General features: G+C 66.9%; 46 protein-coding genes. 23 read left to right on the top strand and 23 right to left on the bottom strand.

Annotation, left to right across the window (positions count from 1 at the left end; all coding sequences use genetic code 11):
* Window positions 1-75: 75 nt before the first annotated feature.
* On the bottom strand, window positions 76-1,074 hold the full coding sequence (locus NS355_RS04460) for a glycerophosphodiester phosphodiesterase (protein ID WP_058744591.1): 999 nt from the start codon (window positions 1,072-1,074) through the stop codon (window positions 76-78).
* Between the two features lie 114 nt (window positions 1,075-1,188).
* Between NS355_RS04460 and NS355_RS04455 the strand changes: the two genes are divergently transcribed.
* The 5 genes from NS355_RS04455 to NS355_RS04435 are packed head-to-tail and all read left to right on the top strand — an operon-like array spanning window position 1,189 to window position 6,483.
* Window positions 1,189-1,725, top strand: a complete 537-nt coding sequence (locus NS355_RS04455; protein WP_084787497.1) for a 2Fe-2S iron-sulfur cluster-binding protein — start codon at window positions 1,189-1,191, stop codon at window positions 1,723-1,725.
* Complete coding sequence (locus tag NS355_RS04450; RefSeq protein WP_058744580.1) at window positions 1,722-2,705, top strand: FAD binding domain-containing protein; 984 nt, start codon at window positions 1,722-1,724, stop codon at window positions 2,703-2,705. Before NS355_RS04455 ends, NS355_RS04450 begins: the two co-directional genes overlap by 4 nt.
* A 4-nt stretch (window positions 2,706-2,709) precedes the next feature.
* The gene (locus NS355_RS04445) at window positions 2,710-4,950 is read left to right on the top strand and encodes a xanthine dehydrogenase family protein molybdopterin-binding subunit (RefSeq protein ID WP_058744579.1); all 2,241 of its coding nucleotides are present in this window, start codon (window positions 2,710-2,712) and stop codon (window positions 4,948-4,950) included.
* Window positions 4,950-5,873: an XdhC family protein gene (locus NS355_RS04440; RefSeq protein ID WP_058744578.1), complete on the top strand. Its 924-nt coding sequence runs from the start codon at window positions 4,950-4,952 to the stop codon at window positions 5,871-5,873. The genes NS355_RS04445 and NS355_RS04440 overlap by 1 nt, the downstream gene beginning before the upstream one ends.
* Window positions 5,860-6,483, top strand: a complete 624-nt coding sequence (locus NS355_RS04435) for a nucleotidyltransferase family protein (protein WP_058744577.1) — start codon at window positions 5,860-5,862, stop codon at window positions 6,481-6,483. Before NS355_RS04440 ends, NS355_RS04435 begins: the two co-directional genes overlap by 14 nt.
* Here NS355_RS04435 and NS355_RS04430 read toward each other — a convergent pair.
* The 11 genes from NS355_RS04430 to NS355_RS04380 form a co-directional block, all read right to left on the bottom strand.
* Window positions 6,452-7,657 (bottom strand): ABC transporter permease, encoded by a 1,206-nt coding sequence (locus NS355_RS04430; RefSeq protein ID WP_058744576.1) that lies wholly within the window; start codon window positions 7,655-7,657, stop codon window positions 6,452-6,454. The genes NS355_RS04435 and NS355_RS04430 overlap by 32 nt on opposite strands.
* Complete coding sequence (locus NS355_RS04425) at window positions 7,657-8,388, bottom strand: ABC transporter ATP-binding protein (protein ID WP_058744590.1); 732 nt, start codon at window positions 8,386-8,388, stop codon at window positions 7,657-7,659. Before NS355_RS04425 ends, NS355_RS04430 begins: the two co-directional genes overlap by 1 nt.
* Window positions 8,378-9,766 (bottom strand): efflux RND transporter periplasmic adaptor subunit, encoded by a 1,389-nt coding sequence (locus NS355_RS04420; RefSeq protein WP_058744575.1) that lies wholly within the window; start codon window positions 9,764-9,766, stop codon window positions 8,378-8,380. The genes NS355_RS04425 and NS355_RS04420 overlap by 11 nt, the downstream gene beginning before the upstream one ends.
* Window positions 9,766-11,241, bottom strand: a complete 1,476-nt coding sequence (locus tag NS355_RS04415; protein ID WP_058744574.1) for an efflux transporter outer membrane subunit — start codon at window positions 11,239-11,241, stop codon at window positions 9,766-9,768. The genes NS355_RS04420 and NS355_RS04415 overlap by 1 nt, the downstream gene beginning before the upstream one ends.
* 268 nt (window positions 11,242-11,509) lie before the next feature.
* Window positions 11,510-12,094, bottom strand: coding sequence for an ABC-type transport auxiliary lipoprotein family protein (locus NS355_RS04410; RefSeq protein WP_084787495.1), 585 nt, complete (start codon window positions 12,092-12,094; stop codon window positions 11,510-11,512).
* Between the two features lie 20 nt (window positions 12,095-12,114).
* Window positions 12,115-13,077, bottom strand: coding sequence for an MlaD family protein (locus NS355_RS04405; protein ID WP_058744573.1), 963 nt, complete (start codon window positions 13,075-13,077; stop codon window positions 12,115-12,117).
* On the bottom strand, window positions 13,077-13,994 hold the full coding sequence (locus NS355_RS04400) for an ABC transporter ATP-binding protein (protein WP_058744572.1): 918 nt from the start codon (window positions 13,992-13,994) through the stop codon (window positions 13,077-13,079). Before NS355_RS04400 ends, NS355_RS04405 begins: the two co-directional genes overlap by 1 nt.
* Window positions 13,994-15,100, bottom strand: a complete 1,107-nt coding sequence (locus tag NS355_RS04395) for an ABC transporter permease (RefSeq protein WP_058744571.1) — start codon at window positions 15,098-15,100, stop codon at window positions 13,994-13,996. The genes NS355_RS04400 and NS355_RS04395 overlap by 1 nt, the downstream gene beginning before the upstream one ends.
* Window positions 15,101-15,197: 97 nt before the next feature.
* Window positions 15,198-16,403 carry a DUF445 domain-containing protein gene (locus NS355_RS04390; protein ID WP_058744570.1) on the bottom strand — a complete coding sequence of 402 codons (1,206 nt, stop codon included), beginning with the start codon at window positions 16,401-16,403 and terminating at the stop codon, window positions 15,198-15,200.
* 263 nt (window positions 16,404-16,666) lie between these two features.
* Window positions 16,667-19,873, bottom strand: a complete 3,207-nt coding sequence (locus NS355_RS04385) for an efflux RND transporter permease subunit (protein ID WP_058744569.1) — start codon at window positions 19,871-19,873, stop codon at window positions 16,667-16,669.
* A gap of 1 nt (window position 19,874) precedes the next feature.
* Window positions 19,875-21,053, bottom strand: a complete 1,179-nt coding sequence (locus NS355_RS04380; protein WP_058744588.1) for an efflux RND transporter periplasmic adaptor subunit — start codon at window positions 21,051-21,053, stop codon at window positions 19,875-19,877.
* A gap of 219 nt (window positions 21,054-21,272) precedes the next feature.
* Between NS355_RS04380 and NS355_RS04375 the strand changes: the two genes are divergently transcribed.
* A complete protein-coding gene (locus NS355_RS04375) occupies window positions 21,273-22,025 on the top strand; it encodes an SIMPL domain-containing protein (RefSeq protein ID WP_058744568.1) in 753 nt (250 codons plus the stop codon).
* A 140-nt stretch (window positions 22,026-22,165) separates the two neighbouring features.
* Here the strand turns inward: NS355_RS04375 and NS355_RS04370 are convergent, their stop codons facing one another.
* The 3 genes from NS355_RS04370 to NS355_RS04360 form a co-directional block, all read right to left on the bottom strand.
* Window positions 22,166-22,423 (bottom strand): GlsB/YeaQ/YmgE family stress response membrane protein, encoded by a 258-nt coding sequence (locus NS355_RS04370; RefSeq protein WP_042483991.1) that lies wholly within the window; start codon window positions 22,421-22,423, stop codon window positions 22,166-22,168.
* Window positions 22,424-22,573: 150 nt separating this feature from the next.
* Window positions 22,574-22,873, bottom strand: coding sequence for a DUF1153 domain-containing protein (locus tag NS355_RS04365; protein ID WP_056437202.1), 300 nt, complete (start codon window positions 22,871-22,873; stop codon window positions 22,574-22,576).
* Between the two features lie 95 nt (window positions 22,874-22,968).
* Window positions 22,969-23,199 carry a hypothetical protein gene (locus NS355_RS04360; RefSeq protein ID WP_058744567.1) on the bottom strand — a complete coding sequence of 77 codons (231 nt, stop codon included), beginning with the start codon at window positions 23,197-23,199 and terminating at the stop codon, window positions 22,969-22,971.
* 176 nt (window positions 23,200-23,375) lie between these two features.
* Here NS355_RS04360 and mnmA point away from each other — a divergent pair, with 176 nt between their 5' ends.
* Complete coding sequence (mnmA, locus tag NS355_RS04355) at window positions 23,376-24,473, top strand: tRNA 2-thiouridine(34) synthase MnmA (RefSeq protein ID WP_153008041.1); 1,098 nt, start codon at window positions 23,376-23,378, stop codon at window positions 24,471-24,473.
* A 15-nt stretch (window positions 24,474-24,488) separates the two neighbouring features.
* Window positions 24,489-24,761 carry a UvrB/UvrC motif-containing protein gene (locus NS355_RS04350; RefSeq protein WP_058744566.1) on the top strand — a complete coding sequence of 91 codons (273 nt, stop codon included), beginning with the start codon at window positions 24,489-24,491 and terminating at the stop codon, window positions 24,759-24,761.
* Here NS355_RS04350 and NS355_RS04345 read toward each other — a convergent pair.
* Window positions 24,752-25,120, bottom strand: a complete 369-nt coding sequence (locus tag NS355_RS04345; RefSeq protein WP_244489552.1) for a VOC family protein — start codon at window positions 25,118-25,120, stop codon at window positions 24,752-24,754. The genes NS355_RS04350 and NS355_RS04345 overlap by 10 nt on opposite strands.
* A 45-nt stretch (window positions 25,121-25,165) precedes the next feature.
* Window positions 25,166-25,879, bottom strand: a complete 714-nt coding sequence (locus NS355_RS04340) for a DUF4163 domain-containing protein (protein WP_058744564.1) — start codon at window positions 25,877-25,879, stop codon at window positions 25,166-25,168.
* A 106-nt stretch (window positions 25,880-25,985) separates the two neighbouring features.
* Here NS355_RS04340 and NS355_RS04335 point away from each other — a divergent pair, with 106 nt between their 5' ends.
* The 3 genes from NS355_RS04335 to NS355_RS04325 all read left to right on the top strand — a co-directional run bounded on the left by NS355_RS04335 (window position 25,986) and on the right by NS355_RS04325 (window position 29,331).
* Window positions 25,986-27,230, top strand: a complete 1,245-nt coding sequence (locus tag NS355_RS04335) for a putative DNA modification/repair radical SAM protein (RefSeq protein ID WP_058744586.1) — start codon at window positions 25,986-25,988, stop codon at window positions 27,228-27,230.
* A gap of 66 nt (window positions 27,231-27,296) precedes the next feature.
* The gene (locus NS355_RS04330; protein WP_058744585.1) at window positions 27,297-27,782 is read left to right on the top strand and encodes a hemerythrin domain-containing protein; all 486 of its coding nucleotides are present in this window, start codon (window positions 27,297-27,299) and stop codon (window positions 27,780-27,782) included.
* Window positions 27,783-27,933: 151 nt separating this feature from the next.
* Window positions 27,934-29,331, top strand: a complete 1,398-nt coding sequence (locus NS355_RS04325) for a UdgX family uracil-DNA binding protein (RefSeq protein WP_058744563.1) — start codon at window positions 27,934-27,936, stop codon at window positions 29,329-29,331.
* A 71-nt stretch (window positions 29,332-29,402) separates the two neighbouring features.
* Here the strand turns inward: NS355_RS04325 and NS355_RS04320 are convergent, their stop codons facing one another.
* The 3 genes from NS355_RS04320 to NS355_RS04310 form a co-directional block, all read right to left on the bottom strand.
* Complete coding sequence (locus tag NS355_RS04320) at window positions 29,403-29,573, bottom strand: metallothionein (RefSeq protein ID WP_056436918.1); 171 nt, start codon at window positions 29,571-29,573, stop codon at window positions 29,403-29,405.
* 5 nt (window positions 29,574-29,578) lie between these two features.
* Complete coding sequence (locus tag NS355_RS04315; RefSeq protein ID WP_058744562.1) at window positions 29,579-29,881, bottom strand: ArsR/SmtB family transcription factor; 303 nt, start codon at window positions 29,879-29,881, stop codon at window positions 29,579-29,581.
* Window positions 29,882-29,981: 100 nt separating this feature from the next.
* Window positions 29,982-30,779 carry an aldo/keto reductase gene (locus NS355_RS04310; protein WP_058744561.1) on the bottom strand — a complete coding sequence of 266 codons (798 nt, stop codon included), beginning with the start codon at window positions 30,777-30,779 and terminating at the stop codon, window positions 29,982-29,984.
* A 75-nt stretch (window positions 30,780-30,854) separates the two neighbouring features.
* Here NS355_RS04310 and NS355_RS04305 point away from each other — a divergent pair, with 75 nt between their 5' ends.
* Window positions 30,855-31,490, top strand: coding sequence for a DedA family protein (locus tag NS355_RS04305; protein WP_058744560.1), 636 nt, complete (start codon window positions 30,855-30,857; stop codon window positions 31,488-31,490).
* On the opposite strand, the gene NS355_RS04300 is transcribed toward NS355_RS04305, so the two are convergent.
* Window positions 31,445-32,860, bottom strand: coding sequence for a hypothetical protein (locus tag NS355_RS04300; protein ID WP_209445017.1), 1,416 nt, complete (start codon window positions 32,858-32,860; stop codon window positions 31,445-31,447). The two genes, NS355_RS04305 and NS355_RS04300, sit on opposite strands and share 46 nt — an antisense overlap.
* Window positions 32,861-32,984: 124 nt before the next feature.
* On the opposite strand from NS355_RS04300, the gene NS355_RS04295 reads away from it, so the two are divergent.
* From NS355_RS04295 to NS355_RS04270, 6 genes are all read left to right on the top strand, one after another.
* Window positions 32,985-35,729, top strand: coding sequence for a [protein-PII] uridylyltransferase (locus NS355_RS04295; protein ID WP_058744583.1), 2,745 nt, complete (start codon window positions 32,985-32,987; stop codon window positions 35,727-35,729).
* Between the two features lie 82 nt (window positions 35,730-35,811).
* On the top strand, window positions 35,812-37,074 hold the full coding sequence (locus NS355_RS04290) for a glutamate-5-semialdehyde dehydrogenase (RefSeq protein WP_058744559.1): 1,263 nt from the start codon (window positions 35,812-35,814) through the stop codon (window positions 37,072-37,074).
* Window positions 37,071-37,670 (top strand): nicotinate-nucleotide adenylyltransferase, encoded by a 600-nt coding sequence (locus NS355_RS04285; RefSeq protein WP_058744558.1) that lies wholly within the window; start codon window positions 37,071-37,073, stop codon window positions 37,668-37,670. The genes NS355_RS04290 and NS355_RS04285 overlap by 4 nt, the downstream gene beginning before the upstream one ends.
* A gap of 12 nt (window positions 37,671-37,682) precedes the next feature.
* Entirely contained in the window at window positions 37,683-38,087 is a 405-nt protein-coding gene (rsfS, locus tag NS355_RS04280; RefSeq protein ID WP_058744557.1) for a ribosome silencing factor, read from the top strand.
* An 18-nt stretch (window positions 38,088-38,105) separates the two neighbouring features.
* A complete protein-coding gene (locus NS355_RS04275) occupies window positions 38,106-38,528 on the top strand; it encodes a 23S rRNA (pseudouridine(1915)-N(3))-methyltransferase RlmH (protein ID WP_058744556.1) in 423 nt (140 codons plus the stop codon).
* Between the two features lie 4 nt (window positions 38,529-38,532).
* Window positions 38,533-39,693: a murein hydrolase activator EnvC family protein gene (locus NS355_RS04270; protein ID WP_244489551.1), complete on the top strand. Its 1,161-nt coding sequence runs from the start codon at window positions 38,533-38,535 to the stop codon at window positions 39,691-39,693.
* A 31-nt stretch (window positions 39,694-39,724) separates the two neighbouring features.
* Here NS355_RS04270 and NS355_RS04265 read toward each other — a convergent pair whose 3' ends face one another.
* Window positions 39,725-40,297, bottom strand: a complete 573-nt coding sequence (locus NS355_RS04265) for a hypothetical protein (RefSeq protein WP_058744555.1) — start codon at window positions 40,295-40,297, stop codon at window positions 39,725-39,727.
* Between the two features lie 183 nt (window positions 40,298-40,480).
* On the opposite strand from NS355_RS04265, the gene NS355_RS04260 reads away from it, so the two are divergent.
* The 4 genes from NS355_RS04260 (at window position 40,481) to NS355_RS04245 (ending at window position 43,365) form a co-directional block, all read left to right on the top strand.
* The gene (locus NS355_RS04260) at window positions 40,481-41,830 is read left to right on the top strand and encodes a S41 family peptidase (RefSeq protein ID WP_058744554.1); all 1,350 of its coding nucleotides are present in this window, start codon (window positions 40,481-40,483) and stop codon (window positions 41,828-41,830) included.
* A 2-nt stretch (window positions 41,831-41,832) separates the two neighbouring features.
* On the top strand, window positions 41,833-42,327 hold the full coding sequence (locus NS355_RS04255) for a disulfide bond formation protein B (RefSeq protein WP_058744553.1): 495 nt from the start codon (window positions 41,833-41,835) through the stop codon (window positions 42,325-42,327).
* A complete protein-coding gene (locus tag NS355_RS04250; protein WP_058744552.1) occupies window positions 42,324-42,866 on the top strand; it encodes a demethoxyubiquinone hydroxylase family protein in 543 nt (180 codons plus the stop codon). Before NS355_RS04255 ends, NS355_RS04250 begins: the two co-directional genes overlap by 4 nt.
* 61 nt (window positions 42,867-42,927) lie before the next feature.
* A complete protein-coding gene (locus tag NS355_RS04245; protein WP_244489550.1) occupies window positions 42,928-43,365 on the top strand; it encodes a hypothetical protein in 438 nt (145 codons plus the stop codon).
* Between the two features lie 408 nt (window positions 43,366-43,773).
* On the opposite strand, the gene NS355_RS04240 is transcribed toward NS355_RS04245, so the two are convergent.
* The gene (locus NS355_RS04240) at window positions 43,774-44,841 is read right to left on the bottom strand and encodes a Glu/Leu/Phe/Val family dehydrogenase (RefSeq protein ID WP_058744550.1); all 1,068 of its coding nucleotides are present in this window, start codon (window positions 44,839-44,841) and stop codon (window positions 43,774-43,776) included.
* A gap of 128 nt (window positions 44,842-44,969) precedes the next feature.
* Here NS355_RS04240 and NS355_RS04235 point away from each other — a divergent pair, with 128 nt between their 5' ends.
* Complete coding sequence (locus tag NS355_RS04235) at window positions 44,970-45,440, top strand: Lrp/AsnC family transcriptional regulator (RefSeq protein ID WP_058744549.1); 471 nt, start codon at window positions 44,970-44,972, stop codon at window positions 45,438-45,440.
* Window positions 45,441-45,578: the final 138 nt, after the last annotated feature.

Raw genomic sequence — 45,578 nt, 5'->3', positions numbered from 1 at the left:
CGCAGCCTCCGGTCGCCAGCGGCAGGGTCAGGACGGCGAGTTTCAGGATTAGGTTACGCATGGTGACGGGGTCTTTCAGCGGGCGCGCAAAAAAGCGTTGCGCGTTTCTACCCCGATTTGCGGGAAATCGGTGAAGAATCCGTCGATGCCCTGGCCCAGCGCGGCGCGAATTTCGCCCGCGACATCGCCATGCGCCTTGGGATCGGTGCCGCGCCGGAAGGCGGGGCGGACGAACTGGTTTTCGGCGCGATAGGTCCAGGGATGGACCCGCAGGCCCGCCGCATGGGCATCGGCGACCAGCGTCGTCGGTGCATCGCCGTTCCACAGCATCGCCTTGTCGGGCCCGATGCCCCAGGCATAGGTCGCGACCTGCTTCAATCCTTCCGGCGTCATCATCGCCGCATAGCTCGGCGCGGCGCTGTCGGCCGGACCGCCCTCGTCCGCGACAAGCTGGATCAGGCGGATGCCGGTCATGGCCTTCAGATGCTTGAGGTTGTTCACCTCGAACGACTGGATGAAGACCGGCGCGTCCGCCGTCTTCCAGCCCGCCTTGTCGAGCGCGGCGATCAGCGGGGCGTCTGTGCCCTTGCCGATTCCGGCGAAATAGGTCGGGTGCTTGGTTTCGGGATAGATGGAAATGGTCCGCCCCGTCTCCTTCGACCGGGCCTTGGCGAGCGCGATGATCTCTTCCAGTGTCGGAATAGAAAACTGCCCATCATAGGCGGTCGAGCGCAGCTGTGGCAGGCGTTCGCGGGCACGCAGGGTCTTCAACTCGGCCAGCGTGAAGTCCTCGGTGAACCAGCCGGTTTCGGTCTGGCCGTCGATCGTCTTCGTCGTCTTGCGATCGGCGAACTCCGAGTGCGATGCGACATCGGTCGTCCCCGAAATCTCGTTCTCGTGCCGCGCGACGAGATGGCCGTCCTTCGTCGGAACCAGATCGGGTTCGATCACGTCCGCCCCCTCGCGGATTGCGAGATCATAGGCGGCCAGCGTGTGTTCGGGACGCTCCCCGCTCGCCCCGCGATGCGCGATGACGATGGGTGAGGAAAGCGGCTTGGGGGCGTCGGCGGACATGGCCTCACCCTGCCCCATGACGACGCTGGCGGCAATGAGAGTGGTTCGCAACGGGAAACGCAAGAGATTCATGGCGTTGTTTCATCCAATCCTAATCCCAAAGGGGATGCGCCCGTGCATTTCACAATCAATGGTCAATCGCATGACATCGAAGTCGATGTCCGAACGTCCCTTCTCGATCTGTGCCGCGAGCATCTTGGGCTGACCGGGTCCAAGAAGGGTTGCGACCATGGCCAGTGCGGGGCGTGTACGATGCTGGTCAACGGACGCCGCGTGAACAGCTGCCTGACGCTGGCGGTCATGCACCAGGATGACGAGATCACCACGATCGAGGGGCTGGGCCAGCCGGGCAACCTCCACCCGCTTCAGGACGCCTTCGTGCGGCATGACGGTTTCCAGTGCGGATATTGCACGCCGGGCCAGATCTGCTCGGCGGTCGGCATGATGGACGAGGTGAAGAAGGGCTGGCCCAGCCATGTCACCGAAGACCTGGGCGCAGCCGAACTGACGGTCGAGGAAATCTCCGAGCGGATGAGCGGCAATCTGTGCCGCTGCGCCGCCTATCCCAATATCGTGGATGCGATCCGCGAGGTGGCGGGTCTGGGCGACCGCAATCCCAATGAGGATGTGGGTAAGGAGGTCGCGGCATGAAGCTGTTTGACTATGCCCGCGCCGACTCGGTTGCGACGGCTGCCCGTGACGGGGCGGTGCCCGGCGCGCGCTTCATCGCCGGGGGCACCAACCTGCTCGACCTGATGAAATTGCAGGTCGAGACGCCCGAGACGCTGATCGACATCAGCCGCCTGCCGCTGACCGCAATCGAGGAACGCGAGGATGGCGGCCTGACCATCGGCGCGCTGGTGCCCAATAGCGACTTGGCCGCCGACCCGCGCGTGATCGAACGCTATCCTGTGCTGTCGCGCGCGCTGCTCGCGGGTGCCTCAGGGCAGTTGCGCAACAAGGCCTCGACCGGCGGCAATCTGCTCCAGCGGACACGCTGCTATTATTTCTACGACCCTGCCACCCCGTGCAACAAGCGCGAACCGGGGAGCGGCTGTTCGGCGATCGGCGGTGAGAACCGCATCCTGGCGATCCTCGGCACCTCGGACCAGTGCATCGCGACGCATCCCAGCGACATGGCGGTCGCCATGCGCGCGCTGGAGGCGGTGATCGTCACGCAAAAGCCGGATGGCGACCGCCGCCGGATCGCGATCGGCGACTTCTATCGCCTGCCGGGAGCCACGCCTGAGATCGAGAATGTCCTCGAGCCGGGCGAACTCATCACCCATGTCGAGCTGCCCGCCGCGCCGGAAGGTCGCCAGACCTATCGCAAGGTCCGCGACCGGGCGTCTTATGCCTTTGCGCTGGTCTCGGTCGCTGGGATCGTCGCGGTCGAGGGTGGCCGGATCACCGCGGCGCACCTCGCCTTTGGCGGGCTCGGTCCGATGCCGTGGCGGAACGAGGCGGTCGAGGCCGCGCTGGTCGGACAGGAGCCGACCGACGCCGCCTTCCACGCGGCCGCCGATGCGCTGCTGGCAAACGCCCGGGGCTTTGGCTCGAACGACTTCAAGATTCCGCTGACGCGCCGCACTTTGGTGGCGACGCTCCGTGAACTGACGCAGGAGGGCTGATCCCATGTTCGGATTCGGCAAGGACGACACGAACGCGCTGACCATGAATCAGCCGCATCCCGACAGCCTGCTCGACACGGGCGTGCAGGGGGTGATTTCCAAACCGCTCGACCGGGTCGACGGCCCGAAAAAGGTGACGGGCACCGCCACCTATGCGGCCGAATACGCCATCGAGAATATCGCCCACGGCGTGCTGGTCAGCGCGACCCAGGGGCATGCCAAGATCAAATCGATCGACGCCGATGCGGTGAAGGCCATTCCGGGCGTCATCGACGTCATCACCGATTACGATACCTTCATCCGCAACTCGCAGCAGGGCGGCGAGACGAGCGCGCCGACGCAAGGCGTGCGCACCATCGACTATTTCGGCGAGATCATCGCGATCGTCGTCGCCGAAAGCTTCGAGGTCGCGCGCGACGCGGCCAAGCGGCTGAAGGTCGATTACGAACCGCTCGACGACGCCGCGTTCGACTATGAGGCTAACAAGGACAAAGCCGAGCCTGCGCCGGACGGCCTGATCAAGGGCCATTACGATCAGGGCGATTTCGACAAGGCGTTCGAGAATGCGCCCGTCAAGATCGACGTGACCTATACCACCCCCAGCCAGAATTCGGCGGCGATGGAGCCCCATGCCTCGATCGCGGTATGGGACGACGGCGCGCTGACGCTCTACGGCGCGTACCAGATGCCGACCTCCGACGCGCAGCAGCTGGCCAAGGCTCTGGGCGTGGCGCAGTCCAAGGTGCGGATCATCTCGCGCTATATCGGCGGCGGTTTCGGCTCGAAGCTCGGCATCGCGCCCGAGAGCGTCGCCGCCGCCATCGCCGCCAAGCAGCTGGGCCGCCCGGTCAAGGCGGTGATGCTGCGTCAGCAGGTCTTCGACGCCACCGTCCGCCGTTCCAACACCGAACAGCGGATGCGCCTCGGGGCTGAGGCGGGCGGCCGAATCGTCGCGCTGGGCCACGAGTCCATCACCTCCAACCTGCCCGACGAGGATTTCTTCGAACCCGTCGGGATCGGCACCCACTTCCTCTATGGCGGTGAGAACCGGCGGATCAATCATGACGTGGTGCGGCTGAACTGGACGCTGTCGGGATCGATGCGCGCGCCGGGCGAGGCGGTCGGCATGGTCGGCATGGAATGCGCCATGGACGAACTGGCCGAGGCGATCGGCATGGACCCCATCGCGCTGCGCAAGGTCAACGATCCGCAGCAGGACCCGGAGTTGAAGGTCCCCTATTCGTCGCGCAACCTGACCCGCTCGCTGGAGGAAGGGGCGAAGCATTTCGGCTGGGACCAGCGCCAGGCACCGGGCCAGCGTCGCGAGGGCGATTGGCTGATCGGCATGGGCGTCGCCGCCGCCTGCCGCTCCAACCAGTTGCAGCAGTCCGCTGCCAAGGTCGAACTCCACCCCGATGGCAGCGCGACCGTCTCCTCGGCGATGACCGATATCGGCACGGGCAGCTACACGATCATGGCGCAGATCGCCGCCGAAATCCTGGGCCTGCCGATCGAGAAGGTGACGATGTCGCTGGGCGACACGAACGATCCCCCTGCCGCCGGTTCGGGCGGGTCCTGGGGTGCGGCATCGGCTGGTTCGGCAGTGTATCTCGCGGCCGAGCGCGTGCGCGAGAAGCTGGCCAAGGCGATGGGTGTGAAGGCCGAAGACCTGACGCTGAAGGACGGCATGGCGATCGGCGACAATCGCTCGGTGCCGCTCGCCGAGCTGGTCGGCAAGGACGGCCTGTCCGCGATCGGTGAGATCAAGCCCGGCCAACAGGAGAAGCAGTTCAATCAGGCCAGCTATGGCGCACATTTCGCCGAGGTCGGCGTGAACGTCGTCACCGGCGAGGTACGCGTGCGGCGGATGCTCGGCGTGTTCGCGGCGGGGCGCGTGCTCAACGCCAAGACGGCGCGCTCGCAATGCCTGGGCGGCATGACCTTCGGCATTGGAACGGCGCTGACCGAGGAGCTGATCCATGATCCGCGCACCGGCAAGCTGGTGAATCACGATCTGGCCGAATATCATGTGCCGGTGAATGCCGACGTGCCCCAGCTGGAAGTCCATTTCCTCGACGAGCGCGACATCCACGCCAATCCAATCCATGCCAAGGGGATCGGCGAGCTGGGCATCTCCGGCGCGGCCCCGGCCGTGGTCAACGCCATCTACAACGCCACCGGCGTGCGGGTGCGCGAGATGCCGGTGACGCTTGACAAGCTGCTCGATCACCTCCCGGCGCTTTGATGAGCGACCATGACAGCGTTCTCGCTGCCGCCAAGGAATGGCGGGGCGAGCCGATGGCGATCGCGACGGTGGTGTCGACCTGGGGGTCGGCACCGCGTCCGCGCGGCAGCCATATGCTGGTTCACGGCGATGGCCGGTTCGAGGGGTCGGTATCGGGCGGCTGTGTCGAAAACGACATCCTCCACACCGCCGCCGAAGTCATTGCGGGCGCGCCGTTCCAGCTGAAGCGTTACGGCGTGGCCGACGCCTCGGCTTGGGAAGTCGGTTTACCCTGCGGCGGCGAGATCGCGGTGATGGTGCAGCCGGTGTCGGCCGACGGCTTCGATCCCGAACTCTTCGACCGCATCGCCGAAGCGCGCGAGCGGGGCCAGGCGTTGACCGTCACGACCGACCTGACCACCGGCCATTCGGACCTGCGGCCGGTCGAAACCGGCGAAGTCTTCGCCAACCGATACGACCCGCCACGCCGGTTGCTGATCGTCGGCGCGGTGCAGATCGCACAGAGCCTGGCGCAACTGGCGCAGACCTTGGGCATCGCGACGGTCGTCATCGACCCGCGTGCCCGCTTCCTGACCGCAGAGCGCTTTCCCGGCGTGACGCTCGACGATCGCTGGCCCGACGAGGCGGTGGCGGCCTATGCCCCCGGCCCGGCGACCGCCGTGGTGACTCTGAGCCACGACACCAAGATCGACGATCCGGCGCTGATCGCCGCGCTCGCCGGCGACACCGCCTATGTCGGCGCGCTGGGCAGTCGGCGCAGCCATGCGGCGCGGCGGGAGCGTCTGGCGGCGAAGGGCGTTTCTCCCCAGGCGATCGACCGGATCGATGGCCCTGTCGGCCTCGACATCGGTGCGATCGGCCCCTCCGAGATCGCGCTGTCGATCGCGGCGGCGATGATAGGAGCCTTTCATGATCGACGCTGAGAATGTGGTCCTGGTCCTGCTGGCGGCAGGACAGTCGAGCCGCTTCGGGATGGAGAACAAGCTGGAGGCCGAGTTTCTCGGCAAGCCGGTCGGCTTTCACGTCACCACCGCGTTGGAGAGCATCCCCTTTGCCGACCGGATCGTGGTGACGGACGGCTGCCAGCTCGACTTCGCGTCACGCGGCTACCGCGTCATCCACAATGCCGACATCGCCAAGGGCATGTCGCACTCGCTGCATCTGGGCGTGCGCGAAGCGATGACGGCGTCGCCCCAGGCGATCCTGATTGCGCTGGCCGATATGCCGCGCGTCACGGCGGCGCATATCTATCGCCTGTTCGATGCGTTCGACGGACCGGACTCGGTCGTGGTGTCGAGCAATGGCGAACACCCCACGCCGCCAGGCGTCTTCGGGGCGGATCGGTTCGAGGACCTTCTGAAGCTGGAGGGCGACGAGGGTGGCCGCAAGCTGGTCGCGGGCGGGCGGCATGTCGTGACCGCGCCCGCCGAGCTGATCGACATCGACACGCCCGAGGATCTGGAAAAGCTACGTCAGCTGGTTCACGCCCCCGAGCGGACGATCACTCGTGCCGTAGCGCGTCGATCGGATTGAGCGCCGCCGCCCGTCGCGCCGGGAAGTAACCGAACACGACCCCGATCACCGCCGAAATCGCAAAGGCGATGATGTTGATCTGGGGATCGAAGGTCCAGGGCACCTGCATCAGCGGCACCAACGCGGCAATGATCGCCTGCGCCAGGATCAGGCCGATGATCCCGCCCAGGCAGGACAGCACCACCGCCTCGACCAGGAACTGCATCAGCACCTCGCGCGCGACCGCACCGATGGCCAGGCGGATGCCGATCTCGCGCGTCCGCTCGGTGACGGACACCAGCATGATGTTCATGATGCCGATGCCGCCGACCACCAGGCTGATCGCCGCCACCGCCGCGACGATGCGGGTCAGCATGGTCGTCGTGCTGGTCAGCGTGTCGCTGATCTGCTTGGTGTCGAAGATGTTGAAGTCGTCGTCCTTGCCGCCGGTGATGTTGCGCCGTTCGCGGAGCAGATCGGTCAGCGACGATTGCACGGCCGAGGTGGAATAGGCCTGGTCGACCCCGACCAGCATCAGGCGGATGTCGCGGCTGCCGGTAAAGCGGCGCTGGACCGCCTTGATCGGCATCAGCACTACGTCATCCTGATCGCCGAAGCCCCCCTGCCCGCGCGTCGTCAGCACGCCGATGACGTCGCAGCTGATCGCGCCGATACGGAAGCGCTTGCCGACCGCATCGGTGCTGCGGAACAGGTTCTGGCGCACGGTATTGCCGATGATGCAGACCGCCTTGCCCGCCGCCTGCTCGGCCGGGGTCCAGGTGCGTCCCGAGGCCAGCGGCCAGGGCTGGACGGTGAAATAGGCCAGCGTCGTGCCGGTCACGGTCGTCGACCAGTTCGCGCCCTCATAGATGGCGGTCGCGGTCGTCTGGGCCTGCGGCGCCACCGCCGTGACGCCGGCGATCTGGTCGGCGATCGCCTCGACATCCTCGGGCTTGAAGTCGGGCGGACGCGGGCCGCCGCCGCCGCGCCCGAAGCCCTGGCCGGGCCGGACCTGCAGGATGTTGGTGCCCAGCGACGAAATCGACTGCTGCACGGCGGCGGTCGTCGCCTTGCCCAGCGTCACCATGGTCACGACCGCGCCGACGCCGATGATGATGCCCAACGTCGTCAGGAACGAGCGCAGCACATGCCGCCGGATCGAGCGGATGGCGAGGATGAGCGTGGTGCCGAACATCAGTTTACGCCCATTTCCGGCACGACACCCGGCCGGTGCTGCGCCTCGATCCGATCGACCAGCCCGTCCTTGAAGTGGATGACGGTGCGCGCGAACGCCGCCATGTCGGGCTCATGCGTGACCATCAGCACGGTGATGTTGCTGTCGCGGTTGAGCCCGGTCAGCAGTTCCATGATCTCGACCGAGCGTTCGGAATCCAGATTGCCGGTCGGCTCGTCGGCGAGAAGGACGTCGGGGCTGGTGACGATGGCGCGGGCGATCGCCACGCGCTGCTGCTGCCCGCCCGACAGTTCGGCGGGGGTATGGTCCCACCATTTGTCGAGGCCCACCTTCTCCAGCGCCGCCATGCCCAGGTCGCGCCGGGTCCTTTTGTCCTCGCCACGATAAAGCAGCGGCAGCTCGACATTCTCCAGCGCGGTGGTGCGCGACAACAGGTTGAAGCCCTGGAACACGAAGCCCAGATAGCGCCGCCGCAGCATGGCGCGCTGGTCGCGGTCCAGCGTCTCGACATGATGACCGCGGAACAGGAAATTGCCGCCGCTCGGCACGTCGAGACAGCCCAATATGTTCATCGTCGTCGACTTGCCCGAGCCCGAAGGCCCCATCACGGCGACAAAATCCCCCGCCGCAATGTCCAGGTCGACGCCCTTCAGCGCCTGGAACTGGGTCGCGCCCGTGCCATAGGTCTTGGTGACGCCGCGAAGCTGGATGAGCGGGGCGTCAGCGGCCACCACCGCCCCCGCCCTGCTGGCCGCCACCCTGACGCCGCTGGCCACCGCCACGCGGCGCGGCACTCTCGCCACCCGCCAGCTGGCCGGTAATGACCTGCATGTCGGGCTTCAGACCGCCCGACAGCACCTCGGTCATCGAACCGTTGGTGTCGCCGGTGACGATCTGGATCGGCTGCGGCTTGCCGTCCTGCCCACGGACATAGACGGTCTGAGTCGCGCCGCGCTGAACGGTGGCGGTGCGCGCGGCACGGTCCCGGCGCGGGCGGAAGGTCAGCGAGCCCGCAATGCCGCCGCCGCCCGCCTGCGCGCCGTCCGAGGGCTTGAAGCGCAGCGCGGCGTTGGGGATCAGCATGACGTTCTTCTTGTCCGACGTCACGATATCGGCGGTCGCGGTCATGCCGGGGCGCAGTTGCAGGTCGGGATTGCCCACCGTCAGATCGGCGGCATAGCTGACCACCTGCCCCGTGGTCGACGCGGCGCTGGTGGTCGAGGAAGCGGACGAGGTCGCCGCGCTGACCGTCAGGTTCGACCCCAGATCGACGCGGGTGATCGTCGCGGGGAAGGTGCGGCCCGGAAAGGCGTCGACGGTGAAATTGGCCTTCTGCCCGACCTTCACCTCACCGACGTCCGCTTCGTCGATCGCGACCTCCAGCTTCATCTTGGTCAGGTCTTCGGCGATGACGAACAGGGTCGGCGTGTTGAACGACGCCGCGACGGTCTGGCCCGGATCGACCTGACGTGCCAGCACCACGCCGGACACGGGCGAGCGGATGATCGCACGCTGGCGCTGGGTCTGCGACTGGGCCAGCTGGGCGCGGGCGGCGGTGACATTGGCCTCCGCGACGCGCAGCGCGGCGACCGCACGCTGGGCATCGGCACGCCCCGCCTGAAGTTCGGTGGCCGAGGGCACGCGACCGTTCGAGAGCTTGTAGACCTGTTCCAGCCGCGCCAGCTGCGCCTGCGATTCCGACACGGTCGCGCGCGCCTGCGCCACCTGTGCGACATTGGCGGCCAGCGTCGCCTGCGCCGCACGAATCTGGTCGTCGATCTGTTCGGGATCGATCAGCGCCAGCGCCTCGCCCGCCTTCACCCGGTCGTTCACATCGACCACGACCTTGGTCACCAGGCCCGACAGCTGCGAGCCGACCGTTACCTGATTGGTCGGGGCCAGCTTGCCGGTCGCCGAGACGGTCACGGTCAGGTCGCCGCGCGTGACCGGCGCGGTCGCGAAGCCCGCCTCCTTCGATCCGCCGAAACAGCTTTTCAGCAACAGCGCGAGCAGCACGACGCCGACGATCACCACGCCCCACTGCACCCATTTGCGCCATCGCGGCTGCGGCTTCACGCCCAGGAAATCGTCGAGAGTCTGGTCGGCCATCAGCGGTTGTCCGGGGTTGTGGCGAGGCGCGGCGGCGCTTCGGGGGTGGTCGTGTCGTCCCATCCGCCGCCCAGCGCGGCGAACAGCGCGACCTGCGCGGTCGCGGCGTCGGACCGGGCCTGAACCAGCCCGTTCTGCGCGTTCAGGAACGCCGCCTCCTGTTGCGACAGGGTGGTGAAATCGGTGAGGCCCGAGCGATACTGGCTGCGCGCCAGGATCGCCGAGTTGCGCGCCGCGTCGAGCTGGATGGCGAATTCCCGCGCGCGCGCGCGGGCGGTATTGAGCGCGACGATGGCGTTCTCAACATCCTCCAGCGCCAGCAGGACGGTGCCCTGATAGGCGGCATAGCTCTGATCGGCGAGCGCCTGGGCATTACGCACTTGGCTGCGCAGCCGACCGCCGTTGAAGATCGCCTGGGTCAGGCCCGCAAACAGGCTGCCGGTGATCGCGTCGCCCAGCGAACCGATGCTGGTCGCCGCCGTGTTGATGTTCCCGGAAATGGCGAGCGCCGGATAAAGCGCCGCCTGCGCCACGCCGATCCGGGCGGTGGCCGCGGCCAGATTGCGCTCGGCCGCGCGGACATCGGGGCGGCGGCGCAGGATATCGGCGGGAATGCCGGTGCCGATGACGGCGGGGCCGGTCGGGATCGGCCTGACCGCCGCGAGCCGCGCCTTGACCGCGCCGGGCGCCTGGCCGGTCAGCACGCCCAGCCGCGACACGGCGGCGTTATATTGCTGCTCGATCGAGGGGATGGTCGCCGCGGTCTGGGCCCGCTGGCCCCGCGCCTGTTCGGCATCGAGCGAGGAAACAAGGCCTGCCTGCACCCGGAAACCGGCGATCTCCAGATTGTCGTCCTGCAAGCCTAGGCTGGCCCGTGCATTGGCCAGCTGCGCCTGATAGGCCCGCGCCAGCATGTAGTTGCGCGCCAGTTCGCTCTCGACGGTCAGCAGCGTGGCGGCATAGCTGAAGCCTGCGCCCTCATAGGTCGCGCGGCTCGCCTCCACCGTGCGGCGGACCTCGCCGAACAGACCGACCTGATAGCTGGCCGACAGGCCCACGGTGAAGCTGTTGCTGCCGCCCCCGCCGGTATCGACCACCGTGCCGTCGGGCAGGGTGAAGCTGCGCCCGCCGCCGCGCAGATTCTCGTTGCGCTGATAGCCGGTCGAGCCGGAAACGTTGGGCAACAGCGAGGCGCGGCTCTGGATCAGGCTTTCGCGCGCCTGGCGCAACCGGGCGATCGCCTGGACCACATCGGTGTTGGCGACCACCGCCTGCTCGACCAGTTCGGCAAGCAGCGGATCGTCGAACGACCGCCACCACCGGGTCAGGTCCTGCGCCTGCGCATTGGCGGCGGGCACCGACCATGTGTCGGGCACCCCCAGCGCCTGCGGAGCGGCGGGGCGGTAATCGGGGCCGACCGTACAGCCGGACAAAGCGGCGGTGACGAGAAGAAGGACGCGGATGCGAGGCTTCATGGGGCAGGAACGTGCCGTGCCGTTACGGCCCCGTCCAGTGTGTTTATGTCGCAAATTGTGACGGATGCGGCAGATTTCCGTCATCTGACGCGACACGTTTTCGCGGGGTGAAAGTTCCGCTTCGATCCAAAAAATCCTCACCGACACGGGGAGGTGGCAGGGCGCAAGCCCTGACGGAGGGGGGCTTCCACAAAGGTCATCCCTCGCGGCGATCCCCTCCACCATGCTACGCATGGTCCCCCTCCCCGCTAGCGGGGAGGATCAGCTCTTACCGACCCACCCAGTCGGACACCTGCTGCGCCACCTGGTTCGCCGCCTGGTTCAACGCCGGGCCGACGCTCTCATTATCGATCTTGCCGACCGGCACCCGCGCCTCGAAGCGGCGCTTCTCAATATTCGTCTGGCCGTCGCGTTGCAACGTGGCGTCGAACACCACCGCCGCGTCGCGCCGGGTGGCGTCCATGCCGAACTGGCGCAGCTCGCCGCCCAGGCGGTCGCCCGGATCGCCGATCGAGTCGCGCGGCGACAGGACGATGCGCCCCGCCCGCGCGGTCAGCGTGTCGGCCATCAGCCGAGCGAACAGCCGCGTCGGCGGCTCGGCCCATTGCGCATCCTTCACATAGGCGATGCTGGTCGCATTCTCCTGCACCGGCACCCGCGCGGTCGCCAGTTCCTGCGGCGAGGACGGCACCTGGATGGTGATCGACTTGCCCGGCCCGGAATCCTGCGTCTGCCCCACGCTCGGCGCCGACTGCGCCTGGAGCGTCAGCAGCGAGGGCGGCGGCTTGGCACCGAAGCTGATGCAGCCGGCGAGCGGAAGCGATGCGAGCATCACGATCAGCGGAGTCTTCATGACGGTCCTCATCGGCATCCTCACTTGCCCTTATAGTCCGGCAGCTTCTGCTGCCCGATCAGCGACCCTGCGCCCTGCTGGTCGACCTTTTCGGCGACCGCCGACAGCGACTGGGTCATCACGCGCAGATCCTTCACCAGACGATCCACCTCGGGCACCGTCTGCTTCGAGAAGGTCTGCAGGCCCGGCCGCGCATCGCCGATCGCCGCGTTCAGCGTGTCCGCGCTCTTCTGCGCCGAGGCGATGGTGCGGTTCAGATTGGCGATGGTCGGCTTCACATCCTCGGCCAGGATGCCGTTGGTGGTGGCCGCAAGCTGGCCGATCGACTGGGCCGCGTCACCCGCCTGCTGGATCGCCACGCGGGTCTGGGCCAGCGTCGCGGCGATCTCCGGCCCGCGATCGGCGAGCGCATCGGTCAGGCGGTTGGTGTTGTCCAATATGCCCGCGATCGACGCCTGGTTGCGGTCCGACAACAGGCCGGTCAGCCGCTCGGTCAGCGTCGACAGCCGCTCCAGCAACTGCGGCGCGGAGTTCAGGATCGCGCCGATGCCGCCCTGCTTGGTCGGGATGACCGGCACGCCGTAAGGGCAGACGGTCTTGTTGTCGGGCTGCGGACAGGTGATCGGCGGCGCACCCTTGCGGGCGCCGTCCAGCGAGATGGTGCTGGTGCCGGTGAAGCTGGCCGAGATCGACGCGGTCGTCCCCTGCAGGATCGGCGTCTGCTCGTTGACCGAGACGCGGACCCGCACGAATTGCGGATCGGGGCGCCACAGCGCGATCTCCTTCACCTGCCCCGAAGGCACGCCCGAGTAAGTGACCGCCGAGCCCTTGGCCAGGCCGTCCACCGACTGGCGGAAGAAGATGTCATATTCCTTCTCCGACGTGCCGCCCAGGCGGGCGATCCAGACGGTGAAGATGGCCAGCACTGCGAGCAGGATCAGCACGACAGAGCCGACAAGGACGTGGTTCGAACGGGTTTCCATCAGCGTGTCCCTGCTTCGCCTCTCGCATGGGCATCGGCCGCATTGCCCTGGGACCGCTGTCCCGTGGCATGGGCGTCGACTTCGGTGGGGTGGCGCGCGGCGTCGGCCTCGGCCGAACGGGGGCGGATGTCCGCCACCTCGTCCTTGGCGGCGACGGCGGCACGGCCGCGCGGCCCCTTGAAATATTCCTCGATCCACGGATGGTCGAGCGCGATCAGCTCGTCGATCGTGCCGACCGCGATCACCTTCTTGTCCGCCAGCACCGCCACCCGGTCGCAGATCGCGTAAAGCGTATCGAGGTCGTGGGTGATCAGGAAGACGGTCAGCCCCAGCGTTTTCTGGAGCGACGCGATCAGCTGGTCGAACGCCGCCGCGCCGATCGGGTCGAGGCCTGCGGTCGGCTCGTCGAGGAAGAGCAGTTCGGGGTCGAGCGCCAGCGCACGCGCCAGCCCTGCCCGCTTCTTCATGCCGCCCGACAGCTCGGCCGGATATTTCGGCCCCGCATCGGCGGGAAGGCCGGTCATCACGACCTTGTAGGACGCGATCTCATCCATCAACGCCTGGGGCAGCTCACGGTAGAATTCGCGCAGCGGCACCGCGACATTCTCCGCGACGGTCAGCGTCGAGAACAGCGCACCGCCCTGGAACAGCACGCCCCAGCGCTTGCGCACATCGACCGCCTCGGTCGCCTCGCGGCCGATGGTCGGCTCGCCGAAAACGGTGATCTCGCCCGCATCGGGGGTCTGGAGGCCGATGATCGTCCGCATCAGCACCGACTTGCCGGTGCCCGACCCGCCGACCACGCCCAAAATCTCGCCCTTGCGCACGTCGAGGTCTAGGCCGTCATGGATGACCTGCTCGCCGAAGCTGTTGCGCAGGCCGCGGACCTGGATGAGATGTTCGTCCTGCTCGGCCATCAATCCCATCCGATCCAGGTAAAGAAGACCGCGAAGAAGGCGTCGAGCACGATCACCAGGAAGATCGCCTGCACCACGGCGGCGGTGGTGCGCAGGCCGACTTGCTCGGCATCCGACTTGACCTGCATCCCCTGGAAACAGCCCGCGATTGCGATGATCGCGCCGAACACCGGGGCCTTGATCAGGCCGACATACAGGTCGGTGATCGGCACGACTTCGCGGATACGCGCGATGAAGGTGACGGGCGGAATGCCCAGCGACACCGCCGCCAGGAAACAGCCGCCGATCATCGCGATCAGCGAGGAATAGAAGCCCAGGAGCGGCATCAGCGTGATCGCCGCGATGGTGCGCGGCACCACCAGCGCCTCCATCGGCGAGACGCCGATGACGCGCATCGCATCGATCTCTTCGGTCAGCTTCATCGTGCCGAGCTGCGCGGCGAAGGCCGATCCCGAGCGACCCGCGACCATGATCGCGGTCATCAGCACGCCCAGTTCGCGCAGGGTCAGCCGGCCGACCAGGTTGATCGTGAACACCTCGGCACCGAACTGGCGCAGCTGCACCGCGCCCTGTTGCGCGATGACGATGCCGATCAGGAAGCTCATCAGGCCGACGATGGCCAGTGCCGAGACGCCGACCGTCTCGAATTCATGTACCACCGCGTTGAAGCGGAAGCGGCGCGGATGGCGGATCACCGCCAACCCGGCCAGCACCGTCGCGCCCATGAAGCCGAGCAGGCCATAGAGGGTCTGGAAGGCGGCGACGACCGCATCGCCCACCTCGCCAGCGACGCGCGCAAAGGGGCTGACGGGCTTGGGACGCATCGCAACCGGCTGATCCGCCTCGGTCACCTTGGCGAACAGGTGGCGCCGGTCGTCGTCCAGACCGTCGATGGCGGCGTCGTTGCGCGCGGCGAAGCGGTGGATCAGCCAGGCCCCGACCGTGTCGATCCGGTCGACCTGCGACAGGTCGATACGCCGGACCGCCGAATCCTCGCGGTCCAGCCGCTCGGGCAAGTCGCCCAGAGTCGCCAGCGAAAGGCTGCCGGTGAAGCGCAGCGCTCCCCCGTCGGCCGGGTCATGTTGATAATCGGCCTTGGCGTTCATCAACTGCCTCTTTGCGGGAAAGCGGGTGTATCGACAAGGCGCTTCGTTCCCACGACGAATCGACTGGCGGCAGTAATTATACGACGGCGTGACGTTTTCATAGCAGGTGATCCAGCAGATGCAGGATCAGACCGACACTGCCGCCCACCAATGTCCCGTTGATGCGAATATATTGCAGGTCGCGGCCCACCGCATTCTCCAGCCTCGAGGTGACGGTGTCGGCATCCCAGCCCCGCACCGTCTCCGACACCAGCCGGACGATGCCATCGCCATAATCGGCGGCGATGCCCGCCGCCGCCCGGCGCACGAAGCGGTTGATCGTCGCCGCCAGCCGGGGATTGTCCTGCAATGTCTGGCCCAGCTGGCGCATGGCATCGCCCAGCCGCCCTGCGGTCACCGCCTGCGGATCGCGCGCCATACGCAGCAACGCCTCACGCGCCTGCTCCCACAGACCGTCCAGCCAGCGCTGCATGGCCGGATTGGCGATCAGCTCGGCCTTCATCGCCTCCACCCTGGCGCGCATGTCGGGATCATATTGCAGGTCCCAGGCGAGGCGATCGAGCCCTTCCTCGATCTTCTGGCGCAGCGGATGATCGCGATCCTCGGCGACGTCGTGGAGCAGCTTGTGCAGCCCGTCGATCAGCCTGTCGGCCAGCGTTTCGTCCAGCCCGGTCCAGCGCAGGATCGCGCCCGCCCGCTCATGCACCATCGCCCGGACGATCGCTTCGTTGGCGTCCAGCGCGGACGCCGCCCAGCGCAGCACGGAATCGAGCAACGGCAGATGCCGCCCTTCGGCGATGCTGGCCTTCAGCAACTGGCCCAGGATCGGCGCGATCTCGGTGGCGCGCAGCCGTGATCCGATCCCCGCCTTGACCATGCCGCCCAGCCGTTGTGGGTCGAAGGCGGTCAGCATCTCGGCGAACAGGCGCGACGCCCCGCGCCGGATACGCCCGCCCTCCTGCGGCGGTTGCGCCAGCCAGCGCCCGGCCGCGCCCGCCACGTCCAGTCGGACCATGCGCCGCGCGACGACGCGGGGGATCAGGAAATTGGTGCGCAGGAAATTGGCGAGCGTGTCGCCGATCCGGTCCTTGTTGCGCGGCACGATCGCGGTGTGCGGGATCGGCAGGCCCAGCGGGTGGCGGAACAGCGCGGTCACGGCGAACCAGTCCGCCAGCCCGCCGACCATCGCCGCCTCGGCAAAGGCGCGGACATAGCCCCAGGCGGGATGCAGCGGCTGCAGCCCCCGCGACACCAGATACAGCGCCGCCATGCCGACCAGCAGCCCGGTGGCCAAGACCCGCATCTTCCGCAGGGCGGCTGGAACGGTCTGGCTACCCCCCGATCGCATTGCGAGTTCCATCACCTAGGACAATTCGCGAAGGGCGGCTTTGTTCAAGAGGAATCTTTCCCGAGCGTAACGAAAGGGGGCAAAGGTGATCCTCCCCGGCACGGGGAGGTGGCAGGCCGAAAGCCCTGACGGAGGGGGGCTTCCACACGGGTCAACCTATGCGGCGCTCCCCCTCCACCAGCTTCGCTGGTCCCCCTCCCCGTGCCGGGGAGGATTGTTTACTCCGCCGGATCGTAGCCCAGCTTGCCGGTGGCGGGGGGCAGCGCGGGGCCGCCGGCGGGACCCTCGATCACCGGCCCGCCGCCCAGCTCGTCGCCGGGCTTGTAGGTCAGCAGGCGTCGGCCCAGGCGCGGTCCGATCCAGCGTTCGACACCGACCGACAGGCTGAAGGCCGCAGGGACGATCAGAAGGGTCAGGATCGTCGACAGCGCAAGCCCGCCGATCACCGTCACGCCCATCGGACTGCGCCACGATCCGTCACCGCCCAGCGACAGCGCGGTCGGGATCATGCCCGCGACCATCGCGACCGTGGTCATGACGATCGGCTGGGCGCGCTTGTGCCCCGCATCGACCACCGCCTCATAGATGGGCACGCCCTTGGCGATCTCCTCCAGCGCGAAGTCGATCAGCAGGATCGAGTTCTTGGCGACGATGCCCAGTAGCATCAGCAACCCGATATAGACTGGCAGCGACAGCGGATTGCCACTGAAATACAGCGCCAGCAAACCGCCCAGCGGCGCCAGCAGCAGCGACGCCATGTTGACGAAGGGCGGCAGGAAGCGGCGATAGAGCAGGACCAGCACCGCGAAGACCAGGAACACTGCCGAGATGATGGCGGTGAAGAAGTTGGCCATCATCTCCGCCTGCATCTTGGCCTGGCCCAGCACCATCTCGCTGACCCCCATGGGCAGGTCCTTCATGATGGGCAGGTCGTGGACCTTCTTCATCGCGTCGCCGCTGATGACGCCCTTCGCCAGATCGGCGCCGACCGTCACCTGACGCCGCTGGTTCACGCGGTCGATCTGGGTCGGCCCGGCACCCAGACCGATCTCGGCGACGACGCTCAGGGGCACCGAGCCGCCGGTCTGGGTCTGCACCGGCAGGTTCTGGATGGTCGACAGGCGGGCGCGGGCATTCTGGTCCAGCGCGACGCGGATCGGCACCTGACGATCGGACAGCGAGAAGCGGGCCGAATTCTGGTCGATATCGCCCAGCGTCGCGATACGGATCGCGCTCGACAGCGCCTGCGTCGTCACGCCCAGATTGGCGGCCAGGTCGAGGCGCGGGCGGATGATGATTTCCGGCCGGTCGAGATTGCCGACGATGCGCGGCGCGATCAGGCCGGGCAGCGTCCCCATCTGGGCCACGATCTTGTTGGCGGTATCGCGCAGCACGGCGGGATCGTCCCCGCCCAGCGTAATGGTCAGGTCGCGCCCGCTCGAGCCCCAGCCGAATTGCGACTGGAACGACACGCGCGCATCGGGGATCGCCGCCAATTCGGGCGCCAGCGATCGTTCGAAGTCGGTGCTCTTCATCGAGCGATCCTCCTTTAGGGTCGCGACGACGCGGCCATTGCCAACGCCAGTGCGCGAATAGACCGACTCGACGTCCGGCTGCGTCTTCAGGAAGGACGCGACACGCTTCACGACGACATCGGTCTGGGCCAGCGTCGTGCCGGGCACCATCTCGATCTTGGCGACCGCCTGGTCATTGTCCTGCGGCGGCTGGAAGGTCTTGGGGATGATGACGAACATGGCAATGGTCAGCGCAAAGGCTCCGAAGCCGATACCGATCACCCACAGGCGGTGGTCGCGGAACCGCCCCAGCAGGCGACGGAGACGCCCGCGCTTCACGCCGTCGGTCGGCCGGTCATAACGCAGCGACCAGCGCAGCGTCGCCATATAGGCATCCATCAGCCTGCCCTCGCCATGGCTGGCATGACCGGCGGACTTCAGGAAATAGGCCGCGATCATTGGCGTGATCAGGCGCGCGACCGCGAGGCTCATCAGCACCGAGACGACCACGGTCAGGCCGAAATTCTTGAAATACTGGCCCGGAACGCCGGGCATCAACGCGACCGGCAGGAACACCGCGACGATCGCCATGGTGGTCGCCAGCACGGCGAGGCCGATCTCGTCCGCCGCGTCGATCGACGCCTGATAGGCGGATTTGCCCATGCGCATGTGGCGCACGATATTCTCGATCTCCACGATGGCGTCGTCGACCAGCACGCCCGCCACCAGGCTGAGCGCCAGCAGCGTCATCTGGTTCAGCGTAAAGCCCAGCAGGTCCATGAACCAGAAGGCCGGGATCGCCGACAGCGGGATCGCCAGCGCCGAAATCACCGTCGCCCGCCAGTCGCGCAGGAAGATGAAGACGACGATGACGGCGAGCACCGCGCCCTCGATCATCGCATGGATGGCGCTTTCATATTGCGCCTCGGTGTATTTCACGCTGTTCGAACGGAGGACGAACTTCACCTCCGGGTTGCGCTTTTCCAAGTCCTTCAGCTTCTGGACGGCGCCGTTGAAGACGCTGACGTCGGAAGCGCCCTTGGCACGCTGGAAGTCGAAGCTGATGACCTGCCGTCCGTCGACCGCCGCCTGCGAACGCTGTTCGGCGTAAAGGTCGCGCACGGTGGCGATGTCGGCGAGGCGCACGGTACGGCCGCCGCGCACGTTGATCTGGGTCTGGCCCAGGTCATAGGCGTTGCGCGCATTGCCCAGCACGCGGACGGCCTGTTCGGTGCCCGCAATCTCGGCGCGGCCACCGGCGGCGTTCAGGTTGGTCATGCGCAGCTGTGCGTTGACCTCGCTGGCGGTCAGCCCCTGCGCCTGGAGCTTCAGCGGATCGAGGATCACGCGGATTTCACGCGTCACGCCGCCGTTGCGGATGACCTTGGAGAGACCCGGAACCGACAACAACTCCTTGGTGACGTTGTTGTCGATATACCAGCTGAGCTGTTCGGGCGTCATGTTGGACGCCACCGCCGAATAGCTGGCAAGGTCGTTATCGGTCGAATCGACGCGGATGACCTGCGGCTCGAGGATGCCGTCGGGCAGCATCGAGCGGATCTGGGTGATCGCGTCGCGCGCATCGCTGACCGCACGATCGATCGGCGTGCCGATGTCGAGCTGGACCAGCGTCTGCGACGTGCCCTCGGTCACGGTCGAGGTGATCTGGTCGACGCCCTGCAAGTTCCGCAACGCCGCCTCGACCCGCTGGGTGACCTGCGTCTCCAGTTCGGTCGGTGCCGCACCCGGCTGGTTCACGAGGACCACGACGATCGGGAAATCGATATCGGGGTCGTTGTTCACGTCCATCCGCATGAAGCTGACGATGCCCGCCAGAGTCAGTGCGACGAACAGGACGATCGGCGGAACGGGGTTCCGGATCGCCCAGGCCGAGATGTTGCGGAAACTCATCTTACTTGGCCTCCTGGCCTGCAAGGATCGGGCGGACCAGCTGCCCGGCCGCCAGGAAGCCACCCGCCGAACGCACCACCCGCTCAGTCCCCTTCAGGCCCGAGGCGATGGTCACGCCATCGTCGGATACCTGACCGATCTTGACGTCACGGCGCGCGACCTTGTTGTCGGCCCCGACGATATACACGAAACTGCCCTTGTCGTCGCTCTGGATCGCCGAGTCCGGCAGGACCGGGGCATGGCCCGCACCGCCGCGGATCGTTGCCGCGGCGAAACCGCCGGGACGCAGCGCCGGGTCATAAGACAGGGCGATGCGCGCGACACCCTGACGCGTCTGCGGGTCGATGACGGGCGACACCTGCCACACCTCACCCTTGAAGCTCTTGTCGCCGCCGACCGGGGTCACGGTGGCGGGGGCGCCGACCGACAGGCCGACCAGATCCGCCTCGGCCAGCTGCGCGCGCAGCTCCATCTGCCCGCCCATCGCCATGCGGAACAGCACGCCCGAGCCCGAGCTGACGATCTGGCCCGGCTCGGCGGCGCGGGTCAGGATCAGGCCATCGGCGGGCGCGCGGATGTCGAGACGGCCGTTGCGCGCCTGCGCCTCGCGGAAGGTCGCCTGCGCCGCGCGGACGCGGGCGGCGGCGGCATCGCGGGTCGCGGTGCGGCGCTGGAGATCGGCCTTGGAGATGAAGCCGCGATCGACCAGCTGCTGGGCGCGGTCGAGTTCGGCCTGTGCGATCTGCTGGTCCGACTGCGCGACCGAGACCTGCGCGTTCAGCGCTGAGGCGGTCTGGGTCTGGACCGAGCGGTCGACGGTCGCCAGCACCTGCCCCGTACGGACCCACTGACCCGGCTCGACCAGGACGCGGGTGATCATGCCCCCCTCGCCCGCGACGCCGACCGGCATCTCACGGCGTGCGGCCAGCGTGCCGGTGGCCGAGATCACCCGGCTGACCGCCTGCTGGCCGGGAACGACGACGGTGATGTTGGGCACCTGCGTGCCTGCCCCCGCACCCTGCTCCGCCTCATGCTTCTTGGGCGCGAACAGCAACCAGCCCGCCAGCGCCAGCACGATGACCGCCACGACGATCCAGATCCAGCGCCTGCGCGGCGTGGATACCGGCCCCTCCAGCTCCAGATGTCGGCCGCCACCGATCGCCCCCGTCTCGTAATTCATGTTCGTCATCGATCCCCGAACCGCATCCATCGTGCGCACATTGCCTTGCAGGATGCGCCCATCCGCGCTGTGTTATAGAAATGTAGCACACCACTCAAGTGTCTTTTGGTAGGCCCGAATTGCGGCGGCTCCAAGGTGGGCGCCATGCGTTCATCGCCTGTTTTGCCATGAGGCGTCAAAGCCTTGGTCCATAGTCGTGAGACGATCATCACAAGGGAGATGTCGATGAAGAAATACCTGCTGCTGGCCGCGATGGCCTCCGCCGCGCTGACGCCGCTGACCGCCGTCGCGCAGACCCAGCCCGCCCCCACCACGGTAGAGCCGCTGGTGCCCGCCGCCGGGACGGTGCTGGATGTGTCCGCCGAGGGACGCACGACGCGCGTGCCCGATCTGGCGACGATTCGCGCCGGGGTGGTCAGCCAGGGGGCGACCGCCGCCGCCGCCCTGTCCGACAATGCGCAGCGCATGGCACGGGTCCTCGCCGCCGTGAAGCGCGCCGGGGTCGCCGACCGCGATATCCAGACCGCGACCGTGCAGCTCCAGCCGCAATATCGTTATGGCGACAATGTGCCGCCGGTCATCACCGGCTATCAGGCGACCAACACGCTGAGCGTCCGCTTCCGCGACGTCGCCAAGTCGGGCAGCGTGCTGGACGCACTGGTGGCGCAGGGGGCGAACCAGATCGATGGTCCCAATCTGTCGATCGACAAGCCCGACGCCGCGCTGGACGAAGCCCGCGCCGATGCGATCCAGCGTGCCCGCGCCCGTGCCGAGCTTTATGCCAAGGCGGCGGGCTTGCGCGTCGCGCGGATCGTGTCGATCACCGAAAACGGTGCGGATGCGGGCGGCCCCCAGCCGCCGGTGATGCTCCGCGCCTCGGCCATGCGATCGGACGCGATGGAAAAGACCAGCATCGCGCCGGGCGAGCGCGACGTGACCGTCAATGTCTCGGTCCGCTTCCTGCTGAACTGAACGACATCGCCCCCATCGCCTTGACGGCATGGGGGCGATCCTTGCGGCGGGCCGGTCGAGGCCCGCACCATACCCGACACACGAAAAGGCCGCCCGGTTTCCCGGACGGCCCTTTCCGGCTCGACGAGCGAATGCGTTGCTTAACGCACCCGACCGCGACGAACCAGGTTCACGATCGCCAGCAGGACAACGGCGCCCAGCAGCGAAACGAGGAACGAGGTCAGCGTCAGACCGGCATTGTTGATCGAACCGCCTGCGAAGATCAGGCCGCCGATGAACGCGCCGACCACACCGACGACGATATTCAGGAAGATGCCCTGCTGAGCATCGGTACGCATGATGATGCTGGCCAGCCAGCCAATGACACCACCGACGATAAGCCACAGGATAATACCCATTGTCTTTCCCTCCGTTGGGCCCGCGAGCGGGACACGGGGAAAAGACGTGCGAATGTGGCTATTGTTCCGTGGCCGTACCGGCAATTCGACGAAGCGTTTTTGAAAATGTCAACGATGCGATCGTTTTTATTCCGTCCTGGGTTTCGGGACTCAGTATTTCTGCTGGCGCTCGTAGAGCGAGCGATAATGCTGGATGCGCGTGACGCGCAGGCCCGGCATTCCCGAGCGATCGATGGCGCGCTGCCACCCGGCGAATTCCTCGACGGTCAGGCCATAACGGTCGCAGACCTCGTCCACCGAAAGCAGCCCGCCATTGACGGCCGCGACCACCTCCGCCTTGCGACGGACGACCCAGCGCGTGGTGCTGGGCGGCGGAAGGTTGTCGAGCGTCAGCGGTTCGCCGAGCGGCCCGATTACCTTGGCAGGGCGGATCTTCTGATTCTCGATCATCATCAAACCTCGTTGGGGCTCCCTACCCCATGTCGTCTGTAGGGCCGCTCTACCATGTGCCCTTGAACATCGCCTAAAATCGAAAGGTTAACGGATCATTCATTCCTGTTCCATCCGACGATGGCCCGCGCCATCGGCCCGTTGAACGCCCCGTCCAGCGGGGCGAAGAGCATCGGATCGGGGGACACACGGACAAAACCGGCCTGCACCGCCGCGGTCGGGCTGGCCGCCTGCCGCGCCGTCGCACCGACCATCAGCACGGCCAGGTCCGGCGGCAGCACCGTCAGTTCGGTATCCCGATCGAAACGGTTGAAACTCAGGTCCAAAAGCGCGGTCCAATCCCGATGGGTGAGTGCCCTTGTTATCGGCGGGATATGAAAGCCGGGTAAAGGCCGAAAACTATTCTCCCTTTTTCACGAGGCTTGCCCGTCTTCGCCCGGACGGACGCTTCGCTTTTTTGCATGACGCGCGCGAAAGGCGTATGGGGGCCACCATGGAGCAGATGGTGGACTTTCAGCTTGGGGGCGATCCCCGGGCCAAGCGGATCGTGGTCGCGATGTCGGGCGGTGTCGACAGCTCGGTCGTGGCCGCGCTTGCCCATGCCACGGGGGCCGAGACGATCGGCGTCACCCTGCAACTCTATGACCATGGCGAGGCGGTGGGCCGTGCCGGCGCGTGCTGTGCGGGCCGTGATATCCGCGACGCGCGCGCGGTGTGCGATCGCCTGGGTATCGCGCATTACGTCTTCGATCACGAAGACAGTTTCCGCACCCAGGTGGTCGATCGCTTCGCCGACGAATATCTGGCCGGGCGCACGCCCATCCCCTGCGTCCAGTGCAATATGGGGCCGAAATTCACCGACCTGCTGAAGCTGGCGCGCGATCTGGGCGCCGACTGTCTGGCGACCGGCCATTATGTCCGGCGGGTCGAGGGGGTGAACGGCGCGGAGCTGCATCGCGGCGCCGATCCCGCGCGCGACCAGAGCTATTTCCTGTTCGCCACGACGCAGGAGCAGCTGAACTTTCTGCGTTTCCCGCTGGGCGCACTGCCCAAGTCGCGGGTACGCGAGATCGCCGCCGAACTGGGTCTGGGCGTCGCGGCCAAGCCGGACAGCCAGGACATCTGCTTCGTGCCCGATGGCGACTATGCGGGTCTCGTGAAAAAATTGCGTCCGGAAGCGGATACGCGCGGTGACATCGTCGATCTGTCGGGCGCCAAGCTGGGCGAGCATCGCGGGCTGATTCACTATACGGTCGGCCAGCGGCGCGGGCTGGAAATCGGTGGCAGCCCCGAGCCGCTTTATGTCGTCCGGCTGGAGCCCGACACCAAGCGCGTCGTCGTCGGCCCGCGCGTCGCGTTGGCGGTGGAAGCGGCGCGGTTGACGGCCATGAACGTGCTGGGACCGCTCGACGGCCCGCTCTTCGCCAAGGTCCGCTCCATGGCCAAGCCGGTGCCCGCTCGCATGGTCGAGGACCGGCTGGTGTTCGATGCGCCCGAATATGGCGTGTCGCCGGGCCAGGCGGCGGTGCTGTACGACGGCGACCGCGTGCTGGGCGGCGGCTGGATCGCCGAGACCGAGGCGGCACGCATCGCTGCCTGAGGCGTTGATCGGGGCATGACCGTCCCCACCCTCGAAGAATTGCGCCGCCGGATGGAAGCGGCCGCCGAACGCCTCGACTTCGAGGAGGCACGGGCCCTGCGCGACCGGATCAACCTGCTGCGCGGCGGGGCGGAGGATGTCGCGGTCGACACCAGCGGCCTGACCCGACAAAAGCCGGGGGCCATGGGCCTGGGCACCAGCCAATCGCGCCCCGAACCCCCCGAAGGCTGGGTGCCGCCGAAAAAGCCCGATCCGATGACAAAAGGGCGCGGGCGGCGTCAGGGGTGATCTTCGATCCGCCACGGGGGAAAGCGCCGGTTGATTCCCGCCTGAAACAGGCAAAGCTGATTACCGGCGGGGTCGCGCAGCCGTGCCTCCCGCCAAAGCCAACGCTGATCCTCCGGGCCTGATTCCAACCTACCGCCTCGTGCCGTGAATCGGGCAGCTGCGGCATCCACGTCATCGACCTCGAAGTAGATGATCGGTCCATCGCCCGGTGCTTCGCTTTGCAGGTGGATGGAGAAGGTGGCATCCCCCTCCGGCATTTCGAACCGAGCATATTCGCCGCGCGATGAGACGATCAGGCGCAGACCCAGATCGCAGTAGAAGCGGACGCTCGCCTCGAAATCGGTCGCACCAACCGTCACCTGATTCAATCGCAGCCGCTCCCCCTTCGCCGCTACCGAAGCATATCACCCCCGCACCGCAAACGCCCCTCGATATTGCGGCTTCACCGCCCCAAGGATCGCCCGCGTCACCGGCAGCGTGACCTCATACGCCCCCTCGGCATAGGAACCCGCGACATAAGGGTCGGCAATCAGCCCGATCCGGTCGATCGCGCGGCCATTGGTCGACCCCAGCAGCACAGTCAGGTCCTTCAGCGGCGGACAGGCGTTCATCGACGATAGATCACCCTGATTGCGCTTCACCTGTTCGGTCTTGAGCCTCGCGCAATAGTCGATGCGGATCGCGGTCTGGAACGCGGGCAGCGACGTGAACACCGCCTTGGGGTCCAGCCGCCGCCCCGCCGCCTTGTCCCAGACCAACCCATGGGAGGCGGGCGAGCCATGCGCGCCGCCGGTGAAATCATAGCTGTCGCCCGACAGGCTGAGGAAGCGCGGTGTGTCGGTCACGACCTTCCACGTCTTGTCGAAGGAATAGCGGTGATAGGGATAGCCCGACTGGCGCGCCTCACGACGCGCCGCCACCCCGTCGCGCGCCGCCTTCGCCTGGATGCGTGAGCGGTCGGCGTCGAGCCACGCCTTCAGCCCTGCGATCCGGCCTGCCGCCGCCGGATAGGCATAGCTGAATTCGTAATCGGCGGTTTTGACCTCGCGTGTCACGACCTGCGCCGCAACCGGGCTGGCGGCACCGACCAAAGCCAGCGCGATCATCACCTTACGCATCCATCGTCTCCCCTCAATACCGGCAATATGGACCGGACGGGCTGTACGGCCGATGACTGGCGGAGTTCCGCTTGCCCCGCCATGGATGCGAACATATATCGAACGCATGGCGCAACTCGACACCCGTGAGAAGCTGGCGATCCTGGCCGATGCCGCGAAATATGACGCGTCCTGCGCGTCGTCGGGCACGTCGAAACGCAACAGCCGCGACGGCAAGGGGATCGGCTCGACCGAGGGCATGGGCATCTGCCACGCCTATGCCCCCGATGGCCGCTGCATCTCGCTTTTGAAGATCCTGCTGACCAACAGCTGCATCTTCGACTGCCATTATTGCATCAACCGAAAGTCGTCGAACGTCCGCCGCGCGCGCTTCACCGCGCAGGAGGTGGTGAACCTGACGCTGGCCTTTTACCGGCGCAATTATATCGAGGGGCTGTTCCTCTCCTCGGGCATCATCAAGTCGTCCAACTATACGATGGAGCAGATCGTCGAGGTCGCGCGGTCTTTGCGCGAGGATCACGGCTTTCGGGGCTATATCCATCTGAAGACGATTCCCGACGCTGATCCCGAACTGGTGCGCCTGGCCGGGGTTCATGCCGACCGGGTGTCGATCAATGTCGAACTGCCGACGGTCGGCGGGCTCCGTCGCCTCGCGCCTGAAAAGGATGCGGGCCGAATTGAAGGCGCGATGGCCGATGTGAAGACCGCGATCGAGGATCGAACGGACGCGGCGAAGAAGTACAAGTCCGCGCCCGGCTTCGCGCCTGCGGGACAGTCGACCCAGATGATCGTCGGCGCGGATGCCGCGACCGACCGCGATATCGTCGGGCGCGCCGCGACCTTGTACGATCGGTTCCGTCTGCGCCGCGTCTATTACTCGGCGTTTAGCCCGATCCCCGACGCCTCGGCCGTGCTTCCGCTGCAACGCCCGCCGCTGATGCGCGAGCACCGCCTCTACCAGTCCGACTGGTTGATGCGGTTCTACGATTATCGGCCGAACGAGGTCGCGGCGGCGGCGGACGAGGCGACGGGCATGTTGCCGCTCGACATCGATCCCAAGCTTGCCTGGGCGCTGAAATTTCGCCAGAACTTTCCCGTCGACGTGAACCGTGCGCCGCGCGAGATGCTGTTGCGCGTGCCGGGCCTGGGCGTAAAGGCGGTCGACCGGATCATTGCCACCCGCAAATGGCGCAAGCTGCGGTTGGAGGATGTCGGGCGGCTGACCGTCTCGATCACCAAGCTGCGTCCCTTCCTGATCGCGGAGGACTGGCGTCCTGTCGCGCTGGCCGAGCGCGCGGACCTGAGACCGCTGGTCAAGCCTGAGCACAAGCAGCTCGAACTCTTTCCCTGAATGAGAGTGATTCGCGGGTGAAACGGGCGTCATGTTCCACCGTTGGGCCATGCGAAGGAGACGATCATGGCCACCGCCGAAATCTATGCCGATCTGAAGCGCGACCACGACAAGCAGCGCGAGATGCTGAAGGAACTCGCCGAGCTGAAGGGGGACGGAGCCAAGCGCAAGAAGCTGTTCGAGGCGTTCCGCATCGAGATTCAGAGCCATGCCGCCGCCGAGGAAGAGTCGCTCTATGCCACCATGTTGGGCGAACCCGAGTTGCGCGACGATGCACGCCACTCGGTGTCCGAGCATAAGGAGATCGATGACTTGCTCGGCGAGATGATGGACCTCGACTTCGCATCGGACGAGTGGGAGTCCAAATTCTTCCACATGCGCCATCGCTACGAGCATCATATCGACGAGGAAGAGGAAGAGATGTTCCCCGCCGCCGAGAAGGAGCTCGACGACGCGACCGAGCAGAAGCTCGCCGACATCTACGAAACCCGGAAGCCGATCGAGGCTAAGGAGGCGAAGGCCAATCCGCCCGGCGGCGATGAGCGCGATTGAGCGGGAGCGACGCTATCCTCCCCGGCACGGGGAGGGGGACCATGCGAAGCATGGTGGAGGGGGTGTGCCCCACGGGATGACCTATGTGGCACGCCCCCTTCGTCAGGCCTGCGGCCTGCCACCTCCCCGTGCCGGGGAGGATTGAGACGCTGTGCGCATCATAACCCTTCCCGCAGCGGACGATTTCGAAGCCTGGCGCGACGCCGCGCGGGGGTTGATTGCCGACAGCGTGCCGCCCGATCAGGTCGTATGGCAGGTCGGCGATCAGCCCGCCGATTTGTTCGGCGCGGTCGCTGAGGACAATCCGGCCGCCGCCGCCCCCCGCTTCAACGTTTCGCGCGGCTTCATCGACCTTGCGCGCAGCGTCATCCTGTCCAACGATCCCGAGCGTTTCGCGTTGCTCCACACCGCGCTCGACCGGTTGCGCCGTCAGCCCCGGCTGATCGAGGATCAGGCCGATCCGCTGATCCGCCGCCTCGACCGACTGGCCAAGGCGGTGCGGCGCGACATCCACAAGATGCGCGCCTTCCTGCGCTTTCGCGAGACCGAGGATGACGACGGCCCGCGCTATGTCGCCTGGTTCGAGCCCGAACATCATATCGTGCGGGCCAATGCGGCGTTCTTCGTCAACCGCTTCACCACGATGCGCTGGTCGATCCTGACGCCTGAGGTGTCGCTCCACTGGGACGGCAAGACGCTCGCCGAAGGTCCCGGCGCGCGCAAGGCCGACGCGCCGGAGGGCGATCCGACCGAGACGGTGTGGAAGACCTATTATGCCAGCATCTTCAATCCCGCCCGCGTGAAGATCGGCGCGATGCTCAAGGAGATGCCGCGCAAATACTGGAAAAACATGCCGGAAACCGCGTTGGTCTCGGAATTGATCGCGGGCGCGCAGGCGCGGGAGACGGGTATGATCGCAACGGCCAAGACGGATGTACGGACCGGGCGCGGCGGCAATGCGCAAGCGGCCTGGATGGCGCTCCGGGACGAGGCGATGACCTGCACCCGCTGCCCCCTCCACGCGCCCGCGACCCAGACGGTGTTCGGCGAGGGACCGGTCGATGCCGCCCTGATGTTCGTCGGGGAACAGCCCGGCGACCAGGAGGATCTGGCGGGCCATCCCTTTGTCGGCCCGGCCGGTCAGGTGTTCGACCGCGCCGTGGCGGAAGCCGGGATCGACCGCGCGACCGCTTACGTCACCAACGCGGTCAAGCATTTCAAGTTCGAGCCGCGCGGCAAGCGCCGTATCCACAGCTCGCCCAACGCGGGCGAAATCCAGGCGTGCCGCTGGTGGGTCGAGCAGGAACGCCTGCTGATCCAGCCTCAGGTGACAGTGGCCTTGGGCGCGACGGCGGCGCGATCGCTGTTCGGCAAGGTGATGACGATCGGCCGCGAGCGCGGCAAGGCGCTCACCTTGCCCGATGGCGGCAAGGCCTTCATCACGGTGCATCCGAGCTATCTGCTCCGCCTGCCCGATCCGGCGGCAAAGGAGGTCGAATATGCGCGGTTCGTGGACGACCTGAAACTGGCCGCTGCAGCACTATCGTGAAGCGGCGGCCAGCGCTTCATTGTTGACCATAAGCGGGCCGGGTGCGATCGGCACCCGGCTCTCCGAAAGGATCAGCCGTGGCAGGTGCAACCGGCATGGTCGCAACCCGTGCCGCCCTCATGATGCTGGGCACAGGCGTCACTGCAGAAGCTGCGGCCTTCGGCTTCGATGGCATTGTTGACGCTGACGATGCAGACGCAATCGGCGCAGGCGCACTTCACTTGATCGACGGTGACGGCCATTCGACTTACTCCTCGTCTAGGGAATCGGGTTCGAGCACATGGTCCATCATGTTGGTCAGCATGGTCCGGATATGACAGTCGGGCAATTCGTAAAGCACGTTGCGCCCCTGCCGACTTTGCTTGAGCAAGCGCCCGGCGCGCAACAACCGTAGATGTTGCGAAACCAGGCTCTGACTCACGCCGACGTCCTGCGTCAGCTCGCCGACGGTGCGAGGCCCATCCAGACACGCGACCACCAGCCGCAGCCGATTGGGCTCGCCCAAAAGGCGAAACACATCGGCCAGTAACGCGCCCTCATCCGGTGTCATGCATATACCAAAATATGAACACATACTAATATGTTCATATCGATCTTGATGTCAATCAGGATCGATGGGTTTCAATGCCGCCGAGGCGCGGCGCGACCCGTTACATTACCCTCGGATCAGGCCCGATCCGCCCATCGGCATCGTCCAGCGCATCGATCGCCGCCATGTCCTCCTCGTCCAGTACTAGGTCGGTCGCCGCGAAATTATCCGCCATGTGCGCCGCATCGGCCGCCTTGGGGATCACCGACAGGCCGTGCGCCAGATGCCAGGCCAGCACGACCTGCGCCGTCGAACGGCCATGCTTCTCCGCGATCGCAACGATCTCCGGCAACTTCAGCAGCTCGCCACCCTGCCCCAGCGGGCTCCAGCTCTGGGTCACGATGCCCTTGGCCTCATGATAGGCGCGCGCCTCGCGCTGCTGGAAACGGGGGTGGAGTTCGATCTGGTTGACGGCGGGCACCACGCCGGTCGCCTCGATAATCCGGTCGAGATGCTCGGGCAGAAAATTGGACACGCCGATCGACTTGGCCTTGCCCGCCTCGCGGAGCGCGATCAGGCTCTGCCACGCCTCGACATAGGCGTCCTCGGCGGGAACCGGCCAGTGGATCAGATACAGGTCGACCGCCTCGACGCCCAGCAACGCCAGGCTCTCGTCCAGAGCGGCTTCGGCGTCGCGGTGGCGGTCGTTCCACAGCTTGGTGGTCAGGAACGCATCGGCGTCGCGAAAGCCGTCGCCCACGCCGCGCTCATTGCCATAGATGGCGGCGGTGTCGACCAGGCCGTATCCGGTATCCAAGCCACGCCGCACAACGAGGGCGGCCTGCGAATCCGGGATCTGATAGGTGCCCAGCCCCAGCTGGGGCATGGCGCGACCGTCGTTCAGGGTCAGCTTTGTCATACCGTCCCAAACCGGCCGCCCCCTCATGCGGTTCCGATTGACCCCCGCCCCCCGATCGCGCAAGTCGCTGCCCCCATGGTCGAGCATATTCTTTCCGCGCTGGCGAGCTTCGCCATCTGGGTCATTTCCACCGGTGGCTATCTGGGCATCATGCTGTTGATGGCGATCGAAAGCGCGTGCATTCCGCTGCCCTCCGAGATCATCATGCCGTTCGCGGGCTATCTGGTGTCGACCGGCCAGTTCAACCTGTACCTCGCTGCGACGGCGGGTGCGCTGGGCTGCAATCTGGGCTCGATCGTCGCCTATGAGATCGGCAAGCGCGGCGGGCGGCCGGTCGCCGAGCGCTGGGGCAAATATCTGCTGATCGGGCCGGGCGAACTGGACGCCGCCGACCGCTTCTTCGCCCGCTATGGCTCGATCGCGGTGCTGATCGGGCGTCTGCTGCCGGTGATCCGCACCTTCATCGCCTTTCCGGCAGGTGTGGCACGGATGAAGCTCGTCCCCTTCCACCTCTACACCTTTCTGGGCAGCTGGCCCTTCTGCCTGGTGCTGGCCATCGTCGGGCGCGAACTGGGCGAGAAGTGGGATTCGGACCCCCGCGTAAAGGCGTTCTTCCACCGGGCCGACCTGGCGATCGGGATCGTGCTGGTCGTGCTGATCGGCCTCTATATCTGGCACCGGGTACGCGGGCTGAAGCGCCCGCAGGACTGAACCAGCCACAGAGCGAGCGGGATCGCCACCGCCGCCCAGAGGTACAGGCCGTGCCAGCTCGTCCATCCCCACCATTCGGAGGGGATGGTGCGCAGGTCGCCGACCAGGAAACGCTGCTGCATCACCGCCTGCCACCAGGCCCAGCGGAAGGTCGGGGGCGCAAAGATTTCGGCCGAAGCGATGGTCAGGTTGATCGCCATCGATCCCGTCAGCACCAGCGCGAGCAGGCCGCGCATCCAGAACGGTCGCGCCATCGCCCAGAGCGACCCCAGCCCCAGCGACATCACCCCCGCCAGTGGCATGGCATGACGCGGGCCGGTGGCGTTGCCGCCATCCCAATAGACATAGGCCGCATTGACCAGCAGCGCGATCAGCGCGACCCCGGCGGCGGTCAGTGCCAGCCCGCGCGTCGCCCGTTCCTCGCCCAGCCGCCACAACCCGATCGGGGCCAGCACCAGCACCGGCGCGACCCAGACGATCCCGCGCGTCGGGCCGATCAGGATTTCGCGAAGCACCGCGATCCGGGGAAAGCTCAGCCCGAACAACCCCTGATTCATCCCCTCGAAACCGACCACGCCCGAATAGCCTATGCGAAACGGGGTCCCGAAGGCGAAGAGGTTATAGGCGAGCAGCGGCAACAGCGCGAGCAAGCCCGCCGCCAGGAACGGCACCAGCACCTTCGGGTCTGCCCGGTGCCGCCATAGCGCCCAGAGCCCGATGACCGACCCGGCCAAGACCGCCTGATACTCGACCACGACGGCCCAACCGAGCGCCAGCCCCGCCACCGCGAGCCAGCGTCCACCGCCCCGCGCCACGCCGACCAGCGCGATGACGAGCAGCGCCGCTACGCTCGCATGGCCGAGCAAAGTCGTGGAATAGCCCCAGATCGGCGTCCCTAACGCATAGCCGAGCGCGGCGAACAGCCCCGCCCCGGCACTGCCGCTCAGACCCAACGTCAGATCGAACAGTAGAACAGCCGCGATCGCGGTCAGCAGTGCAGAGCCCGTGGCGGCGGAGACGCGAGTGCGCAGCTTCAGATAATCGACGAAACCGGAATCGACGGTGGACAGGACATGATGCTCGGCCCGGTCGCCGGTAACTAGATCGGTCAGCGCCACGGCGGGCAGCGCCATCAGCGTCATGCCCGGCGCCTTATCGAGATAGGCATGCGCACCGAACTGCGCCTTGTCGATGGTCAGTGGCGCGAACGGGTCGATGGTCGCGGTGCCGTTCTCGACCATGCGGATCGCGGCGAACAGGCGGGTCGCGTTGTTGGGATTGAACTCCCACGATCCGAACCAGGCGCAGGAGAACCAGACCAGCAGGAACAGCCCCGCCCGAATGCCGCCCAACCCCTGCCACCGCGTCATCGGATCATCCCCCGGTTCGTACTCCCGGCGCTACCCGCCCTACCGGTCGGGGACAAGCGCGCCTTGGCGAGGATTGAGTCCGCCCCCTCTCCTTTTGTTCATCACCAGCCCCTATGAAGGCCGGATGCACAGCCGTTTCGAATCCCTGCCCAACCGCCGCGCCATCGTCGATCGCCGGGTGCTCGCCGAACAGGTCGCCGCCCTGGGCATCACGGGGCCGGAAGGCCGTATTCGCGTCACCCCCGTCCTGCGCGCCGCGCTCGATGCGGGGCGGCAGGAAGTGGCGCGGCGATTGTCGCTCCATCCTTCGCGCGGGCTGGAGGCGGCGGCGGCGCAGGCCTATCTGACCGATCAGGTGCTGAAGGTTCTGTTCGAGTTCACCACCGACACACTCTACCCCCTGAGCAACCCGACGGCGGGCGAGCGGCTGACCCTGATCGCGGTCGGCGGCTATGGCCGGGGCGAGATGGCGCCCTATTCGGACGTCGATATCGGCTTCCTCACCCCCTTCAAGCAGACCCCGCATGCCGAGCAGGTCATCGAATCGATGCTCTATTCGATCTGGGACCTGGGGCTGAAGGTCGGTCATTCCAGCCGCTCGATCGACGAGATGATCCGGCAGGCCAAGGGGGATGTGACGGTTCGCACCGCCCTGCTGGAGGGGCGCTTCCTGTGCGGCGACCAGGCGCTGTACGACGAGGCGTCGCGCCGCTTCAAGGCCGAGATCCAGACCGATTCGCACCGACAGTTCATCGCCGACAAGCTGGCCGAGCGGGACCTGCGCCACCGCAAGATGGGCGACACCCGCTATGTCGTCGAACCGAACGTCAAGGAGGGCAAGGGCGGCCTGCGCGACCTGCACGCCCTCTTCTGGATCGGCAAGTACGTCTATGACGTCGACCGTGCGGCCGACCTGATCGACCGGGGCCTGTTCACCCGCGAGGAATATCGGCAATTCCACCGCGCCGACAATTTCCTGTGGGCGGTGCGCTGTCACCTCCACATCATCACCGGCCGCGCCGAGGATCGGCTGACCTTCGACGTGCAGCGCCAGATCGCCGAGCGGATGCGCTTCTCCGACCGGCCGGGCAAGGCCAAGGTCGAGCGGTTCATGCAGCTCTATTTCCTGCAGGTGAAGACGGTCGGCGCGCTGACCGGTGCGTTCCTGGCGCATCTGGACGAGCGGTTCGCGGCGCGCGGGCATCGCTTCGGCCTGCCCACTATCCGCCGCCGTCCGCGCCGGTTGAACGGCTTCGTGCTCGATCGCGGGCGGCTCGCTTTGCCGCGCGACGACTTCTTTCAGGAAGACCCGGTCCGGCTGATCGAGATCTTCCAGCTTGCCGACCGGTACGAGCTGGAGGTCCATCCGCTGGCGGTGCGTGCGGCGTCGCGCGATGCCAAGCTGGCCGACGACATCCGTAACGATCCGCGCGCCAACGCGCTGTTCCTCGACGTGCTGACCAGCCGCCATGACCCCGAACTGGTGCTGCGCTGGATGAACGAGGCGGGCGTCTTCGGCCGCTTCATGCCTGACTTCGGCCGTGTCGTGGCACAGATGCAGTTCGACATGTACCACCACTATACCGTCGACGAGCATACCATCCGCGCGCTCGGCCTGCTCGCCCGGATCGAGCGGCAGGAACTGGTCGAGGAGCACCCCGTCGCCTCCGCGATCATCGACCAGATCGTGTCGCGCCGCGTCCTCTATGTCGCGGTCCTGCTCCACGACATCGCCAAGGGACGCGGCGGCGACCATTCGATCCTGGGCGCGGAGGTGGCCGAGCGGCTTTGCCCGCGCTTAGGGCTCAGCGAGGCCGAGACCGAGACGGTGGCGTGGCTGGTCCGCTGGCATCTCCTGATGTCCGCCACCGCGTTCAAGCGCGACCTGTCAGACTTCAAGACGATCCTCGACTTCTGCGAGACGGTGCAGAGCCCCGAGCGCCTGCGCCTGCTCCTGCTGCTGACCATCGTCGACATTCGCGCGGTCGGGCCGGGGACGTGGAACGGCTGGAAGCGCCAGCTGCTCGCCGATCTCTATGACGCAGCCGAGGAGGTTCTGCGCCTGGGTCACAAGCAGAGGGGCCGCACGGAGCGTATCGCCGCCAAGCAGGCGCGGCTGGCGGAGGTGCTGGGCTGGCCGGAGGCGCAGTTCGCCGCCTTGGTCCGTCGCCTGCCCGAAGCCTATTGGATCGCCGAGCCCGAGGATGTGCTGGCGCATAACGCGCGCCAGATGGCGGCGGCGGGCGATGCGCAGCTGTCGATCGACGCGCAGGTCTATGGCGAGCGCGGCGCGACCCTGGTGTCCATCTATGCCGCCGACCATCCGGGCCTGTTCTACCGCATCGCGGGCGCGATCCATGTCGCGGGCGGCAACATCATCGATGCGCGCATCCACACCACGCGCGACGGCATGGCGATCGACAATTTCCTGGTACAGGATCCGCTGGGGCGGCCCTTCGACGATCCCGGCCAGTTGTCCCGCCTGCGTCGCGCGATCGAGGATGCACTGGCCAACCGCAGCAAGCTGGCCGACCGGCTGGTCGCCAAGCCCAATGCGCGTCCGCGCGCCGATGCCTTCCACATCGCGCCCAACGTCCTGATCGACAACCGCGCGTCCAACCGCTTCACGGTGGTCGAGGTCCATGCCCGCGACCGCCCCGCACTGCTGAATCAGCTGGCTCATGCGCTGTTCCAGTCGAAGGTGACGATCCACTCCGCGCATGTCGCGACCTATGGCGAGCGCGCGGTCGACGTCTTCTATCTGACCGACCTGACCGGAGATCAGATCACCAATAGCGGCCGGTTGAAGACGCTGGAGAAAAGGCTGCTCGGCGCGGCGGCGGGCGAAGCGCTGGAGATCGCGGCGTAAACGGCCCCGCGATCACCGCACCTTGCATGGGAGCAAGATTCCCATGCTTGGGTGTGTCGTTCCGGCATGATACCGCCCCCGCATGGCCGACCGAAACGACATTCCCGCCCTGATCGCCGATATGGGCCAGCGGGCCCGCAGCGCCGCCGGCACGCTGGCGCAGATGCCGACCGAAGCCAAGGCGGATGCCCTGCGCGCCGCCGCCGCCGCGATCCGCGACGCGGCGCCGGCGGTACTGGAGGCCAATGCGCGCGACGTGGCGGCGGGCGCGGCGAACGGCCTGTCCCCTGCGATGCTCGACCGACTGCGGCTGGACGAGGCGCGGATCGCGGGCATCGTCGCGGGCGTGGAGGCGGTGGCCGCCCTGCCCGATCCCGTGGGCGAGCGGATCGACGAGCGCACCCGGCCCAACGGCCTGAACCTGTCGCGCGTTCGCGTGCCGGTGGGGGTGATCGGCATCGTTTATGAAAGCCGTCCCAACGTCACGGTCGATGCCGCGGCCCTCTGCGCCATGGCGGGCAACGCCGCGATCCTGCGCGGCGGGTCGGAGGCGGTGCACAGCAACCGCGCGCTGCACGCCGCCTTCATCCGGGGCTGGACGGCGGCCGGGGGCCCCGCGGATTCGGTGCAGCTGGTGCCCACCACCGACCGTGCGGCGGTGGGCGCGATGCTGGCCGCCGATGGCCTGATCGACCTGCTGATCCCGCGCGGCGGCAAGAGCCTGGTCGCGCGGGTGCAGGCCGAGGCGAAGGTGCCGGTGCTCGCGCATCTCGACGGGATCAACCATGTCTATGTCGACGGTTCGGCCGATCATGCGATGGCGACGCGTATCGTCCGCGACGCCAAGATGCGCCGCACCGGCATTTGCGGGGCTATGGAGACGCTGCTGATCGACCGCGCCTATTGCCACCCCGCCGAACTGGTCGCCGCGCTGGTCGACGCAGGCTGTACGGTGCGCGGGGATGCCGACATCCGCGAGATCGTCCCCGGGCTGGAGGCCGCAACGGCCGAGGACTGGGATACCGAATATCTCGACGCCATCGCCAGCGTCGCGCTGATCGACGGCGTGGAGGGGGCGATGGCGCATATCGCCGCGCATGGATCGCACCATACCGACGCGATCGTCGCCGAGGACACGGGCGTTGCCGAGCGCTTCCTGGCCCAGGTCGACAGCGCGATCGTGTTGTGGAACGCCTCGACCCAGTTCGCGGACGGCGGCGAATTCGGGCTGGGGGCGGAGATCGGCATTGCCACCGGGCGGCTGCACGCGCGCGGGCCTGTCGCGCTGGAGGGATTGACCACCTATAAGTGGATCGGGCGCGGCACGGGGCAGATCAGAGGGTGAAGATCGGTCTGCTCGGCGGGTCGTTCAATCCCGCGCATAAGGGGCATCGCCGCATCACGCTGGACGCGATGCGCGCGCTCGACCTGGACGAGGTATGGTGGCTGGTGTCGCCGGGCAATCCGTTGAAGGACGGTGCCAGCGACATGGCCCCCTTCGCGGCGCGGTTCGCCTCGGCGCGGAAGATGGCGCGCCGCGCGCCGATCCGGGCCAGCGCGATCGAGCAGGAACTGCACACCCGCTACACGCTCGACACGGTGCGGAAAATCCAGCGTCGCTACCCCGGCCACACCTTCATCTGGCTGATGGGCGAGGACAATCTGGAGCAATTTCATCGCTGGCGGCGGTGGCGTGATATTGCCCGCGCGATCCCGATTGCGGTTATCGGCCGTCCGGGGTACAATGCCACCGCCCACGCGACACCCGCGCTGGGCTGGTTCAGGCGTTTCCAGAGGCGTCCGGGCCAGGCGAAGAACTGGACGATGTGGAGTTTGCCGGCCTTCGTGCTGTTGCGCTTCCGCCCCGACCCGACTTCCGCCACGGGCCTTCGGGCCCGCGATCCGGACTGGTTTCGGCATATGGGCCGGAACGTCCCCTGAACAGGAGCTCACTTGGCCACTTCCCCGCAATCGCCGCGTCCGTCCGATCCCGCCGAGGTGGAGGCGCTGCATCGCCTGATCCTCGCGTCGCTGGATGACGACCAGGCGGTGGAGACGATCTCGATCCCGCTCGCGGGCAAATCGTCGATTGCCGATTTCATGGTGATCGCCAGCGGTCGCTCGACCCGGCAGGTCGCCTCGATGGCGATGAAACTCGCCGAGAAGATCAAGGCCGAGTTCGGCCGCTCGGTCCGGATCGAAGGTCTGCCGACCGCCGACTGGGTGCTGATCGACGCGAACGACGTCATCGTCCACCTGTTCCGGCCCGAGGTTCGCAGCTTCTACAATCTGGAGCGCATGTGGGCGTTCGGCGACGCACCGACCCCATCCGCGAGTCCCGCCGACCGTAGCCTCTGATACCGGCAAGGTCCGCCCGTGCTGCTGCACATCGTCGCGCGCGGGCGGATCGGCCGTTCGCCCGAGGCCGAGCTGGTCGACCGCTATATCAAGCGGATCGGCTGGCCGACCAAGGTCACCGAGCTCTCCGATACCGGCGGTAAGGTGCCACTGCTGGAGGGACAGACGCGTCTGGTCCTGATGGACGAAAAGGGCGAGAATCTGTCCTCGATGGATTTCGCGCGTCGGCTGGAACGTTGGCGCGATGACGGCGTGCGCGAGTGCCGCTTCATGATCGGCGCGGCGGACGGGTTCGAGGATGCCGACCGGGCACGCGCCGACCTGCTCATCTCCTATGGCCGGGCGACCTGGCCGCACATGATGGCGCGCGCGATGCTGGCCGAACAGCTGTTCCGCGCGACGAGCATCCTCGCCAACCACCCCTATCACCGCGAAGGCTGACCGCGTGGCACGGCGTCACGGCGTGCTGGCGCTGGCGGCCCTGGCGCTGCTCGGCGCGACCGACATCGCTGCCGACCAGCGACGGCTGGCCGAGGCCCGTGCGGGCGCAGCGGCGGCGCAGGCGCGGGCCCAGGCGCTGGAGCGACAGGCAGGCGCCGAGCGCAACGCCGCCGCCATCGCCCAGGCCAGGGAACGCGCCATGGCCGCCCGCGTCGCGGCGGCGGAGGCCGAGGTGACGGCAGCCCGCGCCCGCGTCGATCTGGTCGCCGGGCTGCTGGAGCAGCAACAGGCGAAGCTGGCCCGGGCGCAGGCTCCGCTCGCGCATCTGCTCGCCGCGATGCAGAGCATGGCCGCGCGTCCCCCGGTCGCGGCGGTGGCGCAGCCCGGCTCGGTCGCCGATCTGGCGCATGTCCGCGCGGTCTTCGCGACTATCGCCCCCGTCATCGCCCAACGTTCCGCGACCGTCCGCGCCGAGCTGGCCGCCACGCGTCGCGTCCGCGCCCAGGTGACGGTAGCGGCGCGCGCCCTCACCGACACCACCGCGAAGCTCGAGTCCGAACGCCAGGCACTGGCCCGGCTGGAGGCAAACCATCGCGGCCGCGCCGAGACGCTGGGCCAGGTCGCGGTCGATGAATCCAACCGCGCGCTGGCCTTGGGCGAAGCCGCGCGCGATATCGTCGACCGCATGGCCGAGCGCGGCGAGGCACAGGCGACAGCAGGCGAACTGGTCGCCCTCCCCGGCCCTGTCTCGCGTCCGCTCGGGGCAGGCGTCATGGGGCCGGTGATCCCCCCGGACACCTATCGCCTGCCGGTGAAGGGACGGGTGACAGGCGGCTTCGGCGAGGTTTCCGACGCGGGCGTCCGTGCGCGCGGTATCACGCTGGCCACCGTCCCCTACGCCCCTGTCGTCGCCCCCGCAGGCGGCGAGGTCCGCTACGCGGGCGCGTTCCGGGGCTATGGCGGCATCGTCATCCTGAATCACGGCACCGGCTGGACCAGTCTGGTGACCGGCCTGGGCGGCATCGCGGTCAAACCCGGCGACCATGTCGCAGCAGGAACGGTCCTCGGCCGCGCAGGACGGGGACGAGGCGGCATCGAGCCGCGCGTGACGGTCGAGCTGCGCCGCGACGGGCGCCCAATGGATATTGCCGCCATTCTGGGGTGATGGCAGCTTTCCGGCTTAACCGAAGCCTTCGTCAGCCTTTGGGAACAAAGATTGCTGTTTTGCCATCAGCTCCATTGCGAAAGATCGGTGTCGTACCGCCTTTCAGCGCCTCAGCCATATCGCGCTTCAACGTCGCCGGATCGGGCAATCCCGTATAGTATTTCCAACCGATGAACTCGGCCTTGGTCATCGTCGCCAGCAGATAGCCCTCGACCGGGGCTGGCCGCCCTTGTTTCGATGCCTCGATCGCCTTGAGGATGTTCGTGACCGCAACGATCCGGGCGATCGGCCCGCCCTTAAGAGCTGGCTGCGCAATCCTCAATCGGCCAGCCTTGTCATCTCCATATAGCTGGTAGGATGCGGAGCCGGTATCGAACGCTCCGAGATCACAAGCAGGCTTTTGCTTTGCCGCATTCGCATAGTCGATATGCATGAGTTTCGGCATCATGCTCATCGAAACGATCAGGTCCGCATCCGCCTGGACGGATGCGTCGACCGGCTTTGCGACCGCTCCGGCATCAGAGGAAACCGAACATTGCGCCCAGGCGGAAGGTGTCGCAAAAAGCACCGCCGCCGCAGATAAAAACGCAAATCGATGACGCATGACGCTTCTTCCTGATGATCGGCATCCAGGGTCGCCCCCTTTGAAGCCATCCGTCAAGCGATATGCCTGCGCTGCATGCGCGCTCCCCGCCCCCCGCTCACCCCCCGTTCAGCACGGTTGCGCTTTGATTGCGTCCGGCTTCCCGCTACACAGGCGGTTCGCTTATCTGGTCCAGGACCCTCGATGCCCCGTTTGCTGCCGAACCGTCCGCTTCTGACTGCTACTGCCCTTGTCGGCGCGCTGGCCATGGTGCCGATCACGACCTCTGCGATGGCGGCGGTGGACAGCTCGACCGTTCGCCAGTTCGACCGGTTCCTCGACGTCTACAACCGGATCAAGGCCGATTATGTCGACAAGGTCGACGACGACACGCTGATCAAGGGCGCGATCCAGGGGATGCTGGCGGCGCTCGACCCGCATAGCAGCTATGTCGACGCGCTCGACTTCGACAATCTCAAGATCCAGACCGAGGGCAATTATGGCGGCCTGGGCCTGACCGTCTCGATGGAGGATGGCGCGATCAAGGTCATCGCGCCGCAGGAGGATACCCCGGCGGGCCGTGCGGGCGTGAAGTCGGGCGATTACATCACCCATATCGACGGCAAGCTGATCTACGGCCAGTCGCTGGACGAAGCGATCGGCCAGATGCGGGGCAAGCCCGGCACCAAGATCAAGCTGACCATCGTCCGCCCCGGCCGCGACAAGCCGATCGAACTGACCCTGACCCGCGAGGTCATCGTCCAGCGCCCGGTCAAGTGGGAGGTGAAGGGTGATGTCGGATACATCAACATCAACACCTTCTCGGAGAATACGGGCGCCGACACCCGCGCGGCGATCATGGCGATCGACAAGGCGCTGGGCCACCGGCCGCTGGGCTATGTCGTCGACCTGCGCGACAATGGCGGCGGTCTGCTGACCCAGGCGATCGCGGTCAGCGACGCGTTCCTGGATCATGGCGAGATCGTGTCGCAGCGCGGGCGCGAGAAGTCCGATATCGAACGCTATTACGCCAAGCCCGGCGACGACGCGCATGGCCTGCCGGTGATCGTGCTGACCAACTCCGGCACGGCATCGGCCTCCGAGATCGTGGCGGGCGCGTTGCAGGATCATCACCGCGCGCTGGTGATGGGCGAGCGCAGCTTCGGCAAGGGCTCGGTCCAGACGCTGCTGCCGCTGGGGCCGGAGACGGCGCTCCGCCTGACCACCGCGCGCTACTACACGCCATCGGGCCGGTCGGTGCAGGAGGGCGGGATCGAGCCGGACATCAAAGTGCCCGAAATCTCCGATCCCGATTACAAGACGCGCCCCGTCTTCCGCGAGGCCGATCTGCGCCGCCACCTGATCAACGAGGTGAAAGCCGACAACGCGATCCTGGAAGAGGACACCAAGCCCGATCCGCGCTTCGCGATGACGCCCGAGCAGTTGAAGAAGCAGGGGATCGAAGACTTCCAGCTTTATTACGCGCTGAAGACCATCGCGCGCCTCGGCGGCCCGGCGCAAATCGCCGCCGCCACCAAGCCGCCGGTGAAGTGACGATGGCGACTCCGCGTACCCGGAACGAACGGCTGGCCAACGTCATCGCCTTCGCCCTGCCCGCCGCCCTGCTGGCGGGAGCCTGGGGCAGCCAGCTGATCGGCGGCCTCTACCCGTGCGAGATGTGCCATTGGCAGCGCTGGCCGCATTATGCCGCGTTGGTGCCCGCCTTCCTCGCCTTCTTCGTGCCGCAACGCAGCGTCCGGGGATCGCTTGTCGTGCTTGCGGCGTTGTTGATCGCGGTGTCGGGGGCGATCGGTGTCGCCCATGCCGGGGTCGAATATGGCTGGTGGCAGGGCTTTACCGCGTGCACCTCGACGGTGAGTTTCACGGGCGGGAGCGCCGCCGACCGGCTGAACGCGATTCTGAAGGCGCCGGTCATCCGCTGCGATGTGGCGCAATGGACCCTGGGCGGGATTTCGCTGGCCGGGTTCAACGCGATCTTCTCGCTGGGCGGTGCGGCGGCGATACTGCTGTTGATGAGGAAGGCGCGATGAGCCAGCTTCGCTGGATGCCGGGCGACCGGCGCGAACCGATGAAGGCCATGGTCCGGGTGGACCAGGCCGGGGAATATGGCGCGACCCGTATCTATGCGGGTCAGCTGGCGGTGCTGGGCGACCGGCATCCCTTCGCCCGCGCGATCCATCATATGGCCGAGCAGGAAGAGCGCCACCGCGCCTTTTTCGACCGGATGATCGCCGAGCGCCGGGTGCGCCCGACGCTGTTCCAGCCCTTCTGGGACAAGGCGGGCTTCGCACTGGGGGCGATCACGGCGGCGATCGGGCCCAAGGCGGCGATGGCCTGCACCGCGGCGGTCGAGACCGAGATCGACAAGCACTACCAGGAACAGCGCGACCAGCTGGGCGACAGCGACCCCGAATTGTCCGAGGCCATCGCCGATTTCCAGGCCGAGGAACTGGAGCATCGCGACCATGCGCTGGGCGCCGGCGCGGAAGAGGCGATCGCCTATCCGGTGATGTACGGACTGATCCGGGCGGGCTGCAAGGTCGCGATTGCGGCGGCCAAGCGCCTCTGAACGATATTGCGGGAGAGAGAGGATGACGAACCGGTCCCGGGCCGCCGGCATGTTGGCCATAATGACGATCGCAGGTATCGGCGCGGCCCCCGCGACGGCACAGCAGGTCGCCGCCCCCGGCGCGCTGCCGCCCAAGAAGATCGAGGCCCCCGGCGAGGTCTCCCGCAACGCCCCCGTCAACGGCGTGCTGACCCTGTTCGGCAACGAACGCTGCCCGACGGACAATCAGGGCAACGAGATCGTGGTCTGCGTCCGGCGCGGCGCGGAGGAACAGTTCCGCGTGCCCAAGGAACTGCGCGACCTGCAGGTCACGCCCGAGAATGAAAGCTGGGCGGCGCGGGCGACGGGCACGCTGAACGAGGGTGCGGGCGTCAACAGCATCGGCAGCTGCTCGGCGGTCGGCGCGGGTGGCGCGACCGGCTGTTTCGTTCAGCGCGCGCGGGAGAACCGTGCGGTCAACGCCCAGCGCAAGCGTGACGAAGAACCGCGCAATCCGTAACCTGCGGGTAAAGGCTTTTGGGGCGCCCATTCCATTCAGGCATGGCCGAGGATCCCATCGGGAGCGCGTTGGTAGCTTCTGCAAACGTGCCGTAACTGGACCCCGGCCTTCGCCGGGGTGGCGCGTCGAGATGCGCAAGCGCAATTCACGGCAAGTGTCGTCGAAGCGCCCGCACCGCAGCGGCAGCTTGGCGAATGTTGGTCCTTGGCCTTCGACTTCGCTCAGGCTGAACGGGGGGTGGGGAAATCGACTGACATGGGTCGGGGCAGATTCATCCGTCCTGCCGCCATTTCCAACTTCCGTTCACGCTGAGCGAAGTCGAAGCGCATGTCAGACTCGGGCGGCGGGACCTATACCGGACCTGCCCCCCCCCCATGAGAATGCAACGGGGAAAGCCCTGCCGCCCCCTCAAGCCGCCTCCGCCTGCACCCGAGGCACCTGCGCGATCCGTTCCAGTGCCATCGCACGCGCAGCCTCATCCGGCGTGATGCCGTTCTGCTCCGCCAGCGCCAGCACCGCGCCCATCTTCCGTCCGACGGCCAGCACCCGCCGCCGCACCTCGGCCGCGCGCCAGCCCAGATATTCGCCCGCCACATTGATGATCCCGCCCGCATTCGCCAGGAAATCCGGTGCATAGAGGATGTTTCGCGCGGCCAGCCGTTCGGCCATGTCTTCGCTTGCCAGCTGGTTGTTGGCCGCCCCGCACACCACGCTCGCGCGCAACTGGGCGACCGTATCGGCATCCAGCACCCCACCCAGGGCGCAGGGCGCCAGCACGTCGACGCGCGATGACAGCAGCGCCCGGCTGCTCATGACCATCGCGCCGAACCGGTCGGCCGCCCGCGCCGCCGCCTCGCTGCGCGGTTCCGCAACGATCAGCTTGGCCCCCTGCTCGTGGAGCAGTTCGCACAGCGCATAGCCGACATGGCCCAGCCCCTGGACCCCGACCGTCACATCGGACAGGTCTGCGCCCAGTCGCTGGCGCACCGCGACACGCATCGCCTGAACCACGCCCAGTGCCGTCCAGGGCGACGGATCGCCGCCGGGCTTCTCGCCCGATATGGGCAGCCCCGCGACATGGCGGGTGCGTGTGGCGACCTCCGCCATATCCGCCACGCTCGTCCCGACATCCTCGGCGGTGACATAGCGGCCCTTCAGTTCGGCCACCTGACGCCCAAAGGCGCGGAACAGGGCGGCGCGATCGAACGGTCCATGGGGCAGGCGGATGACCGCCTTGCCGCCGCCAAAGGGAAGATCGGCCAGCGCATTCTTCAACGCCATGCCCTCGGCCAGCCGCAACGCATCGACCGTCGCGCTGCGCTCATCGTCATAATGCCACAACCGGCATCCACCCGCCGCCGGGCCGAGCGTGGTCGAATGCAGCACGATGACGCCACTCGCGCCGCTGTCCTTGTCGTGGAACGTCACCACCTCTTCGGGCGGCAGGCTCTGTCGGTCTTGGGCTGGGTGCAGCATCGGTCATATCCCTGAACTTTCTCTGACATGGAGATAGCCCAGGTCGGCAGGCGAAACTGATCCGATTGATTAGGCGATTGCGGATTTATCGGTTATTATAACCTCACGAATACGGATTTGGGGATGGAATGGCTCACGATCTCGATATCTGGGAACGACGCATCCTTGCCCTGCTGCAGGAGGATGCCAGTCTGTCCACTGCCGCCATTGCCGAAGCCGTTGGCCTGTCGGCCTCGCCCTGCTGGCGGCGGATCGACCGATTGGAGCGCGACGGGATCATCAAGCGCCGGGTCGCGCTGGTCGACCGCGCCAAGGTCGGACTGAAGGCGCAGATCTTCGCGCAGGTGAAGCTCAACGCCCATGGCCGCGCCAATCTCGACGAGTTCACCGCCGCCATCCGTGAGGTGCCGGAAGTGATGGAGTGTCACGTGCTGATGGGCTCGGTCGACTTCATGCTGCGCATCGTGGCGGCCGATATCGAATCCTATGAGCGACTGTTTTTCGAAAAGCTGTCGAACCTGCCCGGAGTGCAGGAAATCAACTCGACGGTCGCTCTGTCGGAGATCAAGTCGACCACGTCGCTGCCGATTGCGGGGTGAGGCCCTCCCCTTGCGATGGAAGCCTGTCGCAGGGCGCATAGTCGAAGTGCACGCCATGCGCTGGATCGAGGCTGTTCGGACGGAATTGCCTGCGACGCCAAGCCTTACGACATAGAATGCCCCCCTCCCCTTCAGGGG

This window comes from Sphingomonas yabuuchiae, from assembly GCF_001477495.1.
Classification (GTDB): domain Bacteria; phylum Pseudomonadota; class Alphaproteobacteria; order Sphingomonadales; family Sphingomonadaceae; genus Sphingomonas; species Sphingomonas yabuuchiae_A.
Note: the sequence above shows the minus strand (reverse complement) of the source record. Positions and strands in the feature narration are given on the sequence as shown.

Excerpts from the sequence above, each read along its gene's own strand:
- NS355_RS04460 (WP_058744591.1), bottom strand. The coding sequence starts at position 1,074 with ATGTCCGCCGACGCCCCCAAGCCGCTTTCCTCACCCATCGTCATCGCG.
- NS355_RS04450 (WP_058744580.1), top strand. The coding sequence starts at position 1,722 with ATGAAGCTGTTTGACTATGCCCGCGCCGACTCGGTTGCGACGGCTGCC.
- NS355_RS04445 (WP_058744579.1), top strand. The coding sequence starts at position 2,710 with ATGTTCGGATTCGGCAAGGACGACACGAACGCGCTGACCATGAATCAG.
- NS355_RS04440 (WP_058744578.1), top strand. The coding sequence starts at position 4,950 with ATGAGCGACCATGACAGCGTTCTCGCTGCCGCCAAGGAATGGCGGGGC.
- NS355_RS04435 (WP_058744577.1), top strand. The coding sequence starts at position 5,860 with ATGATCGACGCTGAGAATGTGGTCCTGGTCCTGCTGGCGGCAGGACAG.
- NS355_RS04430 (WP_058744576.1), bottom strand. The coding sequence starts at position 7,657 with ATGTTCGGCACCACGCTCATCCTCGCCATCCGCTCGATCCGGCGGCAT.
- NS355_RS04420 (WP_058744575.1), bottom strand. The coding sequence starts at position 9,766 with ATGGCCGACCAGACTCTCGACGATTTCCTGGGCGTGAAGCCGCAGCCG.
- NS355_RS04415 (WP_058744574.1), bottom strand. The coding sequence starts at position 11,241 with ATGAAGCCTCGCATCCGCGTCCTTCTTCTCGTCACCGCCGCTTTGTCC.
- NS355_RS04410 (WP_084787495.1), bottom strand. The coding sequence starts at position 12,094 with ATGAAGACTCCGCTGATCGTGATGCTCGCATCGCTTCCGCTCGCCGGC.
- NS355_RS04405 (WP_058744573.1), bottom strand. The coding sequence starts at position 13,077 with ATGGAAACCCGTTCGAACCACGTCCTTGTCGGCTCTGTCGTGCTGATC.
- NS355_RS04400 (WP_058744572.1), bottom strand. The coding sequence starts at position 13,994 with ATGGCCGAGCAGGACGAACATCTCATCCAGGTCCGCGGCCTGCGCAAC.
- NS355_RS04395 (WP_058744571.1), bottom strand. The coding sequence starts at position 15,100 with ATGAACGCCAAGGCCGATTATCAACATGACCCGGCCGACGGGGGAGCG.
- NS355_RS04390 (WP_058744570.1), bottom strand. The coding sequence starts at position 16,403 with ATGCGGGTCTTGGCCACCGGGCTGCTGGTCGGCATGGCGGCGCTGTAT.
- NS355_RS04385 (WP_058744569.1), bottom strand. The coding sequence starts at position 19,873 with ATGAGTTTCCGCAACATCTCGGCCTGGGCGATCCGGAACCCCGTTCCG.
- NS355_RS04380 (WP_058744588.1), bottom strand. The coding sequence starts at position 21,053 with ATGAATTACGAGACGGGGGCGATCGGTGGCGGCCGACATCTGGAGCTG.
- NS355_RS04375 (WP_058744568.1), top strand. The coding sequence starts at position 21,273 with ATGTCGATGAAGAAATACCTGCTGCTGGCCGCGATGGCCTCCGCCGCG.
- NS355_RS04370 (WP_042483991.1), bottom strand. The coding sequence starts at position 22,423 with ATGGGTATTATCCTGTGGCTTATCGTCGGTGGTGTCATTGGCTGGCTG.
- NS355_RS04365 (WP_056437202.1), bottom strand. The coding sequence starts at position 22,873 with ATGATCGAGAATCAGAAGATCCGCCCTGCCAAGGTAATCGGGCCGCTC.
- mnmA (WP_153008041.1), top strand. The coding sequence starts at position 23,376 with ATGGTGGACTTTCAGCTTGGGGGCGATCCCCGGGCCAAGCGGATCGTG.
- NS355_RS04350 (WP_058744566.1), top strand. The coding sequence starts at position 24,489 with ATGACCGTCCCCACCCTCGAAGAATTGCGCCGCCGGATGGAAGCGGCC.
- NS355_RS04340 (WP_058744564.1), bottom strand. The coding sequence starts at position 25,879 with ATGCGTAAGGTGATGATCGCGCTGGCTTTGGTCGGTGCCGCCAGCCCG.
- NS355_RS04335 (WP_058744586.1), top strand. The coding sequence starts at position 25,986 with ATGGCGCAACTCGACACCCGTGAGAAGCTGGCGATCCTGGCCGATGCC.
- NS355_RS04330 (WP_058744585.1), top strand. The coding sequence starts at position 27,297 with ATGGCCACCGCCGAAATCTATGCCGATCTGAAGCGCGACCACGACAAG.
- NS355_RS04320 (WP_056436918.1), bottom strand. The coding sequence starts at position 29,573 with ATGGCCGTCACCGTCGATCAAGTGAAGTGCGCCTGCGCCGATTGCGTC.
- NS355_RS04315 (WP_058744562.1), bottom strand. The coding sequence starts at position 29,881 with ATGACACCGGATGAGGGCGCGTTACTGGCCGATGTGTTTCGCCTTTTG.
- NS355_RS04310 (WP_058744561.1), bottom strand. The coding sequence starts at position 30,779 with ATGACAAAGCTGACCCTGAACGACGGTCGCGCCATGCCCCAGCTGGGG.
- NS355_RS04305 (WP_058744560.1), top strand. The coding sequence starts at position 30,855 with ATGGTCGAGCATATTCTTTCCGCGCTGGCGAGCTTCGCCATCTGGGTC.
- NS355_RS04300 (WP_209445017.1), bottom strand. The coding sequence starts at position 32,860 with ATGACGCGGTGGCAGGGGTTGGGCGGCATTCGGGCGGGGCTGTTCCTG.
- NS355_RS04295 (WP_058744583.1), top strand. The coding sequence starts at position 32,985 with ATGCACAGCCGTTTCGAATCCCTGCCCAACCGCCGCGCCATCGTCGAT.
- NS355_RS04290 (WP_058744559.1), top strand. The coding sequence starts at position 35,812 with ATGGCCGACCGAAACGACATTCCCGCCCTGATCGCCGATATGGGCCAG.
- NS355_RS04265 (WP_058744555.1), bottom strand. The coding sequence starts at position 40,297 with ATGCGTCATCGATTTGCGTTTTTATCTGCGGCGGCGGTGCTTTTTGCG.
- NS355_RS04260 (WP_058744554.1), top strand. The coding sequence starts at position 40,481 with ATGCCCCGTTTGCTGCCGAACCGTCCGCTTCTGACTGCTACTGCCCTT.
- NS355_RS04255 (WP_058744553.1), top strand. The coding sequence starts at position 41,833 with ATGGCGACTCCGCGTACCCGGAACGAACGGCTGGCCAACGTCATCGCC.
- NS355_RS04250 (WP_058744552.1), top strand. The coding sequence starts at position 42,324 with ATGAGCCAGCTTCGCTGGATGCCGGGCGACCGGCGCGAACCGATGAAG.
- NS355_RS04245 (WP_244489550.1), top strand. The coding sequence starts at position 42,928 with ATGACGATCGCAGGTATCGGCGCGGCCCCCGCGACGGCACAGCAGGTC.
- NS355_RS04240 (WP_058744550.1), bottom strand. The coding sequence starts at position 44,841 with ATGCTGCACCCAGCCCAAGACCGACAGAGCCTGCCGCCCGAAGAGGTG.
- NS355_RS04235 (WP_058744549.1), top strand. The coding sequence starts at position 44,970 with ATGGCTCACGATCTCGATATCTGGGAACGACGCATCCTTGCCCTGCTG.